The organism is Emticicia sp. CRIBPO (assembly GCF_009905725.1).
Lineage (GTDB): Bacteria > Bacteroidota > Bacteroidia > Cytophagales > Spirosomataceae > Leadbetterella.
In genome coordinates this window covers 57,672-115,342 of sequence record NZ_JAAAKV010000003.1, presented here as the reverse complement: position 1 = coordinate 115,342, position 57,671 = coordinate 57,672, and the positions used below count along the sequence as shown (strand labels likewise).

Below are 57,671 nucleotides of genomic sequence, written 5' to 3'. Positions count from 1 at the left end.
ACAGACCAGATGGTATTGCTGTTCAATCCGTCTTTCATCGTAAAATTGATAAATGAGGTACCGTCGTACCGATAGACACCTTCTCCGGTAGTTCCAAACCAGAGGTTGCCCGTTTTGTCCTGCAGTCCGCAATGCACGTTCTGATGTTTGTCAGTACCCAGACTTCTGATCAGTTTGGGCCGGGCCTTTTTTGGCTCGTCACTATTCATATTGGTTTTGACCTGCCCGTTGCAGGACACAAAGAACATCCCCAATAACAGGAGGGTATTAACAGGGTTACAGCACTTGATCATAGGTTGCTTTTTAGATGATCTTCCGTACTCGCAGACATTTGCGGTCAGAAGTTCAGCGAAATAAAGGGAAAATAATGCAGAAGAAGTAAATTGTATGTAAAGAAGTGTAAATTCTAAGTCAATTGGTTGAAATTTATATTCCGGCTATTTTCAGCCGGAATATATCCTGCAGATATTCAATCCTAAAGTAAGGATGTTTATGTTACTCAGCCAGTGATATTTCCACTGCTCCGTTTTTTCCGTTTTCACCGTACTTATCCATCGCTTTGCGGGGTGATAGCTTTTTCAGTGCATATTTTTTTTCCGTCAGTTTCAGGGTAGAATTTGTTTTTACCGGGGCGTTTTCAAAAACCAAGTAGTATACCTTACCCAGGAAAGTAAAAGTGCCGTTTCCAACAAACTTGTTGTCTTCCACATCAATCACCACTTTGCCCTTAAAGTAAAGTTCGTTATCTGAAGAAGACCAGGACAACCTTTCGGCATAAAACGTTCCGGAAGCATTATCACTCACGGGCTTCTTTTTCTCAGGCTGATTGAACGATATAACATTCCCGGTCTCCTGATTTTCAACCACCAGTGATGGTGCAGCATTTTGTTTGACCTGGCCTGCCGAGTCAAATGCCAGGGCGGACCCGGCCACGAGCATCGCTCCTAAGGTTTTAAATCTTTTCATGTTTTCAATTTTATTAATGTTTTCACTTAATATGATGCCCTTTTCTGAAATGGTGGCATCTGTTGAATCAGAAAATGTTGATTTAATCTTTTCAGGGAGAAAGTTCTTATTGCTTACATCCTTTGCCGGCGACTCCTTTTGTTCCCCGGAAAATTGAGTTGCAGGATTACTCACAGTATTTATTACAGGGATAAGCCCGGAGCCTGCCATATCTGTTTCCTTTGAAAAGTTATATACCAGGAAGAGTACCGCAGCTACGGTGCCGGATAAAACGCTGATCATGAAATAGTTCATGCTATAAATGGCAGAAGATATCACTGCAGGCCTTGAAAACTTACTGAAGTCAACAGAATCCGTTTTCCATACTTTCCTGGGTTTCATCCTGAAATTCCTGAATTTCTTCCGGTAAAGCCCGTCAATATTCCAGAATTTATAAGGAAGCACAAGCAGAAAGAAGGCGTATTTCCTTTTCTTCCGGTCTTCTTTTATCTGATCATTGAGTATTTCCCTGATCTTCTTCCTGGCCCTGGCCAGGTGTGACTTGGAGGTGCCTTCACTGATGCCCAGTTCCTGAGCGATCTGAGCATGGGTAAAGTTGTCTATCACATAAAGATTGAAGACCAGTTTATGATGCTCAGGCAATCCGTCGATCGCCTTTAAAAGTTCTTCTTCCGAGAAACCGCCATCTTCATGAGCAAGATTGTCTTCCTGAGTTTCCATAACATTGGTAGTGTAAGTCATCCAGTCGTCGAGGTACTTCCTTTTCTTTTGCTCACGCAGGTACTGCAAGGCCACATTCACCGTGATACGCCACAGCCATGCTTCAAAAGGCCCTTTTCCCTCAAAACCTGATGATTTACCGATAGCCGTCAGAAATGCATCATGGGCCAGGTCACCGGCCACTTCCCTGTCGCCGGTATACCTGTAACAAATCCCGGTCATTTTGCCGATATTTTGTTTGTATGTCGTTTCCCAGAATGTCTCTGTCAAATCTGTCACATCCGAATGGTTTTATGTAATGATGCACCCGGGCCCAATGGTGGCAGTATCTGCCCACTTTTTTAGGAGAAAAAGCAGTCGTCCGCTTTACTTCGTCAATTGCTGAAGGGACCTCTTTCCGCCCTGGTTATCAGGATTCAGGGCTACAGATTTCGTGTACATTTTAATAGCTTCTTCTTTTTGCCCGACTTTCCAGAGCACTTCGCCATAACTGTCATACACATTCCAGCTGTCGGGAAACAATGAAACATTCAGCTTGAAGATCTCAAGAGCCTCTTTATCCTGGCCCTTGCTCATCATACGGTAGGCCCAATCGTTCAGTTCATGCTCAACAGGCTGAAATGCCGGGTCTTTTTTCTTTTGTTCATTCACCACCTCCATCGCTTTTGCATAACCACGCTTGTTCAGCTCTACCCTCAGTAATGTCACAGGATCTGAAGCCGGGATGTCCGGATTGTATAGGCCGGCCAGCTCTTCAATAAAGTTTTCAGGTGATGAACCTCCCAGGTTGGTCAGCACAATCACCGCCAGGTCATCATCAGGATATATCAGGAAAGCAGAACGTCCACCACCCGACATTCCGAAGGCCCGGTGTTTTGCCCTGATTTTGGCTATTCCCCAGCCGGGCGTCCATGAAGTAGGTGATCCGTTATTAAACTTAGCGGGCGTCCACATGGTTTGCAGTGCCTCTTTTGTCTTTAAAAACTTGCCTTGCTGCAGGGCAATCACCCATTTGGCCATTTCTTCTGCAGTGCTGTTCAGCCCTGAACCTGCCCAGCTGGTCGGGGCAAATTCATTGTAATTATTAACCAGAACGGGCTCTTTTAACTTCTTCCCGTCCATTTCTTTCGTGTAGCGGTAGGTGGGAGCAAAATGAGGAATGACATTGCGTGAGTCTCCGAACATCGTCCTGGGCATGCCTGCCACATCAAACTGTCTCTCTTTAAAAACCTGCGGGAAAGGCTTTCCACTTAGTTTTTCTATGATCATGCCCAATAAAGCACCGTTGGTCTGATTGTAACTGAATTGTTCTCCGGTCGGAAAATCCATGGGCAATTTCTGTACTTTATCCCAGGCTGAGCCTTCCTTTCCTGTTGCAGTCATGGTGTTTCCCACCATATTGGCCGCCCGGTTGATATCCGGCAAACCTGATATATGGGTCATCAGCTGGATAATGGTCACAGGCTGCCAGCTGGCCGGAAGGCCGTCAAGGTACCTGGAAACCGGGGCCGAAAGCTCCACTTTGCCCTCCTCTACCAACTGCATCATGGCTACCCCGGTGACTACTTTGGTGCAGGAGTTGATGGCAAAGAGGCTTTTACTGCTTACGGCCACAGAGTCCTGGAGATTGGCATATCCGTAAGATTTATTCAGTGCGATTTTACCGCCTTTTACGACAGCAACCTGCAAACCGGGTATACCCAGTTCTTTCATTTGCCGCCAGACAAATTTATCTACTTCTTTTTCGGGAGACTGGGCAAAAACCGGCTTGAGGGCTAAAATAAAAAGACATAAAAGGACAATCGTTTTTTTCTTTTTCATAATTGGAGATGATCTTTGATAATATAAGAACTTCAAGTCTCCGAAAAGGTTACAAACTGACTGTGATTATATTTTTTTTGCTTGGCACGACTCTGTATTAAGTTAACTAACTTACTTTTTCTTTCCACCGGACGCTATCCCCAAAGCAATGCCTGTAAAAGCCAGGGCATCAAAGGCAGAGGCGAATTCATTGCCCCGGTTGCCGGAAGGATCGTCGGCGGCTCTAGGGATATGGAGAACAAGAAACCAGATAAATATCATAAGGGCCAGTAAAGCGGCCACTTCCCTTGTCCTGATTTTCAGCATAATCGCCAGGCCTGAACCCACCAGGGCCACACCCGACAAGTAACTCCAGAAGATCGGCTTCGGAAAATAAGCCGGCACCAGGGCCGCTACCCCGTCAACGTAAAGGAAGTGAATGATGCCGAAAGTGATCATCGTGATACAAAAGAAAATATGACCAAAAGGGATCAGTTTTTCCAGCGACCTGACAAGCACCGGCTGGTCATTTTTACCAGGGAAAGTCCCGGCCACAACAAAGGCCCCGCCTGATAAGGCGAGCTCTTTCAGGGCGTTGGTCCACATCACCAGGTGTTTGTTGTACGGATCGGCAATGATCTCAAAAGGTAGCTGTACAAAAACAACCAGGGCCAGCAGGATTCCCCCGGTGAGAAGCAACACCTCCCTGGTCCGCTTCTCCAGAATGATGGCTGCTGCGGCAAGGATCAGCCAGATTCCGAATAAATAAGCCCAGACGGGTAGGAAAGGAAGATAGGATTGCCAGGCAGGAACAAATACCGGCCGGAAATCGGCAAAAATGAACTGCTGAACACCATAAACAACCAGGGCAATCGCATAAAACCAGCGACCGGCATTAGAAATGTTTTTCATTAAAATGGGTATTAAGGTTGATAATTTTCAAATCTGAACCAGGTGCGGAGCTTAAAAGGAAAGTGAAGTTTGCTTCAACGAGAAAGCATTAATACGCTCACAATCAACTATTAACAAAATTATAAATATTCCTGAGAAAAACAAATGCTCCTTACCTGAGACAAGCCGGAATTATCTGGAACATACCCGGATAAACGCCGGACAAGCGGATTTGTATTTTTCGTATTTTAGTACTGATAAGGCCATTTAAATCAGTACGGAAAAACAATCTGAAAATACAGCACGCCAGAGTATGTACTGCCTGAAAATGGCCGGAATCATTTGCCAATACAACTTAATCGTCAATATTATTCAACCTCATCTAAAAAAAGCAAATTAGTCATTCTTACTGCTCTCTTTTGTGGTTTTCAAACTGGCCGGTCCGGGCAGTGGATCCCGTCAAAAAAGAAACCTACATACCGGCAAAAGCATGGAACCAAAAAACGTCGACCTTATGCTAAACAAACTTCTCCGGAATACTCAATTGTAACTTCTGACAACAGGAAACGCTGAAAAAATAAAATCATTTGCATATTGTTGTCATATATATTATATTTGTAACTACAATCAAATATCATTAAAAATGAGACAATTAACATTTGCTTCACTACAAGTAAACAACCTGGAAGCCTCGAAAGACTTCTACGAAAAAAAACTGGGATTTGAAATTGCCGACACAATGCCACAAGCCTGTGTTTTCAAGTATAATCAGGGACAAGCAAGCTTTGCCATCCGTACACCCCTTGAACCCATTGAAGGAAAAGAACTGGGCATCGGTGTCGCTATCTGGTTTGCCGTGGACGAAAATGTGGACGAACTGAAAGAGAAATTCGTCGCGAATGGAATAACCACCGCCGGACCAATTATCGAAACCCCTTTTGGCAGGGCATTTCACGTCAAAGACATTGATGGCTATAAACTCACTTTTTTGGAGACCAAATAAAAAAATATACTACAATACACCGGCAACTGAAATAAAATAAAACCCTTGCGGAAATAGTCATCGGCAAGGGTTTTTGTATAAGCTGAGAATAACAGATTTTATAATTTCGCTATCTCCACAATATCCTTCACGTCAATGATCTGCTTTGAGTAACCTTTCACCGTGACATTGATCATGGCCTTGCCGACCTCCTCCAGGGTACAGAAACCCGAAGGAAATAGCAGGCGTCCGACCGGATACAGCCACGCAAGGTAGGTGTAATAACTCTTCACGTTTTTCTGACCTGCTGTAGCTTTCATAAAACCGGGCCTGAACATGTACGCGTTTTTAAACAAGCGGATCAGGACGTTCTCTGTGGCTCCTTTTACCCTGGCCCAGGCAATGCTGCCCTGCTCACTGCTGTCAGTACCGCTGCCGGTGACATAACAGAAAGTCATCTCAGGATTCAGTTTGGCCATCAGCTGCCCGAAATTTACGGTGAGGTCAAAGGTAAAATGTTTGTAATCTTCCTTGCTCATCCCGACAGACGAGACTCCAAGGCAGAAATAGCAGGCATTGTACCCGCTAAGTTCTTTTTCTATGGGAGCCAGGTTGAAAAAATCACCATGAATAATTTCCTTCAACTTGGGATGGGAAATGCCACCCGGCCGTCTGTTGATTACCAATACCTGCTCTACTTCAGGATTTTTCAGACATTCCAGCAGTACGCCCTCCCCGACCATGCCGGTAGCCCCGGTCACTATAGCTTTGATTTTCATATGGTTAACTTATTGAATATATATCAGCTTCTATACAACTCTGATCAGACCGCATAGATTCCCGGAAGGGCTTTTTTGAGACAGGATTTCAGTATTTCCAGCATTTTTATACTAAAGAACAGTTACATTGCCCCAACGTAGAATTACGTCGCTCCAACGTAAAACTACAATGCTCCAACGTAAAATTACATTGCCCCAACTTAGAATTACATCGCTCCAACGTAAACTTACATCGCTCCAACGTAAACTTACATCACTCCAACGTAAACTTACATCGCTCCAACGTAACTTTACGCCGCTCCAACGTAAACTTACATCGCTCCAACGTAACTTTACGCCGCTCCAACGTAAAAATTCTCCCTGACCGGACAACATGACCCAAACCAACCGGTCAACTGACTTTTCACTACAACACTGCGACTTTTGGCTACATCCGTCTCCCGGCAACTCACGAACTTTGTGGTATCAAAAAAATGAAAAAATGAAACTACAAAACAACACCATTCTGATTACAGGCGGCACCGGGGGCTTTGGCTTCGAATTTACGTCGCGACTGCTGGCCCTTAACAACACCGTCATCGTCACCGGAAGGGACGTCCGGAAACTGCAGGAAATCAAACTGAAACTACCCGGCGTACACGTCATTCAAAGTGATGTCAGCAAAACCAGTGACATCGAAGCTCTCTTTGAAAAAGTCACCAGGGATTTTCCGGAGCTCAACATCGTGATCAACAACGCCGGGGAAATGCGGAAGATCAGCCTGCACCATGACCACGACCTGCACGACATCACCCGTGAAATCGACATCAACCTGATGGGGCCTGTCCGCATGATACAGCAATTTTTGCCCCATCTGAAAACAAAAACCAACGCCGCTATCCTGAACGTAACCTCAGGCATCGCCCTGCTTCCTTTTGCCATATCCCCTGTTTACAGTGCCAGCAAGGCCGGTCTTCGCTCTTATACCCAGGCCCTCCGTGTCCAGCTGAAAAACACCGGAATAAAAGTCATTGAACTGATAGCTCCGGGCTCTTCTACCCCGCTGAATGATAAATTTAAAGGAGAAGACGGCTTCAGCACCAGCCTGCTTATGGCTCCGGAAAAGATCGTTGAGGCTGCCATCAGGGGTATGCAGCAGGATAAAACCGAAATATACCCGGGCATCGCTAAGCTGATGCGGGTCATGAGCCGGATTGCCCCAAAATTCCTGATTTCCCAATCCGGTAAAATGGGAGCTTCTTTTATGTATGGAAAATAATTTTTTTGTAACTTTCAATAAAAACAATCATGAAGATCCTTAGTATCCTTCTCCTGGCTGTCTCCGCTTTTCTCAGCCTCAAACACGGCTGGGATGCCTTTCAGCCTGCCAATGCCGAACAAACCAAAATGATGGCAGACCTGGGCATAGGGAAAAGTGCCATGCCTTATGTGGGAGCCATTTCTATCCTGACGGGGCTGCTGCTGCTGTTTCCCCAGACCTTTTTCCTGGGCAACCTTCTCAATGCCCTCACGATCGTGCTGATTATGGCCTTGTCGCTGCACAGCGGCAATGTAAAAATGGCCCTGATGGAAATTCCTTTCCTGGCTATGCCACTGCTGCTGATCTGGTTAAAGTATCCGTTTAAATTCTGAATAAAGTAAATGGCGACCGCAAAACCTTACCGTTTAAAATCCATCAGTGAAATACACCGGCTGATGGGCATGCCTAAACCCAACCATCCGCTGATCACCCTTATTGATGTCAGCGGTCTCCGAAATGACACAGAAATTCAGGCCGTCCTGCTCGATTTCTATGTGATCTCGCTCAAGAGGGGTTGTGATAAGCTGTTTTACGGACAGCAGAAATACGATTTTGACGAGGGGCTGATGGCCTTTATGGCTCCGGGACAGGTTTTACGCGGGGAAGAAGGCGGCGTTCCTGCCAGACTGGAAGGTTGGATGCTGTTCATTCACCCGGACTTTCTATGGAACACCCAGCTTGCCAGAAAGATCAGGACCTACAATTTTTTCAGCTATGCTGCCAACGAGGCTCTGTTTCTTTCTGATAAGGAAGAAGGCTTAGTTAACGGCATCAAAGACAATATCCTGAACGAATACAGCGGCAATATGGACAAATTCAGCCAGGAGGTCATTATCGCCCAGCTCGAGCTGTTGCTTACCTATGCCACGAGGTTTTACGAACGCCAGTTCATCACCCGGAAGATCAGCAGCAGCAGGTTACTGGAACGGCTGGAAGAAGTGCTCGACGACTATTTCAGCAATGAGGACCTGCTATCGGAAGGCCTGCCGACCGTTCATTATGCGGCAGATCAGCTCAATGTTTCGGTCAAATACCTGAGCAGCCTGCTGAAACAACTTACCGGCCAAACCACCCAGCAGGTCATTCATGAAAAACTGATCAGCAAAGCCAAAGAAAAACTGTCGACCACCGAACTCACAGTGAGCGAAATTGCCTACACCCTGGGTTTCGAACATTCACAGTCTTTCAGCAAACTGTTCAAAGCCAAGACCCGCCAAAGTCCGCTCGAGTTCAGGCAGGCGTTTGGTTGAGTACGGAACTGACCATTCTCAACCAAACCTGCAGACCACAATGCCGTACATTCAGACTTCACAGAAATCTGCTGTCCTGAAATAACTACGTCATAAATTAAAAAGTGTTCACTTCGCTCCGGTAGAATCGGGGCAAAGCAAACACTTAAACTGAGTTTGCTAACCATATCATAAGCACTCTCTGTTCAATTAGAACATCATCTGATTTTTACTACTACTTTTCCTCTTACCCGGCCACTGTTAACATAAGACATGGCCTCGTTAACCTGGCTGAAAGGAAAAACTTTGTCAACTACCGGCTGAATAACTCCGGCTTGGATCAGTTTACCGATTTCGGCCAGCTGCCTGCCGCTGGCCTTCATAAAGAGAAAAGAATAGTCAACTTCCAGCTTTGTTGCTTGTTTTAATACTTTCCTTCCCAGCAACGAGATAACGGTCTGCATCAACCAGTTTAACCCGGCGTCCTTTGCAAACGCCAAATCAGGCGGGCCGGAAATGGAAACAACTTTTCCACCTTTTTTTAAAGTCCTTAAAGACTTCAGAAGGGTTGGCGTATCCTGACTGTTTAACACCAAATCATAATCGCTCAAAGTGTCCTCAAAATCTGAAGTTTTATAATCAATCAGGATATCGGCACCAAGTTTTTTCACCAGGTCAAAATTCGCCGCACTTGTGGTGGTAGCCACTGTTGCTCCGAGATGTTTCGCCAGTTGGATGGCCAATGTGCCGACACCACCGGAACCGGCCTGGATAAATACCTTTTGCCCTTTTTGAAGTTTTGCTTTTTCAAATGCCTGCCATGCCGTTAAGGCAACCAAGGGAACAGACGCAGCCTCCTCAAATGAGATATTTCCGGGTTTCAATGCCAGATCATGCTCATTCACGGCAATATACTCTGCAAATGTTCCGATCTTAAAATCTGCTACACGTCCGAAAACTTCATCACCCACCTTAAAAAGCGTGGACCCTGCGGCCGTTTTTGTTACAACTCCGGCCACATCATGTCCCAGAATCAACGGCAATCTGTAGGGCATGATCATTTTAAAGGCACCGTTTTTTAACTTCAGATCCAGCTGATTGACGCCAGCTGCATGAATCCGGACCAGAACCTCATTTTCTTTCAGGGCAGGTTCCGGCATTTCAAGTTGCTGCAACTCTTCTTTTTCACCGTACTTTTTCAATACATAAGCTTTCATAGTATCACTTCAGATTCGTTTGCCAAGATTAAGTTCCAGATCTCCACGTTGTTGCAGACCGCTCTGAAAGAGTTTTCTGATGCGGCCGGCTGCCTCAGGTGATTGCAGGGAAGCAAAAAACTTCACTTGTGTATCCAGTATCTGTTCATTTGTCGGGTTCACGGCCCGCTCGTTCATTATTTCTTTGATCGCAGCAATGGCTTTTTTATCAAATCCGTCAATACGCCGTGCCAAATTGTCAACGAAGGCATCGAGTTCCTGGTCAGGGATAGCCCGGTTCACCCAGCCGTAAAATGCGGCGGTCTCAGCATCATAATCGTCGCCACTCAGAATGATTTCAAGTGCCCTGGCCTTCCCGGTCAGTAAATGCAAACGTTCCAGTCCGCCGCCACCCGGAAAAGAGCCGATGCCGATCTCTACCTGTGCAAAAACAGCCTTTTCCTTGCTGGCAAAACGAATGTCAAAGGCCTGTGCAAATTCACTTCCCAGGCCTCTGGCCCTGCCTCTGATGGAAGCAATACTGACAAACGGGGCCTGTTCCAGACGCTTCGCAATGTCAGGCCATGCTGCCGGAAGCCCGGTTTTGCCTGTTCCTTTCGGAAAGTCGTTTACATTCAGTAATTCAACATGAGCAACAAAAAAGTCGGGGTCGGCACTTTCAAATACTACCACTTTCAGGTCTTCACTGGCCTCCATCTCATCCATCAGCACCATCAGCTCTTTTGAAAACCCGGTGTCAAACATGTTAATGGGGGGATTATTGAAACTTACTTTCCAGTACCCTGAGCTAATTTTTTCTGTAGTAAAAATCATAACTTAATTATTTAATGTATATTTGCACTTGCATTTTGCAAGCACAAATGTAAAACTATTCACTTTTAAAATGCAAGTGAATTTGTAATTTTTTTATGGGATCAATCAAAAAAAGGTCAGGATGCCCCGTCAGCAGTTCGCTTGACATTTGGGGAGACAAATGGTCCTTACTGATCATCAGGGACCTGATGTACGCCAAACAGTGTACTTATGGCGATTTTTTAAAATCAGAGGAAAAAATAGCCACGAATATTCTGGCTTCAAGACTGGAAACACTTGAGCAAACAGGTGTCATCAGTAAAATCGTGCACCCGGAAAGTAAAGCAAAAGTTCTTTACAAACTCACAGCGAAAGGAATAGATCTCTTGCCTGTACTTATAGAAATATATCTGTGGGGGGAGAAGAATTTCGCTATATCAGATCAGCATAAAAAATTTTTAAAAGAAGTAAAAAAAGACAAAGAAAGTTTTATCAAGAATATTTCAGCGTCGTTGAAAAAACACATTTAAGTCGTTCTGCGGAAGATCCGGCAGCCACAGATACATAAACCGGGCTGCGGTTTTAATAGCCCGTTGCTTTTTGTCAGACGGCAGGTCTTTTCATTTTTTGTCTGGTAAAGGAGGCCTGCCGTGATGACGGAAGGTGTGACGAAACGCCATCTTTCGTTTTTCGAAAAATTGATGAGACCAGCCAGCCGTAATCCACTCTCCTACCCGGGTATCACGGCCTCTTTACTGAGGTGGATTATAAGAAATAGTAGTGTTCCAAGTCCTGAATTACTGAAAACAGGCGACAGCCCGGCATCGAAGTACTGAATAATCGTATTCTTGAAAAAAAGCCAGGTGATAAGTTTACTTTTGAAATTAAACAAAGCGAGCAAAGCAGGCAGGTGGTGATAACGACGGGCAGTATCCGTGAAAAGACATTCAGCATCTCGAAAAGCAAGACCAGCGGTAAAAAACAAAAGCAAATTTACAATTCCTGGCAAAAAAGCACGGTCAGATAAAAAAAGGCTTACATCAACGATTTATGATGTAAGCCTTTTCTGTTTTTTTTCACTCATAAAGAATTACTCTTTGTAAAGGAAGAACTTCCCGCCGTTGGTAGTGTTCGTACCAGACCCCCAGGTACCTTCCATAAAGGTAAGACCGGATGTTACCACTGCTGAAGTTGAGTTTGTTCCTGTGCCCGGACTGATGTACTTGTAGTTCGTGGTAATGGTACTCCCCAGGATGGCATAGGTTCCTTCGGCTTTAAAGGTTCCGGCTTTGGTGGTATCAATACTTGTAAATACCCGCACGGTGCCGTCACCGCGGAATAAGAATGCATACTCACTGTTAGGATAAGAAGACGCACTACCATACTTTCCTTTCCAGAAGCCTGTCAGCGAAGGTTTCGGATCGTCTTTGTCTGAACAGGAGAACCCGATAGAACCCGCCAGAAGCAGGCCAAGAATGAATTTCATTTGTTTCATGGCTATATAGTTGTTTATTTATTATCCGAAAAATAAGAATATTTTTTATCATAACCGTACAAAAAGGCACCTATTTACGTTAAAACCCTTAACTAAACCCGTAGAAACCCCTGCTGAAACACAACCTTCCAACTCAATACGAAAATACCTGATAACAAAAAAAAGAGAGGCCATCTTTGCAGACAGCCTCTCCGTTTGATATGATTCAGGATCCCGGATCATCGCTCCCTATGCAACTTGTCGGTCACACCGGGAGCTTTTTCCGTTCTCCTTATTTCCTTTTTTCTTACTTCGCCCTAGGCAGCTTCTCATCACGCATAGCCGCGTTATAAACAAATGAAGCCACAATGGTAGCTGCTTGTTTCAGGTCTTCCGGCTGCAGGTGATCATAAGTATCCATATTGGTATGGTGCGTACGGGTGCTGTACTCGATCGGATCCTGGATAAACTGGAAGCCCGGAATACCAACCCTCGTAAACGACTGGTGATCAGTACCTCCTGTATTTCTGATGGTAACGCTTTTTGCTCCCAGGTCTTCAAACGGCTCCAGCCATTTGCTGAAGATCGGGCGGCATTCTTCATTACCTTGCAGATAAATACCCCTGATTTTACCGGTTCCGTTATCTACGTTGAAATAGGCCGATACTTTTTCTCCTTCAGCATTGCTTTTCTGGGTAGCAGCATCCGTCAGGTGATTTTTCACATAGTTTCTTGATCCGTGCAGACCTTGTTCTTCAGCACTCCAGAGGGCAATACGGATGGTTCTTCTCGGTTTGATGTTCAAAGCTTTCAGAATTCTTACCGCTTCCATCATCACCGCCGAACCGGCCGCGTTATCGGTCGCCCCTGTACCGGTGTGCCATGAGTCCAGGTGGGCACCCAGCATCACCACTTCTTCTTTAAGTTTAGGATCCGTCCCTTCGATTTCTCCCAATACATTATATCCTTTCAGGTCATCTGAGTAAAACTTAGTCTTCACATCCAGTTCCAGTTTAACCGGGATACCCGCTTTAGCCAGACGGCAAAGGCTCAGGTAGTCTTCAGCTGCCAGGGTCAGGTCCAGCATATTTTCAGGATCGCCCGCTTTGTAAGAGCCTCCGCCGGTTACAAACAGTGTACCGTCTTTACCGATCGGGTTCATGCTCAGAAAGGCTACAGCCCCATCTTTTCTGGCCATTTCCTTGGTTTTGTTTGACAGGTAAGTGGTTCTTCTCATCTGGGCAATCATCGTTCTGAACGAAGTATCTGTCGGGGCATTGGCCGGAGCAGCCGTGGCAGCCACCATTTTCTCCAGTTCTTCGTCAGTATAACGGGTCGCATCCGGTTTAAAAGAAGGCTGTATCTTATCGTTTCTGTACAACAGAATGACTTTGCCTTTCATTTTACCTTTGTATTGTTCAAGGGCTGTGGTATCTGTTTCGTCAACCAGCAAAATGTCAGCCTTTGTCAGTCCACCCGGGATCCCGGCTGTCCATACTTTAGGCAGAGCAATCAGTGGTCTGTAGTAAGGTGCAGTCATGGCCACATAGCTTTTTTCAAGCTCCCAGCCTTTACCAAAGTCACCCCATGACTCCAGCCTGGCACTTTTCAGCCCCCACTCGTTCAGTTTGTTTTTGGAATAATTGGCCGCTTTCATAAATCCCGGCGAGCCCTGCAGACGGGGTCCGTTGGCGTCAGTCAGGTTAAAAGCAATGTCCATTACCTTTGAATTTTGAAGTCCTTCCTGGCGGATTTTTTTGACTATTTCCAGGTCAACTTTTTCAGTCTGTGCCATGGCCCCATGGGCGGCGACCGTTAAAAGAAATACAGATACAAATTTTCTCATTTGTTGATATACGTTTAGATTATCCTGCCCAATGTAAAGCATATTGATTTCAAAACCATGAATATAACGATTAACACTCGAAAAGTGCAGATATAGCCGTATTTTCCGGAGATTATGCCTTATCATTCAGAAATTTATCCGACCCTTTGGGTAAGAAACAAACGGAATCCGTTCTGAATGGTCCCGTCTTTTCGCCCCTGTATTGCTTCAACATCGGCAAGGGATGAGTAAAACCCTTCAAGAGGAATCTATGCCAGAACAGACCATTTTGATTCCACTCCCGGATTTACGTTGAATAAAAAATCACTTGTTGGTTTCCAGCACCCTCTTCGCCCCTTCATTTCCAGGATTCAGCTCCAGTGATTTCCGGTAGGCTTTCAGTCCTTCTTCTTTCCGGCCAAGTTTCATCAGGCATTCGCCATAGCTGTCAAAAGTATTGTAAGCTTCCGGATAAAGCTCCGTATTCAACTTCAGTATTTTCAAGGCTTCCTCCTCTTTTTTGGCAGCTATCAGGGCGTAACCAAAGCTATTGATCCCGCTTTCACTCACATCATATTCCGATTGCTTTCCTTTCGGGAATTCAGTTTTGATCAGGGCAATGATTTCGTCTGCCGAATTGGTTTTGGTGTACTTATCCCAGAGCCTGACGAGGTTCATCGTTCTGACTCTTTCCCTTTGCTCAGCCAATGTGCCGGTGCGGTAATACTTCCGTTCTTCGTCGGTTATCCGGGTAGAATCCATTTTATACAACTCCCATTTGGCGTCCTGCCTCGTTTTTATGAATTGCGTACCGTAAATCTGGGGCAGGTCCCTCCTCATCAGATCCCGGTCAATGGCCGCTGCAAGCAGCCACCTATTCACCGTCGGATCAAGTTCAATGGCTTTTTTCATTTGTTTTACGGCCATTCCTGACGCCAGCGTATCATTGCCATGCTGAAAAATCATAGCCGAGTTATAGTAATCCTTCCCTGTCACAATCTTACCATCTCTGATCATTTCAAGCACCCTGGCCTGCCTGATGCTATCTTGTTTTATCAGGACAGACCAGTTGATATCGGGTACCTTCCTGGCCCCCTGGTCTTCGTCATACATTTTCTGCAATTCAGCATTGTCTTTGTTTTGGGCCCAGACTGCTGAAGAGAACAGCAGCAGGTAAAAGAGATAATAGCAAGTTGTTTTTTTCATTTTTATTCCGGATAAGTTCTGTTTTTTTATTATTCGTTCCGTTCAGGTATCAGGCAGTCACCGCAATCCTGAATCCGATGCACTCATCTTTAGCATCCGGAACAATCTCGTATCTTTTATCAACGGTGCAATGAACCGCCCAATTGTGATGGCAGCCTCCGCGAAGTACCCGGCTTTCGCTTTCCAACAGGCAGGGCGTACCGTCCCGCGGTATTTTACTGAGATCAGCCTGGTAATAATCTTCGCACCATTCCCATACATTCCCGCACATGTCATGGATACCCAGTTGATTCGCTTTTTTCTCTCCCACCGGGCAGGTTTCCGTTCCTTTTCGCCTGTCATCCTGCCAGGCCACTTCCGACACTTCGTTGCTTCCGCTGAACATGAAATTATCTTTCCAGTAGATCCCGCCCCTGGCTGCATATTCCCATTCGGTTTCTGAGGGCAGACGGAATCTATGCCGGACAGGAAATTGAGCTTGCAGGTCCTCATGAGCGTTCAAAGCCTCCAGGAAATCAAGGGCATCAAAATAAGTGACATGTTCCAGCGGCTTGTTTTCTCCTTTGAAAAAAGCAGGATTTTCGACCATGATATATGCCCAAAAGACCTGGGTCACCGGGTATCTGGAAATAAAGAAATCATTCGTTCTGACCTCCAGCTTATGCCCTTCAGTGCCAAACAGGTAAGATGCTCCCTCCACATAGATCATCGGGAAGGCAGTGCCTGAAAAAGGAATATCAAAGTTTTTCATAAGTCAGGTTATTATCAGATAAACCCGGTCACAATTAACCATTTATATAAAAACTATCCAAAAATAATTTCACTAAATCTCCCGGACATTTGCCGGTTCCGAAAATACTCTCTAATTTTGTACTGATCAATACAAAATTAAAATGAGAGGCAGACCAAGTACCTATGACAACCAGGCAGTATTAGAAAAAGCCCAGCAGGTCTTCTGGACCAAGGGCTATACCGCCACTTCACTGGAAGACATCCTGCAGGCCATGGGCATGGGCAGCGGCAGTTTTTACAATGCTTTCAAAGGTGGCAAAAAGGAATTGTTCAGAAAAGCCCTTCAGCAACGCCGGGAGGCCTTGAAGCAATTTGAAAGGGAAGCAGAGCAAAGCGATTCTCCCATAGCACTCATCAAAGATTTCTTCAGGAGTATAGCCGCGGCCGACGATGCCACCCACTTGCGGGGTTGCATCATTGCCAATACCGTCACGGAAATGACCGGCATCGACCCGGAACTGGAAAGCGAGGCCGTCGCTATTTTAAAGGAAGTGGAGCAGTTTTATACCAGGACCATCGAAAAGGCACAGAAAAACGGTACACTGAAAAATCAGACCGATCCGGTTATCCTCGGTCGTTACCTGATCACCCTCTGGAATGGCCTGAACGTGACCCGACGCATGTATCCTGACCACGAACAGCTCGCCCGTCAGATTGAAATGCAGCTGGAAATCATCAGCTGATTTTTTTTGATCATTTTTGTATTGATCAACACAAAAATAAAAAACAAGCATCAATGGACTTACAATTGAAATCTAAAACCGCTTTTATCAGCGGCTCTACCCAGGGCATCGGCTTTGCCATTGCCAGGCAATTGCTCCTTGAAGGAGCCAGAGTGATCATCAACGGCAGAACGCAGGAAAAGATAGATGCTGCCATCACAAAACTAAAACAGGAGATTCCGGATGCGGAAGTGTCAGGCATAGCAGCTGATTTTGCCAAAACAGAGGAAGTGGACCGTTTATTGGCTGGACTTCCTGAAACCGATATCCTGATTAACAACGTGGGCATCTTTGAACTCAAAGCATTCTCCGACATTCAGGACGAAGACTGGACGCGGTTCTTTGAAGTGAATGTCATGAGCGGCGTCCGCCTGTCCAGGGCATTACTGCCCGGGATGCTCGCCAGGAATTGGGGCAGAATCGTTTTTATCAGCAGCGAATCAGCCGTCAACATCCCCGCCAACATGATCCACTACGGCATGACCAAAACCGCCATGCTGGCCGTAAGCCGGGGACTGGCCGTACTCACCAAAGACACCGCAGTAACCGTAAATACCATCCTGGGTGGCCCGACCTATTCCGAAGGAGTAGCCGGGGCCGTCGAATACCTGGCCGGCACACAAAACAGGCGTACTGAAGAAGTAAAAAGCGACCTGGTGAAAGCCATGAACCCCACTTCGCTGATACAAAGGTTCATTGAGCCTTCTGAAATTGCCAGTCTGGCCGTATATCTTTCAAGTCCGCTGTCGGTTGCCACCAACGGCTCAGCCCTGCGGGCAGATGGCGGCGTGCTGAACACCATATTTTAAACCATCACCCCCTGATAAACCCGAGGTCTTGTCAGGGGGCGATGATCTTATTTGTAGATATTCTACTTCCAGGGTCCTTTTTTGGTCACATTGACAGCAACCTTGCCATTAAAACGGTACAAGCCCGCCCCCGTCCCGAACCACATCCGGCCTTCCCGGTCTTCAAAAATGCTCTGCACGGCTGTGTTTATCAGGCCGTCTTTTTTATTGATATGGGTAAACTTCTTTCCGTCAAAACGGTCTATCCCGTCCGTAGATAACCAAAGGATCCCGCCCTTGTCTTCGAAAATCGACCAGACGGCGTTGCTGCTCATCCCGTCTTTTGTGCTGAAGTTCGTGAACTTCTTTCCGTCAAAACGGCTCAATCCGCCTTTCTGGCGGCCCCCAAACCAAACGTTCCCGTTTCGGTCCTCCAGGATATGGGTGACGTTGTTGCAGCCCAGTCCATCTTTCTCAGAAAAGTGCCTAAAGCCATTTTTCTCATTGAATCTGTACACCCCGGCCCCGTCTGTACCCAACCAGACATTCCCCTTTTTATCGGCCGTCATGTGCCAGACCAATGCAGGTGTAAACCTGTAGGACGGTTTTTCAATACCTGACTCCGGAAGAGCGAATGCGATAAATTTTTTCCCGTTGTAGCGGCAAACACCGTTCAGTGTACCCGCCCAGATGTTTCCGGAATTATCCTGAATGAGACTCCAGACCTCGTTATGAGGCAATCCGTCTTTGGTCGTAAAATTGGTAAATATTTTACCGTCATACCTCGTGACACCCCCATTGGTCCCAAACCACAGGTTTCCTTTTCTGTCTTCTATGATACTTCGCACCACCTCTCCGCCCATGCCTTCTTTGGGTGTAAAATAAGCCAGGGATTTACCATCATACCGGCACGCACCCTGATCGTTCGTTCCAAACCAGAGGTTTCCTTTCTTATCCTGCAGAATCCGGCGGATATACTCACTCACCTGCAGTGAAAGGTCCGGTTCAATGCCATAACTTCCGGGAGTTACCACAGGAAACCTGCCGGCTTTTTCTTTGGATGCATCGCTTTTCTGAGCTGATTTAAGCTGCCCTTCACCGGAGCTGATGCACAACAGCACAGGCAGCACCAGGTGATACCACCTTTGCTTGTCTTTATGAAAACAATTCATGAAAAATCCTTATTATCTGGCCGTTTCTCCCGTAAAATCAGTAAATGATTTGCCGTCGTAACGGTACAAACCCACATTCCTGGCACCCAACCACACATACCCTTTTTTATCTTCCAGCATAGTCCAGACAGAGGTATTACCCAGCCCTTCCAGTGAAACCTGCTTAAAAGTCTTCCCATCAAAGCGGGTCACACAGCCTTTTGTCCGGCCTTCGTTTTCCAGGAGACTGCTACTGAACCATAAATTCCCGCTTTTGTCTTCCAACATATCTGTCGTAAAATTACTGCAAAGACCATTTTTACTCGTGAAATACGTAAACGTCTTGCCGTCATAGCGGCAAACACCCTCATCCCTTGAGCCGAAACACATGTTCCCGGCTTTGTCTTCTTTGATCCAGCTTACGAGGCTTTTGATAGGCTTATCAAAAGAGAAACGGGCAATGGCCTTTCCGTCATAACGGTATACCCCGCTCTGATCACCAAGGGCACTGAACCACACATTTCCTTTCCGGTCTGCCGCAACACTCTGGATCAGGATATGATAAAAACAATGGCCCCTGTTGACACTGTCCTTGTTAGCGACCTCCCAGGTGCCGTTGTAATTTTTATAATTGATAAAATTCACCCCGTCGAAACGGAACAAACCCGCGTTACCGGTGCCCATCCAGATGTTCCCGGCTTTATCCTCGGCCATACTGAAAACCGATTTCCGGTCAAAGGCATAACGAACCGGGGCATCATTTTTAAGCGACACAAAATAATTATGATCGTCATCGATTTCAGGCAAAGGCAAACGGATGAACCCGGCTTTCCCCGAAGGTCGTTTTTTCTCGTCAAAGCGGCAGACACCATCCTTCGTCCCAAACCAGATATTCCCGGCCTTGTCTTCCAGGATACAATACACCACATCATGACTGAGGCCGTCTTTTTGGGTAAAATTGGTAAAAATCTTGCCGTCATACCGGTACACCCCGGCACCGGTCGTACCAAACCACAGGTTTCCTTTTCTGTCCTGTATGCTGCACCGGATGTTGGTGTACGGATGGGTACCAAAAGGTTTCACCACTTTAGGATGCCCCAGTAGTTCATTAGATCCGGTCTCCTTTTGCCCGTGGCAGGCGGTAAAACACAAACACATCAAAATAAAAATCATCATCCGGCCCATCTCATTCATCTGTTTAAATGTTATTCAAAGATGCCCAAATGTAGATTCCCGGATCCGGTGTTTTGTAAAATCAGTGTAAATTGAATGTAAATCGGTGTAAATACAATTCTCAAGGGACAACATTTTTATCGCCGTGAATATGTCATCCCCGTCCGCCCTGGTGGTCACGCCGGGCGGGCCTACGGGATTTTATTCTTATGATACATTTCTTTTCTACCGATGTAACGTCCCTACTGGACTACCCATCTTCACATAGGCTGCGGGCCTCAAAGCCGTTATTTTTCAGATGGAAGAAACATTCCCTTATCTTTTAAAAACATCCCTGTCCAAAGCAGTATCAGAAAGACAACAGAAACGACGGGCTGTTTCCCGGCGATTTCGAGGGATAAAGCTCCGCTGAAATAACAGATGGCAGATAAAAATCCGATCCTGGTGGTTTTGGGATATAACAGGAGGCCTGCGATGACTAAACTTATGATACCTATGGGGATGAAATACTCCCTGAAGCCCAGCCTGGTCAGGAATTCCACGACGGGTTCCGGTTCTGTGCCGATGATTTTTGAAACTCCTCCTATGATCAGCACCAGTGCCGGAATACCTGTCAGGATGATGGGAATAATGCGTTTTGCTTTCATTGTTTTGTTATTTTTTTGAATGATGACACAAAACTATCTATCTTTACTATCCATGATATAGTACTATCTCTTTGGATAGCACTATCCGGAAAGATAGTAACGCAGTTAAATTAAAAGAAACCATGTTGGCAGGAGAAGGATGTCCGTTCAATATATTAGCCATGAAAGATGCCCTGGAAGCCCTGGAGGGCCGCTGGAAACTCCTGATCATGCTCAGTCTGTCTATGGGCAACAAACGTTTCAAACAGATATCAAAGGAAGTTTACGGCATTACAGACAAGATGCTTTCGAAAGAACTAAAAGCCCTGGAAATGAACAAGCTGATCAAAAGGGAAGTCTTCGACACTTTCCCCCCTACGGTCGAATACTCCATCACCCCGCATGGGAAATCCCTTGACAAACTCCTCCACGAACTCTACAACTGGGGCCAGGAACACCGAAATATCATCATGGAAAAAGACAAAATCGCATCCTAAGCCGATCCACCACTAAGAGACTACTATTTAATATTATCACACTGATAATCAACAGGTAACATACTAAAAACAGCTAAAAGCCAATGGTTAACAGCTAACAGCTCTCCAGCTTATTTTGCAACACCTCCAGCTCATGCTTCCTGTTTTTATAAATATTATGCTCCCAGCCGCCTGCGTAATAACTTATTACAAAAAATACCAGTACGCCAACCGCCACCCAGACCGATTTTCCATTGTCGAGAACACTCAGTACCGTCAGTAAACCCATTGGCAGGATATTCCAACGCATCAGGAACGAAAGCCGCACCTGGTAAGCCGCCACCGAAATGGCATGGGCCAGGTCACCGTTCATCGTGCGGTCAAACTGCCGCTCCCCCCTGATCCTGCGGATACGGCTCACAAGGGTATACAAAGCACTGCCCAGCATCCATGCGGCCAGCACATACATCCAGACATTCCCGCTTTGTTTGTAGAAATTCACCCCAAAGATAAAACAGGCTGTGCCTCCATAAACCAGCACCGACAGCCATTCGCTGATATTCGTGATATGAAAACCCTTCCTCTTTTTGGAAAGGATGCGGTGGTGCAATGCCGTTTCATTGACCGCGTAAAGCGGCTCGTTGTTTTGGGTGTCCCAGATTTTTTTCATGTCGTCAAATTCCATTTTTAACTGTACTTTTTTGATTTTGAAATAAGATGTTTTTTGATGCGGTTGATCTTCACCCCCACGTTTGACTCGGTAATGCCCAGGATATCCGCCATTTCCTTGTAGCTGAAGTTGTCCAGCATCAGCAAGGTCACAGAGCGGTCGATTTCATCCAGCCTGGAAATCTCCTCGTAAAGCCACACCAGGCGTTCGTCAACAGGCATTTTGTTTTCCTGTAACACATGCTCTACCTCCTCCAGGTTGCCATCCTGCTGGTGTTTCCGTTCTTTCCTGACCCATTTTATGGCCGTATTGAGGGCAATCCTGTACAGCCAGGTCGTGACAGACGACTCCTGCCGGAAAGCAGTAACGGAACGCCATACCTGTATGCTGATTTCCTGGAAGAGGTCATCCTGGTCCATCGCCGTAAAAGCATATGCCCTCACGACCTTAAAGACCAGTGCTTTATGCTGACTCAGCCATTGCTCGAAAATATGTTGCTGTCCTTTTTCCGTCAATTTGAACTTGTTTATTTCATTAGTACCCGGACGGGCGTAGAAACTTACAAGATTAGGGAAATTTGTTGGGGCTTTGCAGAATTATAGACAGGATTAACAGGATTTAATTCTCACATTAAATGCTGCTCAATAATAGATCATGATAAGAAGAGTATTAATTTTTATTACTACATCGAATACCTACGAAAAAGATGCTGGTATTTATTTGATTTTCTGATCTCTTGAAAAGAATTATTCTGGCCTATAAATCACCAACTCTTCTTTCGTTGTTTGTGTCAAATACTTTTCAGAGTGTAAGTCCAGTTTTCCTTCTATTCTTTTGAATGTCAAATTGTTAAAATTTCTATCCCACGAAAGAACAAACTTGCCATAATCAATTTCCGTCACAAAAGTATCTCCGTTTTCAAAGAAGAAAACCTTCGAAATATTATTCCCTCTGTTTTTAAAAAAAGTTTGATTCCCTAAATTAACCAACTCAGCTTTTGTGACAATCTCGTTCTTTCCTTCTTCAAAAAAAATAGTTGAAACATGTGGCTCAAGCAAGTCTATCATCTCAGGCTTCGGAATAAGCTCAACCCTTTCCAGTTTCGGCAACAACCAGGCAACATACTTTCCATGATACGCACCTCCTACTATATATTTATTATCCGGGGAAAACTTCGCTATTCCCATTCCAAAATTGTTTTCAATGTCGTTGTACATTTTCCCAATATAGTCCTTAAAAAAGGTTGGATGTGCCCATAAAGTCTCTTTCTTATCACTAATCAAATTATAAAACTGAGATTTAGTAGAGTAACAAAAGCATATCAGATACTCATAGTTCGAAGAGAAATCGAAATACCTATTCCCGGTAGCAAATTCATAAGTCGCAACAATTTTTCCATCAAAATTCAAAATGACATTGGCAGCACCTTTCTTTTGTGTAAGAATCCATTCTTTCTCAATTATGATGCGGCTACCATATTTTTCACCGACGTTAATGCTTTTTTCCAATTGCCCATCTGTATTATACAACAAAAAATTATCTTCATAAACAATCAGATATTTATTCTCCTTTGGCCAATACTTCAAGTCATTAATATGTGGATTTTGTAACTTCCCTTTCTTGAGCTTTTGGCTTGGTAAACTCAGCTCCAATATTTTGTTATCACTTGTGATTATAAAATTATTCACATAAAATGCAGATATTTCATTTATAACCCCTGACGGAACTTCCCAAAAAATCTTGTCAAACCCTTTTCTGAGTTCAATTTCCGTTTCTAACAATATCTCAGCTTTTGAATTCAGCTTGATTATTTTTTGATCCCTGGTGTAGACTAAAACATCACCTAAAGAATTGATGTTAATGGATTTAATATCAAATTGCGAAATATCAAGTCGAAGTACCTCTATAAAATGCGTTTTTTGAGAAAAGTCAAACGTATCATTTTTTGAAACCAAGAGCTTTATGGAACGGTTAAAAGGGTTTGTTAATGACAAGTTTGACGTCTTTTGAATCTTTTTAATCAGCTCATTCAATTCTTGAATAAGTTCAATTGTTTCAGTTTCTGATTCTTTTAATTGACTTTCAATTCTATTTAATAAATAATGGTAGTACTTTCCAAATTCTTCTTCTGCTTTAGCTAAATACCCACCATAAACCAACAAAAAAGTGTATTCAAAAGGAAATTTGCTCTTATTATATATTTTTAAAATATCCGAATTCTCTGACAGGTTTAAACTCAGGTCAGGAATACGATTTTTTAAAAAATCGTTGAAGTTGGTTAAAACTTCGTCCTGATCACCACCTCTCGCAATCCACCTGCTGACATTGTTTTTAAATTGTTGCGAAGCAGTAGGCTCGTAAAAGCTCTCTGCGTCAAAATCATTTATTGAAAGTTCTATTTGAGAAGTCACGTTTTCCATTAAAAATGAAAGGCGAATCTTTTCTCCGAATTCTTCTAAATACCAGTTTTCATATTCAGGCATTTCTAATCGGAAGAACACTTTAAAGGTTAAATATAGCTTTTCTGATTTTTCATCATAAATAAAGGGCGAAGAAGGTACATAAACACTGATGATTTGATCAAACCCATTCTCTTTTCGCACAAAGTGATCCTTTGACTTTTGATACTTAAATTCGAATATACTCAACTCCTGATCAAGTAATGTAATGATTTTTTCATCCTTCAGTTTTTTGATTTTACTTTCTTTTATCATTTTTGCTTATGCGTTGATTCTTGTCTGTATTAAAATTCCTGCAAAACCAATCCAGCCCACCAATATATAAACGAATCCCAAACAATTAAACAAATCCCCCCTAAAAATCTCCCCGCCCCCAAACCTTTTCCCTTCAAATTACATTCTTACCTTGTAACCCGATTTATTTAATAGCAGATACCCCTTGAAAACCAGAGAATACATCGCCTTCACCGCCTCTGCCATGCTCATGACGGCGGTGGGTATTGACATCATGCTGCCTGCTTTGGGCGACATCCGCAATCATTTCCACCTCGGCAGCGATTCTACAGAAGCGGCACAGATCATCAGCTTTTTCTTTATGGGACAGATTGGGCAGTTGCTTTTCGGGCCTTTGTCGGACCGCTACGGAAGACTACCAATTATGCGATTGGGCTTCTTTATTTACATCTTCGCGGGTGCAGCGGCGGCTTTTTCGGAGAGTATGACAGTGATCTTTATATTGCGGTTCTTTTCGGGCATGGGGGCCTCGGCCATTTTCACCACTTCTATTGCGGGTGTGCGTGACCGTTACGCGGGCGACCAGATGGCGAGCATTATGTCACTGGTCTTTACGCTCTTCTTGTTCACGCCTATCCTGGCCCCTTTTCTTGGTGCTTTTATTTTACATTTGTCCGACTGGCGGATGGTGTTTTTCACGCCTTCCCTGCTGGCGGTATTTATTTTGCTGTGGTCGTTTAGGCTGAAAGAATCACTGAAAAAGAAGGAAACAGACGTCGCTGCTTATAACCTCCTCACTTCTGCCCGGCAGATACTTCAGAATACGACATTTATCCGGTATACCCTGCTTACCACCATTTTATTCACCGTTTTCAGTGCTTACATTGCCAGTTCGGAGTTTATCATCGGGGTTATTTACCAGCAACCTGCCCTCTTTACCTGGATATTCGCGGGTACGGGGGTGATCATGGCGATCTTTACCTTCATGAATTCAAAACTGTCGGTACGGTTCGGGGCATTCAAAACCCTGAAAGGACTGGTCATCAGTTATTTTCTGATCAGCATGGTGTTCCTGGCCGTTACGCTGGTTTCGGGCGGTGTGCCGGGTTTACCCGTTTTCCTGGGTTTTGCGGTTTTATTAACGGCCATCAACGTCACCATTGAACCCAACAGCAGTGCCCTGGCCCTCGAGCAACTGGGCGACAACGCCGGGATGGCCTCCGCCATTTACGGCACCTCCTTTTTCTTTATCGGCTCCGGCGTCGGCACCCTGATCAGCAACCAGCTGAAAACCGGGGTACAGAATATGGTGATTTGTTATGCCATAATAGGGATTATAGCTCTTCTGATCGTACTCGCTAAAAAATAAAACTGTGCCTTTGTGACGTTGTGGCTGTCTTCTACGAATAAGAGGCCACAAAGACACGAAGTCACGGTTCGTTTGCTTCGACTTTCACTAGTCAATTTTAAGTCATTCAAAAATAAACCGTGTCTTTGTGCCCTCGTGGCTATCTTCGACGAATAAGAGGACACCAAGACGCGAAGGCACGATTCGTTTGCGTCGACTTCTACAAAAACTTTTTCCCACCCTGTAAAATCTCCTTTGCTTCTCTGATGATCTCCGCGGGATAGTTGGAGAGTTCGAGGAGGCGGATAGCGTTGCGGGTTTTGAGCGGGCCGGGTTTGATTTTGTGGTCGAAGATCAGTTCTTCTTCTTCGATCATTTCTGTAAAATGATAGAGTTCATACTCGTCTTTGAGCATATCAGACAGCTCGATATCATGCGTAGCCACAATGGCGATGTTGTTTTTTCGGTTCAGATAAGAAAGGATGGCTTTGGCAGAGGCGATCCTCTCCACCGTATTCGTGCCCTTAAAAACCTCATCTAACACAAACAGGTTCTGAAAAGGCGTCTCCACTTCTGCAATCAGCGTACCCATGATCCTCACTTCTTCAAAATAATAACTCTTTCCTTCAAACAGATCATCATCTATCCTGATCGAAGAATATTGCTTCAGCACAGGCGATACAAACAGCTCACCGAAGCAGGTGTAAATGGTCTGTGCCAAAACGGAGTTAATACACAAAGTCCTCAGGAAAGTCGATTTACCGGACATGTTCGAGCCTGTGATCAGTATACTTTTCTCCGTGATATTAAGATCATTCGTCACACAGTCTTCAATGAGCGGGTGATAAATGTTCTTCAAAATCATTCCCTCTCCCCCATCTGTCAGCTCAGGCAAACAGGTCTTCAGTTCACCTGCCCGCAGCGAGGCTACGGAAATGCAGGCATCAATATGCCCGACATAATTGAACAGCATTATGATCGACGCCTGCCTGGATTCCAGTTCTTTCGTCAGCCTGAAAAGCGTAAACACTTCGATCAGCAAAAAGCCCTTCAGCATTTCCACCAGGTACATCATCACCTGTTCTATTTCTCCTTTGATGCCGCCTTTGTTGTCAAAATTCAGCAGGTTCAGCTTCCTCTGGAAGGGTCTCAGTTCATCAATACCCCACTCCACAGCCTTATCAGCCGGAAGTTTCTCCATTTTCGACAGTACACGGGCCACATTCACCAGCGTGTTCAACTGAGGAAACGAGCGGAGAAACGGATACGAGTTCGTTTTGTTCCAGTAATGCAGCAACAGGTTAAACGCAAAGATCAGGAGAAGGGCAATGCTGAAAACCGGGAACTTAAAAGAAACAGGAAGCAATAAAACCACCACGAGAATATCGAACTTCAGGAATTTAAGCCACGACGGGCTCTCCAGGAGTTTGTCCTGCAGCAAGGCCGGGATATGATAAGCATCGGGATGGTTCAATTGAATAAGTTGCATTTGAACGGCCTCTCTCAGTTCACGATCCTCTGTCAGTAAAGTGATCAAAGGCTGTGAAGGGTCCGAAGTCCGGTCCGAGGGCTCCATCAGTTTTTTATACAGAAACTGCTGTCCCACCTTCCCTATCGTCCGGTCCAGGAACCTGAACAGGTTCTGAAAATCAAGGTCATTCAAAGTCTGCTCCGAGAGCCGGTGAAAGGGCTGATCATGCACCACTCCGGCATAAGTGCCGATCCCTTCAAAATGAAAAGGCTCATTTTTTGGTTTGCCCCAGCCTGAACGGATCTGTTCAAGGTTCTTCCGGGCCCTCCTGGTGCCGTCGGAAGAAAGAAGAAAAAACGCCAGTAACAAAACAAAACCTACGATAAATATCAACGTCATCTCAATGTTTTTAACGGAGAACTCATGCCCGCTCCTGAATATCCAAATATAGTAAAATCCGGATACAATTGCCTGGTTTGTGTACAGAAGGCCGTTACAGCTTCCCGGCGGCGGGTTTCGGAGGTCCTTACCGCTTCTTTTTCTGGTCGAACCGTGCCGTCGTGGCTATTTTCGATGTGTGAAAGACACGAGGGCACGATCCCCTGCTGATCATCAATAAACTGCGAATCTTCTGCCGGCACAGTCCAGGATAACGACCCTGTCTTTAAAAAGCTGATTTCCGGTCATGCCCTCCATTCCCGAAAAACGCATCAGCATCTGTTGAAGAAATGAAGTCCCTTCTATATAAGTAACATTCCTGAGAGGAACCCTGGTCCGTCCGAAAGTTATTTCTTTGTTACTCTCTGCAGTAAATGTTTGCAAGCTATTTCCCCACGAATTAGCCTCCTCAACCTGTGATTTGGCATTCTCTTTTTTGTACCTCTGCCAGTTTGATTTACTCGTAACCAGTTCAAAAGCACTCGTGCCTGAATCGTAAAGCAAAGTAACCTCCTCTTCACCTATCTTCGCCGGCAACAGTATCCTTCTTTTGTTAAATTCAAATGTTTCAAACGGGCGTCCGGATTCCCGGGAGGGAATGTCTTCGAAGAATGAGCAGGTATTATTCCTGAAGTCCATGATGGTCACCCGCTTCTCCAGCAGATCAGTCCCGATGGTACCAATAATGTATCTTCTTCCGGTTGTACGCCAGTCGATGTCCTCACCATAGTTAAGTATCTTAAAATCCCCGGAAGTCACATGCATGTTTCCAAGGTGAAAATCTGACTTCAAAACCGGTGATCCGGGCGATAGCTCTGCTTTACCGGGGTATTTCTGTTGAATAGCTGTCAGTGGTGTACGATAGAACAGGGTTAACGGTGAACCGAAATCCAGTTGCATGTAAAATGTATCAGGAATGCCGGCGAGCCTGACGGGTAAAAGTAAAGCTGCCATTGGACTGACCTCATTACTTTCCCACGCAATGGGCAGGTGTTCAACTTCCCCTTTTACCAGCAGGCTATTGGGCAGAGGTGTAAACTTCCTGTCAAAATAAAAATATCCGGCGACGGAGCCAACCAGTAAAAACACGCTTAAAATAAGACAGATCTTTTTAATAACTTTCATTTGCTTTTTTTCACAAAACTCATGAAAACGCATAAAAATCATCATAAAATATAGCCGCCAATTTTACGACATTTTTACGACAACTCTCACAAAAGGCTGTTTTTCAAACGAATAGCCAAATACCCTTTTTCCGCTAGTGATCTGGCATTACGTAGAATGATGAACAAATTAAGAAGGGAGCTCAAAAACAGAAATATAAGAATCAGGGGGATTTTAAGCTGTAAGGCCCATTGAAGCAGCGGGCTGACCGCCAGGAAAAAAGAGGTGATGACTGTCCATAAAATCTGAATTTCAAGAATCTCCGATCCGGTTTTTCTCACGGCGTCCAGCTTGTTTCTCCTGAGGATAATCCAGGGAATAACGATGTTCCCGAAAGGAATGATCATGAAGAAAAGAGCAGAGGTGTTGATGAGTTTTATCTTTTTCAGATCCGCCACCGCTTCACCTGATTCAGGTTCTTCAATCAATTCCCCGGTGCCGGTTTCCAGGGCTTTGGCCAGTACTTTGAGGGTATATCCTTTAGGAATCTGGCCGGACTCCAGCCGCTGAATGGTTCGCAGCGACAATCCCGACCGCTCTGCCAGTTCAGACTGGGTGAGTTGCAGTTTGTTCCGGTAAAACAGAATTTTATTAGCCATCGGTATTTTTCTGACAAAGTTTCTGAGATAAAGGTAACAAAGGGATCTGAGTTCTAAAAAAAAGCTCATAAAATAGGACTGAATACCTTAACCCGGCAGATCAACGACGTTAAAATCAGGGCAGTAAACCTAAATTTTTGATTTCAGCCTGCTCAGGGTTTCCTGTGAGATGTTGAGGTAGGTAGCGACGATTTTATTGGGTAATCGCCTGACTATTTCCGGGTTGACCTCCAGCACCTGCCGGTATCTCTCTTTGGCACTGAGGGTCAGGAATGACATCAATCTGTTGGTATTGTTCACATAAGCCTTCTCCAGATAGTGCCTGTGGAATTTCTCCCAGGCAGGAATCACCTCCAGCAGATGGTAAAAGTCTTCATGAGAAATACAGAGTAATTCCGAAGGCTCCAGGGCCTGGATAAATTCCAGCGAGGGCTCATTGGAGATAAAACTGCACAGGGCCGTGGCCATGTTGTTCTCAAAAGCGATGTACCTCGTCGCTTCCTGGCCCTCTTCGGTGATAAAAAATATGCGTATGCAGCCCTTCCCCACAAAAAAAGTACGTTGGCTGGTCTGCCCGGCCACCACCAGGAGTTCATTTTTCTCCGCTTCCAGGGGTCTGAAGCACGAAACTATTTTGTTAAGCTCCTCGTCTGTGACGGTAATAAATCTCCTGATGTAATGAATAAGTTGTTCCTGCATAGTCATTTAGTGATAAGCCACAAATCTACGGCCTTATGACCTGGAAGCAGTTTTTTCGGCTAGTTTTCTGGCGTTGGGAATAATCACGAAAGCAGCGGCATAAGCCACTGGCAACATGACGCTCCACGCTTTCAGAAACTTCCATACCCAATCTTCCCCGAATCCATAATTGCGGACGATGCCCACAAACGCCATGATGAGGGTCATCGGAAACACGACAAATAAAGTGTTGATGTACTTAAAATACTTTTTGTTCATTCTGTTGTTTTAATGGTTTGACGATGCAAAAATGGTCAAACGAGACATCATAAACATTGATCTAGGTCAAAAAAGGTTGGGTGAGGATAAGAATAATATAAATGAGAATTTTAAAAGTAATTTGGAACAACATTTATTAGAAAATTCATAAGTGGATTAGGTGGTATTATTATTTAACCCAGTAAACTCTTAACGCGTAAAATTAAGTGTCTTTTGAAATAAAAGATTTAATTATTTCATCAAAATCCTTCGGTTTAGTAACGACTTTAAACCCTTTTCTCACAATATAATACTTAAAATATTCATCAAATGCTGATAGCTTAGTTTCAGGACTTCCCTGAGAAACAAATCCAAGATAACTTTTAACGCATTCCCCAAAATCAATTAAGCTCTCTTTAAACAAATCTTGATACAAAATTAAAGTATCAAGGTTAATTAAAACCATGTCTCTAATTCTATTCTTCGGAAGGTTTTCATTTTCAATTAAAGCATTTAATCTTTCTTTTAAAAAATAGTTTACACCGCTTGCTTCCATAACAACATCCGTAAATACAAAAATAGGATAAATAATCACATTATTGGGTTCAAAATTATCTATCTCTTTTTGTTGAAACTTTGAATTTAGAATATCAACAATACTATTTTTAAGCTGATTTACAGCTTTATTCTTAGGTTTATCTACGTTCTTTTTAGTGGACTCAAATTTTTCAAGTAATTCATCTTTAATAATTGAAGCGTCTTCTGAATACTTTATATTAGAATTTATAGTAGAATCTTTAAATTCAAATAAAAAGATTTCATTTTCATTCCTAAGAATATAATCCGGCTCTCTTTCATCTAATTTTTTCTTCAGATCAGTTCCTGAGTTTCTAAAATTGCCAAAGGATGTAAAGCATTTTTCCATTATCATGTAAAAAAGATGGGTTTCTGAAAATCTGTTCCCCATATCCCTCTTTAACTGTCCGTAGTCAAATGTTTCTAAACCACTTTTTTTTAATACATCTACAAAATCAAAAAGAAATCCATGATATAGTTTATCTATGAAGAAATTAATATTCAAAAATATATAAGTATTTGTTGCACGATAGAGAATCGGAAACTGGCGTAGTAACAAATAATCTTCGTCAAGAGTGACCTTTTTATCGTTAATTAAGAAATGTTTAAAAAAGTTGATTGTACTTATGTCTTTCTGATCGATATGAATTTTGCAGGTAATTTCATCATTCGTCATCATTAATAGAAACGGATGCAAAATATTCCATATGTACTCTTCGTAAGATTTAAAAGAATAAAAGCTCAAAAAGCTTTCTAGATAGGATTTATATTCGTTATCTAATTTACAAAATTCAAAAAAATAAGAGGCCTTCAACAATTGCACTTTATAATCTTTCCTACGTTCTATTTCCAAATTTCGCATTCTAATGGGCAAAATCTTACTCATAAAGTTCTCAGTGCCTTCGTTATTATTCCAGTTAAATACTTCTTCCTGTTTTTTTATTTCTATTGTATTACATATTAGCAACGATTTAAAAAGCATTCCCCAATCATTCTTTGATAGTTCTCGCTCTATTGGACAGCCAACCTCTAAGATTATTTGTATTAGTCTTAGGCAAGATTTCTGACTAGTTATTAAAAAATCTACGAGGTTAAATATTGGATTTGTTTGAACAAATTGAAGTACTTTCCTCTGATCAATACCGGTCATTCTCATCATCCAACCTAATAGGTAAGATGAATGAAATCTTCTTTCTTCTTTTTGTATGTTAGTAATTCGCACCAATAAGTAAGCAACTTCTTCAAGTGCTGCCAGAGGAATGTCCTTTAATAAAATTAGGGGATCAATGAAGTCACTTTGACTGTATACTGCTTCAAAAGAAACCATATACTGTTTCTTCAAAAGAACTTGTTCAATAACTACTTCATTATTCTTCATACTGAATACAGTAAAATATATCTTTCAATTGAGTTTAAAATATTAAATTGTTTATTTTAACAAACTGAGCATTTGGCAATTTGACACTTCTAATCTCTCAAAACTTTCTTTCATCTACTAAAATAATTCCGTCTAAACCTAAACTCACGTGTTCTGAATCTTCACTATAATTTTGCAAATATGTATCTGTGTTATAATATAGTCCCTTTTCGCTTAACAAATCCGCTACATTCATATCAAGGAGCCTTTTATCGAATCCAAAATAAATACTCGGCATTCCTACGGGTGTTATTAAAAACTCAAGATTTTTATACCTAAAACTGTTACTAAAATACTGTCTATTTTCGAGAAAGAAAGAATAATACCTCTTAATCAAAAGTTCTTCATCTAGCTGTATATCAATTCCATCATCTCCATTTTCAGGATCAATTATAATCCCTTTTATCGGTTTCTTTGAAAGATCAAAATAACAAGCAGTTTTCGTCTCAGGTGACACACCATTATAGGTTTTTATTTGAGAAACTTGATTAATAGCATGTTGCATAACACTGGTGTCATACTTAATGGAACTGCCTTTTGCTTCAAAAATATGCGAAATATTTTTTCTCTCTAAACCTATAAGATCTGGTCTATTTGCTATCTTTTTTGTTTTCCCAACAGTAATTTTGGAAGTGGATAATCCCTTATTAGTAAATTGGATAAGATCAATATAATCATCAACATGGAACAGCCATTTAATTTTGAGAAATTTTTCAGAATACAATTTTGTTAAACCTTGTCCAAAGTAGTAGGAAATAGTTGTCTTCTCACTTTGATTAAGTTTATTAAATCTATTCTGAAGTATCAGATTGCCTCTCTCGAGATTCGAAAATGCAAACGCTTTGCAAACTAACTCTCCAATTCTGAATTTGCTCAAATTAAAAACATCTTTCCAACTACCTTGGCCTACTTGAACCATAGCCCTAGCTAGATCTATCGGCCTAACGTTTTGACTCCGCTCAGTATTCAAATGAGTGTATTTCCCATTGTAGTTTGAAATTTCTAAATCTATCATACTTTTTATCCTTATAACCTAATGATTCCAACTCCTTCAATTAACGACAAGTCAAAACTGTAAAGTCAGTATTTGTATTACACCCTAAATATACGAAAGTATATTTCATATTCAAATACCCCCTTTGCCCATCCCAAAAAAATCCCCTACCTTTGTACCCATCATCAAAAAACACCGCTATGTGATCATTTCTTTCTGTATCGTAAGACAATAAACAGGGCCGCTGGTCTTGTCATTATTCACTCTTAAAGAAAGAAATGATGTTAATTCTCCAAGGTGTTACTTATACACACCCCAATCGTGATATATTGTTTTCTGACCTCCATCTTGTTGTCAACAAGCATGATAAGATCGCGTTGATCGGTCATAATGGTGCCGGAAAATCTATTTTATTGAAAATTTTAGCCGGGAATTTACTTCCCACGCACGGAACCGTCAAAGCGGATCCCAGGCCTTATTATGTCCCCCAGATTTTCGGGCAGTTCAATGGGTATACCATCGCTCAGGCCCTCGGCATTGAAGAAAAACTGCTTGCCCTGAAAGAAATCCTGGACGGGAAAGTAACCGAAGCCAACCTGGGTGTTCTCGACGACGACTGGGGCATTGAGGAACGGTGCAACGAGGCCCTGGCCCACTGGAAACTGGATATACCGGACCTTTCCCTGCCGATGAGCTCGCTCAGCGGCGGACAAAAAACGAAGGTTTTCCTGGCGGGTATCCTCATTCACCAGCCGGAGGTGGTGCTGCTGGATGAACCGAGCAACCACCTGGATACCCTCAGCCGGGACATCCTGTACGATTACATCCGCTCGGCCGGACAGACCCTCGTGGTGGTGAGTCACGACCGGACCCTGCTCAATCTCCTGCCTACTGTTTATGAACTGGGGCCCAAAGGCATCACGGTGTATGGGGGTAATTATGATTTTTATGCCGAACAGAAACGCATAGAAAACGAGGCCCTGAACCATGAGGTAAAAAGCAAGGAAAAGGCCCTCCGCAAAGCCCGCGAGACAGAACGAGAGGCGATGGAGCGGCAACAGAAGCTGGACGCCAGGGGTAAAAAGAAACAGGAAAAGGCCGGAATGCCGACGATCGTGATGAACACCCTCCGCAACAGTGCCGAGAGAAGTACCTCCCGCATGAAAGAGGTGCACGCAGAAAAAACCGGGAACATCGCCCGCGACCTGGGCCGCCTGCGGAAAGACCTGCCGGATACGGATAAAATGAAGGTGAACCTGGACAGCTCCGGCCTCCACAAAGGCAAGATCCTGGTCACGGCAGAGCAGGTGAATTTCAGGTATGGCGACCAGTGGCTGTGGAAAGAGCCGCTGAGTTTACAGGTCTGCAGCGGCGAGCGTCTGGTGATCAGGGGAGCGAACGGATCGGGAAAAACGACACTCATTAAAATGATGCTGGGGGAACTGGAGCCTCAGACCGGAAGCATCGAACGGGCCGCCATCAGGTCCATTTACATCGACCAGGATTATTCATTGATTGATAATGATCTCAGTGTTTATGAACAGGCCCGGAGTTTCAACACCGGGACCCTGCAGGAGCACGACATCAAGATACGGCTGAACCGCTTCCTGTTTACGAAGGAGTATTGGGACAAACCCTGCCGTACCCTGAGTGGTGGCGAGAAAATGCGGCTGATGCTTTGCTCCCTTACGATCGGCAACCAGGCCCCGGACGTGATCATCCTGGATGAACCGACCAATAACCTGGACATTCAGAACATCGAGATACTGACCGCGGCCATCAATGAGTACCAGGGCACCCTCCTGGTGGTGTCGCACGACCAGTATTTCCTGGATGAGATCAAAGTGGAGGAGTCTATCGTGCTTCAATAGCAGTGCTGAGGTTTCACCATTAAGGAATTGAGAGCATTAAGGGTTCATGAAGTTGTCAGCGTACTCCTTCATGCCTTCTTCATGGCCTTCACTCCTTAATGGTAAATCTTCGTACTACTCCATCGAGGCTTTTACGGCCATGATAAACACTTTCTTTCACCATTAAGGCATTGAGAATATCAAGACAGATGGTCAACAGCCCCCTTAATGCCCTTCACTCCTTAATGGTTTAGCTCCGAGAAGATACTTCCGGGCCAAAAGCTCCGACGTTGGACCTTCGACATCATATCCCCGAGCTAAAAGCTCCGATTTATACTCTTTGACATCATATCCCCGAGCTAAAAGCTCCGACTTATACTCTTTGACACCATATCCCCGAGCTAAAAGCTCCGATTTATACTCTTCGACAGCATATCCCCGAGCTAAAAGCTCCGATGTTTGACCTTTGACATCATATCGCCGAGCTAAAAGCTCCAATGTTTGCCCTTCGATATCATATTTCCGAGCTATTAGCTCCAATACCCGAGCTAAAAGCTCCGATTTATACTCTTTAACACCATATCCCCGAGCTAAAAGCTCCGACATCCGAGCTTTTAGCTCCGATGGACGGGCTTTCAGTGGGTTTATTTAGGTTTTATCTTGCTTCATAGCAGCTTTGACAGGAGTCATAGCCACTTTTATTGGCATTAAAGGGACTGAAAGAGTCTTTAACGGCAGTCTGAGCTGTTGTTTTTGAGCCCGGCGGGGATATTGAGGCACTTTTAGGGGGTTTGACGAGGCTGAATCGGGCGATGTAAGGGTTTTTCAGCTGATTGTTGGGGCTTATGGGGTATTTGAAGCCGGTTTCATTCAAAACAAAGCCCCCCGGAGAGGTTCCGGAGGGCTTGTCTGATTAGCCGTATACTATTTTTTCCATTATTTTTCCTGAGTTCTAAGGTCGGTGGGGCGAAAAAGTCTATTTACAGGGCTTATGATAGTAAGCATACTCGGCGTAAAAGAATTCGCCGAGGTATAGTTTCGCATAATTATAATGCCCTACCACTTCGTCGATCAGCTTGCAGTCTTCCGGGTTTCCGGCCAGGGCCAGGATGGAGGCCGCAGCCAGCGGGGTGGTCATAAAATTCCTTTCATAGTTTTTCCTCGGCCCTGCTTTGGCATCATTTCTCAGTGTCGACACCGCAATGGCGTCGGCAATGGTGAACTGCGGGAACCATTCGGTGTAACAGGCCCGCCAGTCGGTGTTGCCGAATACTTTCTCGTCCTTGTTGTCAAACTGGGTGTAGCCTTTGGCGAAATCGATGACAAAATCCCTGCTTTTTTTGATGCCTTCGAGGTAACTGGCTTTGATGACCGGGTCTTTCTCGAGCCTCGCCAGCTCTACCATGGCGGCCGTTTTCATGACGTAGATCCAGAGATAAGACTTATTTTTCCTGTCTTTCCAGAAGTCCTGGTCGTAAGCGATGCCCTCCGCACTGATCTGTGCACGGCCTTTTGTGCCGCCTTTCGGCACCTCCACGGCTGCTCTTTTGTAACGCTCCAGCCAGTCAGCATTACCCGTCACTTCATGCATGGCCCTCAGCAAATAGAGGTAACAGGGGATTTCCAGGAAGCGGTTGTCCCGCAGATCGTCGCGGCTCAGGCCGGTATACATGCCGTCGGAGGGAAATTCCCAGTCGTTTAACCGCAGGGCCTCGATCACCTCGGTCATTTTCGCTTTGATGATTTCCTTTTCCTTTACAGAGGGAATGTCGGTCTTCAGGTATTGGTACAGCCCGTAAAACCACGGAACGGTCTGGTCGTTGGACCCGTTGGGATAATGTGTGATGCCGTCGGTGCTGACTCCCCTGGCAATAAAACCGGGTACATCCGACACCATAGAGAGTTTAAGGAGGCCCTGGGCGAGTATCCTGGCCTTGTCCTTGTCTTCCTGCAGACCCGTTTGTGCGGCTCTTTCACACATGGCCCCGAGGTAAAGGCCGGTAAAGAAGGCCCCGTCTTCAATGGGTGTCCACCATCCAAAGGCATTAGGTCTCGACAGCCGGGCGTCCATCGCGGTGGGCCGCTCGCCCACAAAGTCGTTGATGATGCCGTATTTGTCAATGAACTTGGTCCACAATTCATGGCCGGCCTGGTCTGCGGCGGTTTTCGGATTGACCTGGGCCCTGACGGAAGTGACGGCAACGAGGCTGCATAAGAAGATGAGCAAGGTCTGCCCTCCCGTAGTTTTGATACGATTCTTTGTCATAATATTTTTAAGGTTGAATGAGGAGCAGCCCGGAAGGCTGCTCCGGATAAACCAGGCTTTAATTCCCCCAGCCCGGGCTTTGTGACAGGTTTTTATTGATGACCAGCTCCTCGATCGGGATCGGAAAATAGTATTGCTTCGGTTCCTGGAAAGTCCGGCCGTTCGGCAACGAGACTTTATAAGGAGCGAGGTAACCTTCACTGTCCAGGAAGATGTCGCGGTTGATCACCACACCCGGATACTGGTATTGTTTGAATTTAATCCCTCTTGTGGCCTGCGGGGTGGTCAGCAGTTTTCCGGCTCTCCAACGTACCAGGTCATCCCAGCGGAAGTTTTCCATCACCAGTTCCACCCTTCTTTCCCTCCTGATCTCACGGATGAGTGCCGAAGGGGTATACCCGCAGAACTTAGCGTATTTATCGTCCAGGGCAGGGTCTGCAGGCAGGTTATTCATAACCAGGTCAGGCATGCCCGCTCTTTTTCTTAACTTATTGACGGTCGCATCCAACACAGCCTGGGTAGCGGTGCCCAGCTCGGCATTGGCTTCGGCATTGATCAGCAGGGCCTCGGCAAACCTAAAGACCGGACAAGGCATGATGCCGTTCTGGAAGGCGTTGATTTCTGTCTGGTCGTTTTTCCAGTATTTCACAGGCCAGTATCCGGTGGGTGAAGGGTACTCTTCGCCCGTTCCCCTTATAGCGGGCATCAGACCGTTGTAACCTTTGCCTCTGGCAACAAAAGATCCGGTGATGGTTTTATCGAGGGCATACCTGCCTGGAGGGCTGACCGTCTGAGACAGCCGCGGATCTCTGTTTTTAAACTCGCTCTGGAGGCTGTCGTCGCCCATATAAAGCTTACTGGTACTGATCGGGAGCCCGTCTGAACACAGATACTCTTCAACAAATGACTTGGAGAACCCGACGACATTCTCGCCCTGGCTCCAGAGGAAATACCTCAGGAACGCATGGCCCAGCACACCGCTGCTGTATTCTTTCCAGAGCATCACTTCGGAGTTAGTCCTGTAATTGTTCTGAATAAAGAGGTTATGGTAATCGTTCTGGGTGTCGCCGGTGGTCCAGACGGCGTAAGAGCCCGACTTGATCAGTTTGTCTGAAGCGTCGGCGGCTTCCTGCAGAAACTTCTGGCCTGAAAGGTTCAGGTCTTTGTGGTATTTACGGAACGTTCCCTCATACAAACAGACGCGGGCTTTGAGCAAGAGAGCCAGGTCTTTGTTCAGACGTCCGGAGGCCTCCTTGCCTTTTTGCGGCAACAGGTCCACGGCCTTGTTGATGGTGCTGAGCAGGGAGTCCATCAGGGCCGCTCTCGGGGTCCTTGGGTCATAAAGTTCCTTAGAGTTGGTTTCCAGGGGTTTGCTGTACCATGGCACTTCACCGAAGAGCCTCACTTTATTAAAATACTCCATGGTTTTGAAGAAATAGACCTCGCCAGCATAGATGTTCTTGATGTCCTGGGCCACATTGCCTCTCTGGTAGTTCACCAGGAAATAGTTAAGGGCCCTGACATTGCCCCAGTTCCACCCGCCACTGCCGGCAGCCGAGGGCTGGACGTACAGGCCGTTGACCATCCTGACAGTGGACACGTCCTGCGGAAGGGCATTGTCTGAGTGCAGGTCACCGTAAGGAATGGCGGAACCTTTGAAACCGAAGGGGTCCCTCACACCCAGGGCATTGTCGAAACCTTCGATGTAAATACCATAGAAGGAATTGGCATACAGTTTAAGGTCAGACTCGGTCTGCCAGAAATTCTGATCAGCGATACTGTCAAGCGGGTACCGCTCCATGAAATCATCGTCGCAACTGAATATGAGCAAAACAGTCAGGAGAAGGATTGATATATTTGTAGCTTTCATTGAAGTCTTATTAAAGGTTTACTGTTAAAAATTCACCTGTGCACCCACCGTCAGTGAACGGATCAGCGGATAAGCGTCATTCATGTTCTCAGGGTCCATGAACTTCGGCACTTTCGAGAAAGTCAGGAGGTTAAAGCCTGAAGTGAACACTCGGAGTCTTTCTATTTTGATCTTCCTGCTCAGGCTTTCCGGAACGGTGTAGCCCAAAGTGACGTTCTTCAGCCTCATAAAAGCGGCATTCAGCAGGTATCTCGACTGCACCTGCATGTTTTTGAGGGCAGGTTTGAAGGCCGGGTAGAAAGCGTCGGTGCGTTCGGGTGTCCATGAGTTATAGTACACCTCAGGAGTGCCGATGCCGCCGTTGATGTTGGTGCCGTTGATCAGCCCCCAGTACAGGTAACTCCCTGACCAGTAATCTCTTTTACCCGTGCCCTGCCAGAACATGTTGAAGTCGAAGTTTTTCCAGCCCAGGTTGGCATTGATACCGAACTGGTATCTCGGGGTCGAATTTCCGATGATCTTACGGTCTCCGGGGTTGGTGACGGTAGAGTTGCCGAGGGTAATTTTTCCATCGCCGTCAAGATCCGAATAGCGTACGTCGCCCGGTCTCCATACTGCACCCGATATCTGGGTTTGTACGGGAGCTGCTTTGATCTCGTCGGCCGTCTGGAAAATCCCTACGGTCTCATAGCCCCAGATTTCGCCCATTTGTTTGCCCTCATAAAGGGAGGCGATCAGCTGCTGCGGGTTACCGGAGAACTTCACGACTTTGGAACGGGTGTCGGCCAGCACCAGGGACACGTCATATTTCAGACCGTTGGCAAATCCGTCGGTATATTTGGTCGATAACTCCCATCCGTTGGTCTCCAGGCTGCCCGTGTTCCTGTTCGGTACGCTCGTTCCCAGCACAGACGGCAACTGCTCGGCAGAAGTCAGGATATTGCGGGTGGTTCTTCTGTACCAGTCGAAAGTGGCACTCAGTTTATGTTTGAAAGAAACGTCCAGACCGAAGTCGATGGTCGTCGCGGTTTCCCAGGTCAGGTCTGAACTTACCAGGCCGGGAGGGTTGATGCCGATCGGTCTTACGCCATTCATCAGGTAAGCCACCTGGGGTGTCAGTCCGTAAGAAGAAATGTAGGCATAGTTGGCTACGTCCTGATTACCCAGACTACCGTAAGAGGCCCGGAGTTTCAGGTCAGGTAAAACAGACCTCAGTCCGCTCATGAAACTTTCTTCGGAGATTCTCCAACCGGCAGAAACCGACGGGAAAAGTTTAAACCTGCTCCCCTGCGGAAATTTAGAGGTACCGTCATACCTGGAGTTGACCTCGAGCAGGTATTTGTTGTCAAAAATATAGTTCAACCTCGCAAAAGCCCCGCGGATAGACCAGTGTGACTCGTTATCCCCGAAAGTTTTGGCACCGTTGGCGAGCTTTAACACGGGAATAGCGTCGGTGATCAGGTCATTGCCCTGGGCGGTGAGGTCGCGGTAAAGCGACAATTCCTGGTTGTAACCCGCTACTGCTGAGATGTCATGTTTGCGGCCGATGGTCTTGAAGAAATCAAAGTAAGCATTATAAACGGTATAGTCGCTTTTGGAGAAAGTCTTGCTGACGGTACTGAATCCTTCCACAAAAGGAACCCAGGTTTTCTCCACACGGTACACCAGCGGCAGATGCATCTTCTGGTTTTCGCTGATGGTCTTGTAGGCAAAGTTCGTTTTGAAACTCAGGCCTTCCAGCAGCTTCACGGTTCCCTCAATTTTCATCAGGAGGTTGGAATTCTGCAGGGAAATGTTCCCGTCATTGTGAAAAGCGTTGAGCTGGGTGTGGGTGGGCATCACCCCTACCGGCGAATCGGCCGGTGTAAACCTCGGGGTCATCAGACTCCTCCACCCGATGCGGGAAAGGAACTCAAAATAGTTGTCGGAATAGGCCGAATACCCGCCCTGTCCATGCGGACGTTTGGAGTTGGAGCCAGTATACATCACTTTGGTGTCGATATTGAGCCATTTGTTGATGTCAGAGGTAAAACCCAGCATGGCATTGTAGGTTTTTCTCCAGTCGTCGCCCAGGGCAATCATCCCCTCCTGGTCCCTGATGCCCAGTGAGGCGTAATAGGTACTTTTGGCTGCTCCGCCGGAAACCGAAAGGTTATGCGTTTTCAGCGGGGCCGATGATTTGAGGAATTCTCCCCAGGGATCGATGTTCGCCACCCAGATGTTGGTGCCCCCGGCGATATAATAGCTCGGTGCTGTGGTTGGGTTGGCGTAATAGTTTTTTACCTGCTGCAGTTTGAAGAGGTCATCAGCCGAAGCAGAGGCTCCTTCAAGCACCTGGGCGTTGATGACAGCCTCCTGGTACTCCACAGAGTTCAGTTGTTTCGGTCTGTTGATCGGGCTTTGCTCCTGGTGGCTGTAAGAATAGGAAACCCTGGGAGCTTTGTCCTTGCTTCCTTTCTTTGTTGTTATCAGGATGACCCCGTAGGCGGCCCTGGCACCATAAATAGCAGAAGACGCCGCATCTTTCAATACAGAAAGGCTCTCGATATCAGTCGGATTGAGGTTATTGATCTCCATCGGGATGCCGTCGACGAGGATCAGCGGGCTGCCGCTCCTGAAACTCCCGCCGGAAAACGAAGTACCACCCCTGACGTTAAAAGACGGGTCTTTCACGGGGTTACCATCCGCAAATGTAATGTTCAGGTTAGGCACCACACCCTGTAATGCCTGTCCGATGCTGGCCACCGACTTGGTTTCCAGCTGTTTGGCTGTCACCTGGTCGACCGCCCCGGTCAGGTTGACCTTCTTCTGGGTACCATAACCCACCACCACCACTTCTTCAAGCAGTTTGGATTCGGCCTTCAGGGCTACTTCGAGCACGAGGGTGTTGCCCACCGTGATTTCGAGGTTCTGATAACCTACAAAACTGAAAACCAGCACCGACCTGGAGTCCGGCACATCAATGCTGAACTTACCGTTACCGTCGGTGGTGATGCCCCGTGTCGTACCTTTGAGCACCACACTGACACCCGGAAGCACCTCATTGTTCTGGTCCTTCACGACCCCGGTAATAGTCAGGTCAACATTGCCCGGAATCTCCGAGCGGGCTTTGTTGAGGGTCTTTTCAGCTTCGGCTGCGGCCTTTTTCTGCAGCACCACATGGTTACCTGAAATGGTATAATTGATCTTCAGGGGAGCAAAAACCCTGTTAAGCACCTCGGCAAACGAGGCATTTTTGATATCGATGCTCACCTTGTTGTCGGTACCTATCACGGTGTTGCTGTAAATGAATCTCGCATTGGAGACCTGTTCCAGTTCCCGGATGGCATTCTTCAGGGTCTGCTCTGAAATCCTGATGCTTATGCGTTTGTCTCCGAGCTCCTGGGAATAGGCATCATTGGCGATGCTGATGCTCAGAAACGACACGGATAATACGATCTGAATGAGTGTTATTCTCATAAATTGTAGAATAAGCCTACGCGATTGTAGATTTATTTTCATAGTTTTACATTGTTTTATTGATAAATGAAACACGAAAGCCCGAACATAGAAACGCCAATTTCAACGGGCTTTATAAGGTCTATTCTGTTCCTCAGATAGACCTTATTTTATGGTGGGGGGAAAGGTTTTTTCTTCATCTTTTTGGTCAGGTAATTGATTTATTGTACTTCTATCCTCTGTTTTTCAACAGCCTTTCGAATGGACGCGGACTTTACCCTCTTCCATTTCAAAGTCAGCATTCAGGGCAAAACAGATGAGCCTGATTTTCTCATAAAGCGGCTCATCGGCCAGCAGAGCGGTGATCTTACAGTGTGCCACAGTCTCCCGGTTATATTCAATCTTGACATGATAGGTCTCAGAAAGCAGATCGAAGACCTCTATGACCGGGGTATCATTAAATTCAAATGTCATTTTCTGTACCTTTTCAACCAGGTCCTGCTTTGAGGTAGTGGCGGGCTGAAGCGGTTCGGCCGACTTGCCGTCAAACTTGATCATCTGGTTGGCCGACAACAGGATGGTAGGACTGAGTCCTTCTATGCTGCCGGTGTCTTCCTTTTCTCTTTTGTAGACCGCCACTTTTCCTGTTTTGACAATCACTTCATTTTCACTCTTTCCACGGGAGGTTTTCAAGGTAAAGCTGGTGCCCAGTACTTTGGTCGTGTAGTCATCGGTGTAGACAATGAAAGGAGAGTTTACGTCTTTAAGGATTTCAAAAAAACCCTCCCCTTCAAAAAACACTTCCCTTTTATGGTTGCTGAAGCTTTTGGTAGAGTAAGTGATTTTGCCGCCGGGTTGTAAAATCACCGAGCTTTTGTCCGGTAAAATGATGGTCAAAAGGTTACTTCCCCCGTTGATCTTTTCTATGATGTCAGCTTCTTTTGTAGATGCCGTCAATTGCTGAAAAGCCGTCTGATCTTTCTTGAAATAAGTGTAAACAGACAAGCTTAATATCAGCAGGGCCGCCGCTGCACCAGCCAGGTACCACTTTTTCCGGCCTGTTGTTTCCTCTGAAAGCTCCTGCCGGGGAGATTCTTTGAACTGCCCCAGCCCCGACCTGACGATGGACAGGCTTTTCTCCACATCTACCGGGTATTGCGGATGTTTTCTTTCAAATTCATCGAGGTATTGGTAAAAAAGCTCCTCGTTTGAACGGTCTTCGAGCCATTGTTCAATACTTTTCCGTTGTATGCTCGTGTAATTTCCGCTTAAGAAATTAAAAATGACGTCTTTAGTTATGTTGTTTTTCATGATTTTAGTTCAGACAACTGGCTTAACTTAAAAATAAAATGATGGCTATAAAGAATTCAGACTTCAGTTCGTTCCTGATTTTCTGGAGTGCCCTGCTGATCAGCCGCTCGACGGCACTGACTGTGATGCTAAGGTCGCTGGCAATCTCCGCGTATTTTTTTCCTTCGAGCCGGGAGAGCTGGAAGGCCCTCCTCGACTGACCCGGTAAACTTTTGATAACCCCGTCGAGTTTCAGATTAAGTTCGTGATAAAACAATATCTCATCCGGTTTGTCTACCTGGTCGGTGGTGGTGTAATCTGATTCTTCCAGGTTTACTTCCGGTTCTTTCAGGAATTCAGATTTAAGGTAATTGATGGACCTGTTCCTTACACTTTTATAGAGATAGGCCCGGTAAGACACCTCGATTTTCATGTACAGCTGTTTCTGCCACAGATTGATGAATATCTCGGAAACAATGTCTTCAGCCGTCTCTTTTGAATGCACAAACCGGATGCAACTGCTGCACAGGTTGGCATAATACTTCCGGAAAAGCAGCTCAAAGCCCTTCTCAGGAGATATTTCAAAGAGTTTCCTCAGGTATTTTTCTTCGTCCAGGATCAGGGAAGGTTCGGAAGTTTCCTCCCGGCCCGGGCCGGCCTCCCCTTCCGGGATCTCATTTTTAAGGTTGTTATTTTTTGTCATACTTACACTCGTCAGTCATACTGTACAATTCAGGGACAGAATATAATTATTTCACCCCACATTATTGTTGAAAATCTTTTTTTATTGGGGAACGGAAAGAAGGAGAATGGAAAAAGAAGCATTTGCTGTTTTCTTAAATTCACAGCCATACATAATCTCTGTTGTCAGCGTCCAAACGTAGTTGTCAGACCAGACACGCTTTCTTCCTCTTCTTCCTCCACTTTCCTTTTTCCATTTTCCTTTCTGCATTTTCCATAACTTGCAAAATCATTCACGATGTAACCCATGTCCGATAAGATACCTCCTTTTTTCTCCGCCGGTAATTTTCAGAAGCTCTGTGATGAACTGGCCTTCAGTGATGCAGACCTCGGTTTTGTCATCAATACCTACGGCTACCCGCCCATGTGGAGCAGGCCGAACACGTTTGAGTCGCTGGTGCACATCATCCTGGAGCAGCAGGTGTCGCTGGCTTCTGCCCTGGCTACGCTGAATAAACTGAAGGAAAAGATCGGGGAAATTACGCCGGAAGGTGTATTGGCCCTGAATGATGAAGAATTAAGGGCCTGTTACTTCAGCAGACAGAAAACAGTCTATGTCAGGCACCTGGCAGAGGCTTTGCTGAACGGGGTGATTGATCTGGACAACCTGGCAACGCTGTCGAATGACGAAATAAGACTGGTCCTGAACCGCCTCAAAGGCATCGGCGACTGGACGGTGGATATTTACCTGATCTTTGTTTTACAGCGATCCGACATCTTTCCTGTGGGTGACCTGGCAGCAGTCAATGCCCTGAAACAACTCAAAAAACTACCGAAAGAAACCTCAAAAGAAGACGTTCTGGCCACCGCCCTCCTTTGGCAGCCGAGCCGCACGATAGCGACGATGGTTTTATGGCATTATTATTTATCGGTGAGAAGGAAGGGGTGATTTCTTCGAAGGGTTTTGCTACAAAAGCACGAAGATGTTGCCGAGGTAAAAGAAACTGTGTCCTCGTGGCTATTTTTCGAAAGACTTTGTCAAAAAAAACGGCCTTCCTGATTGCAGAAAGACCGTTGGAAAAGACTCAGCCAGGTTCTCAGAATCTGGCGGCGAAGGTTTGTGCAAACTGTTCCAATTTCGTTGCTCCGTTTACCGGGGCACCTTGCTGTAAGAAGTCTGCAGGGATGGAGCCATTACGGAATCCGGAGCCCATTTCTACGTAAAGTCCGGCGATTTCTTCAGGTAAACCGGCCTGTAACATGCCGCCAAGGGCTTGCTCGTCTGTAAATTCTACCCACGGCAACTCAGGTTTGCCAATGGCCGCACCGAAAGCTTTTGCCACTTCTTCTCCTGTTTTGACATCACTCACAATGTACTGCACGTTTTTACCCTCCGGTAATTTGACCAGTTCCTCGGCTACCGCAGTGGCAATATCTGAAGGGTACACCAACGGAATCTGAATACCACCCGGGAAATTGCTGCCCGTAATGCCCGCACCTTTGATAAGAGGAATATCGTTAAAGAAATTGTTGTAAAAGTATCCTGCACGAAGATAGGTAACCGACACATTTTCCAATTCATTGAACAGTTGCTCAATGTGATATAAACCTGCAATCGGCCCGGTACCTGATGGCTGATCCGCCCCGATACTGCTCAGCATCACCACACGGCCAACGCCTGATTTGGTAATGGCTTCAGCCAGGGCTTTTCCTGCTGCCACGGTATTGGCAATCACATTTTGTCCACCCAGGTTTGGAGGGGTCATGGTAAAAACAGCCTCTGCTCCTGTAAATGCACTTTCAAGAAAAGCCGCATCGCTTACCGAGCCAATGGCAGCCTTTGCCCCCAATGCTTCTATCTCAGCGTGTCTGTCTGCATTGCTGCTGATGACGGTTACCTGGTGTCCTGCTTCTGTTAGTTTTTGTGTCAATGGTTTCCCGATGTTACCGAGAGAACCTGCAATGGTAATTTTCATGTTTGTATTATTTTCTTTTGTTTTTTTGATGGGACAAAGGTATATTTGTACTTACTTTTATACAAGTACTTACCTTAAAGTATGTATCATGACAGCCATCAAAGAAAGCTCGACCATCCAGGAAAATAAACGGTATGCCCTGGAACAATGCCCTGTCACCTATGTAATGGAGAAAATAGGCGGATATTGGAAACCCATTATCCTGTATCAGCTGACTTCGGGCAGCAAGCGGTACAGTGAGTTGAAACGGGCCATCCCGGCCATCACTGAAAAAGTGCTGATACAGCACCTGAAACAACTGGAGGCCGACAAACTGATCATCAGGGAAGCCAAACCGGTGGTGCCGCCCTATGTGACCTACAGCATGACCAAAGCAGGGTTCGGCTTACAGCCCATCATTGCGTCGATGGCCGACTGGGCTTTTGCGGATATGAAAGGGTCTTTCGAGGAAGTGGTGGAGGCTTAATATTAAAATCTATCCAATACAGAGAAACACACCTCTGTTTTATAGAAACCTGGCTGGCAATTCTCAATGTCAGCTAAAGAATTGTTTTTTCAATGAGCTGTCCAACGTCTTATGACGTGCCGGACGGCGACACCCGGTCTCTGACCGGAGGTGAGGTAAACGGATTAATTTATAAAAATCGGTGTCCTTTTTAAAACCTGACTCAATGTTTATGTGATCACTTAATATCCTGGCAGGATTGGCAGCATATAGTTTCATCCGTAAGAAACCATCCATCAAATATCGAACTGTGAGAACCAATCAACCGTACATTTTTTAATTACCACACTCAGTTTATAAAAATCTGAGTTTATTTTATCACTATGCCTGTTTATTCAACATCTATACGGCAATTATATTATATTTGTCAACCTGTAATCAATCCCAGATAATCTAAACTGCCCGTTGCATGAAAACGAATGAAGATTTAAAAAGCATGTCTGTTCAAGAGCTGACAGAGAAAAAAACAAAGCTCAAAAAGACGATCCTGATCATCGGCTCCCTCATGGGTATAGCCATCCTCTTCCTGATTTATACGGTCATAGAAACTAAAAACTATGTCTTTCTGGCTATAGGCATAGGAGCTTCTTTTAGCTTATTGCCCGGCTTTATCCAGTTGAAAAACATTGATAACGAAATCAAGGGAAGAAATTAAAGCCAGTCAGTAAAATAAGATGGAAGCCAATTGCCTGAATTGCGGGAACGAGGTATCACAAAAGTACTGCGGCCATTGTGGCCAAACCTCCAGCACGCACCGCTACTCTTTAAAACATTTCATTACGCACGACTTCATTCATGGCGTGTGGCATGTGGACAAAGGTATTTTGTATACCCTCAAAGAACTGTTTGTTAATCCCGGCAACAGCGTTCGCGGCTATGTGCTGGGCAAACGGGTGGGATATTTTAACTTTATCACGCTGATCCTGCTCGTTTTAGGTATATCCGGACTGCTCGGCCCATATACTCATATTAAACTGGCTGATTTAATGTCGGAATCCAGTAAAAAAACCGTTAGTGAACTCGAGGCATTTGCAAGTCACTATCCAAAGCTGGTTTTGCTCATTACCATACCTATCACGTCGCTTTTCAGCCTGTTCTGGTTCAGGAAAGCAAAGTTTAATTATGCAGAGCACCTGGTACTTAATTCTTACAAGGCTGCGGTCGAGATGATTGTCTCGCTGGTTTTTACCGTGATCACTATATTTTATACCAACCTGAAAGGCCTGCTGTTGATTTACTACCTGGGCATTGAAGTTTTTGTGTTCGTCTACACCATCTGGTTTTATTACCAGTTCTTCTCCAAGTCGGGTTATTCAAAAAAGGCTCTGCTGATCAGAAGTTTTATGGTGCCTGCATCCATTATGTTCCTTTCCGTTGTAGTCGGTATCATCATGGGAGTACTCAACCATCTTCCGCATTGATCAGAAGCAAGTCGGACGGGGAGACGGTTCGATAAAAGAGATTGGCATAATAGTAAAAGCCCCGGAAATTTTCATTTCCGGGGCTTTTGTTTACCTAATATATCTTATAATCCTACTTTTACTAATTTGGCATTGCCCGCTTTATTGTTTTCCAGGACAAAATAGAGTTTCTTGTCTTTAGTATCTACAACATAGTTTTTCAAAAGATAGGCCGACAAAGGCTGAAAACTTGTAGGATATTTAATTTCCAGAGGTTTGGCCTTTTCAATCAGATTTAAAACCTGGTTTCCTTCGGAGTGACATACTACACTATATATCCCGTTGTCAGTTTTGACCAATGTACTCGAAATAGGATCTTTTTGTGGCCCATTGTTAAAAACCAACATCATTTCCGGATTTGTAAGATCGGCATTTATCTTACAAACAATGGAGTTTGTGTAAGTACTTACACCTTGAGAAACAGTGGATTGAGTACTTGCAGCATAAAACGCTCCATTAAAGAAAACGGGGGTTGCAATTGCAAAGCCAGAATGATGAAGACCAACACCTATTTTCATTTGAGCTCCCAGGTTTTCAGAACTGACTTTACCTGATTTATCAACGATAAGCCTTTCAAGGTATTCTGTGTTCTTTTTTATTGAATATTCGGCATACTTATTTAAAATATGAAATTGCCCATTTTTTAACACCGCAAAAGAGGGATAATAATAGTCATCTTTCTCAGGGTTTTCACCGTGAATCAAATCAATTTTCATCTCTAATTCTCCAGCGTTATTGATATAAAACAAATTAAACTTATTGCGGATCGGATCCTTTCTTTTATTCTGCCCCATCATTTCTGAATCATTTTCAAAAGCAACCAGAATACCCTTCTGATTTCCGGCTTCATCATATACTGTAATGGCAGAGTTTAATGCACGCAGATACTCGAAATCCAACTGGTGTATTTTAACAACTTTCCCGTCTCTATCGAAAACAATAAGAGCAAAGTTCTTCGTAAGCCAGTAATTGTCGTCTGGATTTACTCTGTTCACTAAAGTAATATAGTTTCTGTCCCCTAATTTTGCCTTTAGTTTTAAATTATTATTCAAATATAAATTCTTGGTAGCACTTCTCCATTCATCTACATTAATGGGTTCCTTCGTCTCTCCCCTCTCAAACTTTCCAAAACCTGTAGCTCTGAGATTGTGTGTCATCTTATTTATGGTTAAGTTAGAGTTTTTCACTCTCCCCTCTTGCAGCATCTCAAAAGAAATTCCGTCCTGATCTCCTAAAATGGTTTTGTTTTGCTTGTAGAATTGACTCACCGTATTTATGGTGTACTTATTGATCACCTTGCCAGAAGCCGGCTCCTGAAATTCATATTTCTTAGAGGCGTTTTCGGCAATACTCACAATCACATTTTCATCTTGCTTCAACGTATTTAAGTTAACATCAAAATAATTAGATGTAACAAGATTAAACCCTCCGGAGAAATCATACAACCTTTTGCCATTTTCAAACAAATCACCGTTGGCAGGAATAAATGAATTTACCTTAACGCTATCATTTGCCACTACCATATTTAATAAGAAAGGTCTCTGGTCTGGCTTACGATCACTATTTCTTTTGCTTACATATTGAAAATCAATTGTTTTCTCAATTACCTGGGCATTAGCGTTGTTATAAAAAAGGATTAAACTAAAAAGAAAAGATAATTTTACTTTCATGGGATAAGATTTAATTAATTTGATTGGCAGGCAAGATAATATACGAAACCAAGCTAAAAAAGAACATCCATCATTATTAACAAAATATTTACGTGTAATGGTAGGCTGACAGGATTACAATTTTCGGGAAGATATTTTTGAAAGGGTATAAAACAAAAAAACCTGCCGTTAAGCAGGTTTTTTAAAATTTTGTGATCCCGATAGGATTCGAACCTATGACCCACAGATTAGAAATCTGTTGCTCTATCCAACTGAGCTACGGAACCGTTTGAAAAAAAAATGTATCAATTTTGGTATTTGAAAATTTGAAAATTACAATCTTCAAATTGACAGATCTTCAAATTGACACATTTTATGTTTCCAGTCGGGGTGGCAAGATTCGAACTTGCGACCTTCTGCTCCCAAAGCAGACGCGATGACCGGGCTACGCTACACCCCGAGAACTTCTTCAGATTAAGATGCGGAGAGAGCGGGATTCGAACCCGCGGTACCGTTTCCAGTACGACAGTTTAGCAAACTGTTGGTTTCAGCCACTCACCCATCTCTCCGTTTTTCCGAAAAGGTTTGCAAATATAGAAGTTTCTTTCTTACCCACCAAACCCAAATTGAAAAAAAATTATAGCCCCACCCTTCAAAAAACACATTCCGGCCTTTAAAATATTGATTTGCAAGCCGTTGTTTGCCAAAAAAAATTTTGTGTTTTTGCAATATTTTTTTTGTCCTGTTCCCAAACATCCCGCTCCCGCTGCCTCAGACCACATTTTAGCCTTCTCTCTCCGGATAATTTATTTGCCGTTGCCCCGGATATTTTTTCTGCAGTCTATATAAGCCCCCCTTTCTGCCTTCAAAATATGATATGCATCATGATCAGTCAACTTCGAAAAGTATAATTTTTATTTTCCTAAAAAAGAGGTAAATTTGCGGAATTTTAAAAATCAAAACTGATTCAAAACTAGTTTTAACATTACACGGAATGGTACAAGATATTTTCGAAAAAGTTGTCAATAATTTAGGGCCGATTGGTTCTCATGCTTATTACTCTCATCATTATTACTCTTTCCCGAAACTTACAGGCGATCTGGGCCCCTATATGGAATTTAACGGACAGAGAATGCTTAACTGGTCTCTTAATAACTACCTGGGTATTGCCACGCACCCTGAAGTAAGAGAAACGGACGCAGCCGCGGCCGCAGAGTTCGGGCTGGCCTATCCTATGGGTGCCAGGATGATGACCGGGAATACGGACCTTCATGAGGAATTTGAAAGACAACTGGCCGAATTTGTCGGGCAGGAAGATGCCTTCCTTCTAAACTACGGATACCAGGGCGTGATGTCAGCCATCGAAGCCATGGTAGACGCTAAGGATGTCATAGTTTATGACGCCGAGAGCCATGCCTGTCTGATCGACGGTGTGAGGCTTCACAGGGCCAAAGGAGGTAAAACTTATACCTTCAAACATAACGACATGGACAGCCTTGAAAAAAACCTGATCCGTGCCACCAAACTGGCTGAAGAACAAAACGGGGGTATCATGGTCATTACTGAAGGGGTCTTCGGAATGTCGGGTGCTGTCGGAAGCCTGGATAAGATTGCAGAACTCAAGAAAAAATACAATTTCAGATTACTGGTGGATGACGCCCATGGTTTCGGTACGATGGGAGAAACAGGTTCGGGTGTTCCGGAATACTTCGGTGTTCAGGATGCCGTTGACCTTCACTTCTCGACTTTCGCCAAATCAATGGCAATGATCGGAGCCTTTATCGCAGCTAAGAAAGACATCATCATGTATCTTAAATACAACATGAGATCTCAGACCTACGCCAAAGCTTTGCCTATGCCGTTTGTAATAGGCGGGATGAAGCGTCTGGAAATCATCAAAAGACAGCCGGAACTGAAAGAAAACCTTTGGAAGATCGTTCATGCCCTACAGTCGGGTTTCCGGGCAAGAGGTTTTGATATCGGAAATACAGAGTCGCCGGTCACGCCGGTATTCCTTCAGGGAGACTATGATTTACCGACGGTCACCAACCTCATCAGGGACATGCGTGAGAACATGGGTGTTTTCTGTTCTATCATTGTGTATCCGGTGGTTCCGAAAGGTGTTATTCTCCTGAGAATTATCCCTACAGCCGCCCATACGCTTGAAGATGTGGAATATACCATGAATTGCTTCGAAAAAGTAAACGAAAAATTAAAGAGCGGAGCTTACAAACCTCAGGCATAAAAAATACCTCTTAAAAGAGCTCAAAAGCCGCAGGAACATGTGTTCTGCGGCTTTTTTGGCATAAATGCAGTCAAAAAGGTGCCGGTTAATCAATAATCTTATTATTTTTAAAGATTATTTAAAAATAATTCAATTATTTATTTAAATTGCATTCAGTAAATCTAATTTTAAACTTAAAAACCCTTATAATTCCATGGATAAGTACTCAGAACTTCATGCCCTTGTTGCGTCTTTGAAAGATGATTTTGAAAAATTTTATGACAAAAAGAACAAAGCGGCTGGTACTCGCGTAAGAAAAGGCTTACAAGATGTTGCTGCCTGGGCTAAAACTGTTAGAACTGAAGTTCAGCAATTAAAAAACGAAGGTCTTTAATAATCGCTCCTCTCATCTAAAGAAACCAAAAAGAAAAATGCCCCCGGAATCCGGGGGCATTTTAGTTGGTACTGATCAGTAGTTCTGGTCGTTCCAAAGGGTTCCTATGCCCCTTATGGTCACTTTCCCCGTTTCTTTGTTGTAGATTTCGGTAGCAATCTCCGCGATGTGCTTGGCTTCATTCACTGAAACCACTTTGAAGTAAACTTCGTATTCAGTATTCACAAACATAGGTCGCAGGTATTCAGTCACCTGCTTCATATACACAGAACCGGGTCCACCGGGCTTGTCCATCCCCAAAAACTTGGTGAAGACACTGCTGCTCAGGTGTCCGTGAATGATAGGCTTAAGAAACTTGGTCTGTGCGGCATATTCCGCGTCAAGGTGAATAGGGTTGTGATCACCGGTCAGATTCGCAAAACCAATAACGTCCTCTTGTGTAAAACTAAATGTTCGGCGATATTCTGTGCCAACAGGAATCTTCTCAGTCATAGTAAAACTCATTTATTATTTTAGGTTGGTTAAATACATTTGTTATGTCATCCGGAAGTATGATCGCTGACAATCAGCCACTTTCCGTTTATTTTCTTAAATATTAAGGTAAAATAGCCCTGCAAATCTCCCAGATCAGGCCTGGTCAGGTGAAATTTACCCAATACCCATGCCGATTCTTTTGAAAGCAGGTCGATTTCCTGGATATCAAACTTAAGCGTACCCATGGCCGCTTTGTCAGGATAAGACTTCAGGTATCTTTGCTTGGTGGCCTCCCACCCTTTTACAACTCCGTTTTTACCAATAAATTTCAGATCGTCCGATTTATAATAATCTTCCATGAAAGCCGGGATGTCGGCCTTGTTCCAGTTACTTACCTGCCGGTTCAGCACCGCCTCAATTTCCTTCTTTTTTTCGGTATTTTGTGAAAAACTTAAAAAACCTGAGCCAATTAAGTAAATTAATAAAATAAGTTTCTTCATTTTTACAAAAATATTTTTTTAGTAAAGTTATTTAAAGAAAGTGAGTAAGCAAAAGATTTTATTTATCATTAATCCTAATTCCGGAGGAAAGTCAAAAAATAAAAATATTGAAGAAAAAATAAAGAAAATCATCCCGAAAAATGCCTCTGAGCTGATTTTTGAATATACCGCCAGAGCAGGGCATGCTGCTGAAATTGTTTCTGAATACCTGCAAAAAGGGCTTGATCATTTTGTGGCCGTAGGTGGCGACGGTACCGTCAATGAAATTGCCGCCCGGCTGCGTAATACCGGGGCTTTGCTATCCATTATTCCGCTGGGATCGGGCAACGGACTGGCCAGGCACCTGAACATCTCTTTCAAGCTGGAAAAAGCAGTGAAGATCATCCTGGATAAAAACATCAAAACCATTGACTCCGGTGAAATCAACGGCATTCCGTTTTTCTGTACAGCCGGAATCGGTTTCGATGCGTATTGTGCCGATATCTTCAACAACGGCCATCACGGCAGAGGTCTGTCTAACTATGTCAGGATCATTCTCACCAATTTCTTTACCTACAAAGCTAAAAAATGCTCCTTTGAGGGCAATCCCGTGGAATATTTCAGCATGAGTTTCGGCAATGCAGACCAATTCGGCAACAACGCTTACATTACGCCTAAAGCCATCATTGATGATGATTTCCTGGATTGTACGCTGATCAAAAAACACCCGAAGTTTCACGGGCTTGAACTGATGTACAGGCTGATGAATAAGACCATCGATCAGTCAAGGTATACAGAATATTACAGGGCCAAAACCTTTAAGGTAGAGGCCGATGAAAACCTGTTGATCCATTTTGACGGAGAGTCAAAACAACTGGTTACCCATCAGCTGGAGGTGAAAATAATTGAAAAGGCCCTCAGGATAACATCCGGAATTTAATAGTAAATTGCAGCGTCAAAGGCAGTATTTAAAGTAAATAAGGTATGAAGAAGAACCAGGGAGGTATCGTTTACTCCACCAATCCATCGTTTCAGTTTGAATCTCAGAACGAAGAAAACGAAACACCAAGCAATGACAAACAGAGTTTTAAAATATGGCTTGACCGCAAAGGCGGTAATAAGGTAGTGAGCAGGGTTGAAGGCTTTATCGGCAAGGACGATGATCTTCAGAAGCTGAAAAAGCAGTTACAGAACCTTTGCGGAACCGGTGGCAGCACGAAAGACGGGGAAGTGCTGATCCAGGGCGACCACAGGGATAAAATTCTTGGCTTTCTAACCAAAGAAGGTTACAAAGCCAAGAAAGCGGGAGGGTAAATTATTTTACCCCTCCCATCCAGTTTTTTATAGGCTTGTAGAAAACCAGCAGTACTAAACCAAAGCCCACAGCGATCAGAAAGACCTGTTGGAACAAAGCAGGCATCTGGGCTACATTTTCTTTATTAAAATTACCTGCAAACAGACCTGCGATCAGGTTGCCGAGGGATGCTCCCACAAACCAAAGGCCCATTAACTGACTGTAGTATTTTTTAGGGGCCAGTTTGGTATAGGCACTCAGACCCACTGGACTGGCGAAGAGCTCACCTAATGTGTGCAAGAGATAAGTGGCAACCAGCCATCCCATTCCGGCAAGTGTACCATCCAGAACGCGTTTTGCGGCCAGGTACATCACAAAGAAACCTAAGCCCATCTGAATCAGACCCAAACCGAACTTAATGGGTAAAGTAGGATTGAGGTTTTTCTTGTTCAGTACGATCCATAATACCCCGACAGGGGCTGAAAACAACAGGATAAAAAAGGAGTTGGCATTCTGCATCCAGGAAGCGGGCAGCTCCCAGCCGAACAAGTGACGGTCTGTGTGACGGTCAGCAAAAATGGTCAGCGTAGTACTGGCCTGCTCAAATCCGGACCAGAAAACGGAAATACCGACAAAAAGAATAAACAAAACCCCTACCCGTTTTCTTTCAACGACGGTTAGCGACTTATCCAAAAAGCCGATATAAATAAAATAAGCCAGGGTTATCGCTGAAATGATGTATTTCATGATATTGGCAAGGCCGATACTATCCACCACACCACTGATGACCAGCAAGGCGGTAGCCACCAGAAGGCCGATGACCACGTACACATAAGTAAGAGGCGACTTATTTTCAGGCGGGTTGCCTACTTCGGCAATGTAACGGTTGTTAACTTTAAAGTTGATCACGCCAAATAACATGGCAAAGGCTGCTGCACCGAAACCATAATGCCAGCCTACTTTTTCTCCCAGGTAACCTACGACAAACATCCCCAGGAAAGCTCCCAGGTTGATTCCAAGGTAGAATATTGAAAAGGCGGCATCACGTCGTGCCCCGCCTTCAGGGTACAATTCACCAACGATAGAACTGATGTTGGCTTTCAGTAATCCTGTACCGATGGCTACCAGGCACAAGCCTGCAAAGAAAACTTCTTTTGAGCCGGGAATAGCCAGTACAAGGTGACCCAACATGATGGTAATGGCTCCGTACCAGATTGATTTTTTTTGTCCGAGTATATTATCAGCGATCCATCCGCCAGGTAACGTCAGTAAATACACCGAGGCCATATAAAGGCCCATAATGGCACCACCCTGGTCTTCAGGCAAACCCAAGGCACCTTCGCTCGCCCCTTTTGTAAGGTATAGAAACAAAATGGCTCTCATGCCATAATAGCTGAAACGCTCCCACATTTCAGTAAAAAATAACACAAAGAGTCCTCGGGGATGTCCTAGAAATGTTTTTTCGCTCATTAGATTATCAGGGTATTTGTTTGTTTTGAAATTAATTGCAGGGCAAATTAATCAGCTTTCTGCCAAATTAACAAATTATTGCTGGTTTGGAAGGCTTTTTCCAAAAAAAATCCCTCGTGCCTCCAGGCACGAGGGTACATCATGCTTTGAGGCACGAGGGTACGAAGGCCGGGGCCTTCATTGTTTATTTTGATTCGATCCAGGTTCTGGCATTGACAAATGCCTCGAGCCATGGCGATACTTCATCTTTTCTGCCTTTCGGGTAATTGGCCCACTGCCATTGCAAGGCCGAACGCTCAATGTGCGGCATCGTCACCAGGTGTCTTCCTGTCACATCACACATAATACCGGTATTATAATCAGAGCCGTTAGGATTGGCCGGGTAGCTTTCGTAACCGTATTTCGCAACGATCTGGTACTGGTCCTCAGACTTCGGCAACATAAACTTGCCTTCACCATGCGATACCCATACTCCCAGTGTAGCACCCTCCAGTGTAGAAAGCATGACCGAATTGTTCGCCTGCACCGTCAGTGAAGTAAAGATACTTTCATGTTTACGGCTTTCGTTGTGCAGCATTTTCGGCTGCACATCATGCTCAGGGTAGATAAGCCCCAATTCTACAAATAACTGGCATCCGTTACAGATCCCAACAGACAGGGTATCTTCTCTTTTGAAGAAGTTTTCGATAGCTACCCTGGCTTTTTCATTGTACTTGAAAGCCCCTGCCCATCCTTTGGCTGAACCGAGAACATCAGAGTTAGAGAATCCACCGACAGCTCCTAAGAACTGGATATCTTCCAGGTTTTCCCTTCCTGAAACCAGGTCTGTCATGTGAATGTCTTTCACGTCAAATCCGGCCATGAACAGGGCGTTAGCCAGTTCTCTTTCCGAATTACTTCCTTTTTCACGGATAATGGCAGCTTTAGGCCTGGTTTTTAAACCTTCCAGGTCAGGTTTCTTTCCTGTAAAATGAACAGGGAAAGTATATGCCAAAGGCTGATTTTTATAGTTTGCGTAACGCTCAGCGGCTTTTTCTCCCGCACTTTGCTTTTTGTCAAGCAGATAAGAAGTCTTGAACCATACATCACGCAGGTGGTCCACATCAAAAGATAAGGCATCAGCCTCACCGTTTTTG

General features: G+C 44.7%; 54 protein-coding genes and 3 tRNA genes (2 of these 57 cut by a window edge). 18 read left to right on the top strand and 39 right to left on the bottom strand.

Annotated features, from left to right (window positions below):
• From GVN16_RS07350 to GVN16_RS07335, 4 genes are all read right to left on the bottom strand, one after another.
• Positions 1-293, bottom strand: partial view of a two-component regulator propeller domain-containing protein gene (locus tag GVN16_RS07350; RefSeq protein WP_166563221.1) — the 5' portion only. 856 nt of this gene lie to the left of the window's left edge; only the first 293 of its 1,149 coding nucleotides appear in the window; its start codon is at positions 291-293; its stop codon lies beyond the left edge, outside the window.
• 202 nt (positions 294-495) lie between these two features.
• On the bottom strand, positions 496-1,965 hold the full coding sequence (locus tag GVN16_RS07345; RefSeq protein ID WP_166563220.1) for an RNA polymerase sigma factor: 1,470 nt from the start codon (positions 1,963-1,965) through the stop codon (positions 496-498).
• Between the two features lie 87 nt (positions 1,966-2,052).
• Entirely contained in the window at positions 2,053-3,507 is a 1,455-nt protein-coding gene (locus GVN16_RS07340) for a serine hydrolase domain-containing protein (RefSeq protein WP_166563219.1), read from the bottom strand.
• A 111-nt stretch (positions 3,508-3,618) separates the two neighbouring features.
• Positions 3,619-4,398, bottom strand: coding sequence for a hypothetical protein (locus tag GVN16_RS07335; RefSeq protein ID WP_166563218.1), 780 nt, complete (start codon positions 4,396-4,398; stop codon positions 3,619-3,621).
• Between the two features lie 622 nt (positions 4,399-5,020).
• Between GVN16_RS07335 and GVN16_RS07330 the strand changes: the two genes are divergently transcribed.
• Positions 5,021-5,380, top strand: a complete 360-nt coding sequence (locus GVN16_RS07330; RefSeq protein ID WP_166563217.1) for a VOC family protein — start codon at positions 5,021-5,023, stop codon at positions 5,378-5,380.
• Between the two features lie 98 nt (positions 5,381-5,478).
• Here the strand turns inward: GVN16_RS07330 and GVN16_RS07325 are convergent, their stop codons facing one another.
• Positions 5,479-6,138: an NAD-dependent epimerase/dehydratase family protein gene (locus GVN16_RS07325; RefSeq protein ID WP_166563216.1), complete on the bottom strand. Its 660-nt coding sequence runs from the start codon at positions 6,136-6,138 to the stop codon at positions 5,479-5,481.
• A gap of 481 nt (positions 6,139-6,619) precedes the next feature.
• On the opposite strand from GVN16_RS07325, the gene GVN16_RS07320 reads away from it, so the two are divergent.
• The 3 genes from GVN16_RS07320 to GVN16_RS07310 are packed head-to-tail and all read left to right on the top strand — an operon-like array spanning position 6,620 to position 8,688.
• Positions 6,620-7,396 (top strand): SDR family oxidoreductase, encoded by a 777-nt coding sequence (locus tag GVN16_RS07320; RefSeq protein ID WP_166563215.1) that lies wholly within the window; start codon positions 6,620-6,622, stop codon positions 7,394-7,396.
• Between the two features lie 29 nt (positions 7,397-7,425).
• Complete coding sequence (locus GVN16_RS07315) at positions 7,426-7,770, top strand: hypothetical protein (protein ID WP_166563214.1); 345 nt, start codon at positions 7,426-7,428, stop codon at positions 7,768-7,770.
• A gap of 9 nt (positions 7,771-7,779) precedes the next feature.
• Positions 7,780-8,688 carry an AraC family transcriptional regulator gene (locus GVN16_RS07310; RefSeq protein ID WP_166563213.1) on the top strand — a complete coding sequence of 303 codons (909 nt, stop codon included), beginning with the start codon at positions 7,780-7,782 and terminating at the stop codon, positions 8,686-8,688.
• Positions 8,689-8,885: 197 nt separating this feature from the next.
• Here the strand turns inward: GVN16_RS07310 and GVN16_RS07305 are convergent, their stop codons facing one another.
• Both GVN16_RS07305 and GVN16_RS07300 read right to left on the bottom strand, forming a co-directional pair.
• Positions 8,886-9,884 carry an NADP-dependent oxidoreductase gene (locus GVN16_RS07305; RefSeq protein WP_166563212.1) on the bottom strand — a complete coding sequence of 333 codons (999 nt, stop codon included), beginning with the start codon at positions 9,882-9,884 and terminating at the stop codon, positions 8,886-8,888.
• 9 nt (positions 9,885-9,893) lie between these two features.
• Positions 9,894-10,697 (bottom strand): enoyl-CoA hydratase/isomerase family protein, encoded by an 804-nt coding sequence (locus GVN16_RS07300; protein WP_166563211.1) that lies wholly within the window; start codon positions 10,695-10,697, stop codon positions 9,894-9,896.
• Between the two features lie 95 nt (positions 10,698-10,792).
• On the opposite strand from GVN16_RS07300, the gene GVN16_RS07295 reads away from it, so the two are divergent.
• Complete coding sequence (locus GVN16_RS07295; RefSeq protein ID WP_166563210.1) at positions 10,793-11,206, top strand: helix-turn-helix domain-containing protein; 414 nt, start codon at positions 10,793-10,795, stop codon at positions 11,204-11,206.
• A gap of 560 nt (positions 11,207-11,766) precedes the next feature.
• On the opposite strand, the gene GVN16_RS07290 is transcribed toward GVN16_RS07295, so the two are convergent.
• From GVN16_RS07290 to GVN16_RS07275, 4 genes are all read right to left on the bottom strand, one after another.
• A complete protein-coding gene (locus tag GVN16_RS07290) occupies positions 11,767-12,171 on the bottom strand; it encodes a hypothetical protein (protein ID WP_166563209.1) in 405 nt (134 codons plus the stop codon).
• Between the two features lie 286 nt (positions 12,172-12,457).
• Positions 12,458-13,996, bottom strand: a complete 1,539-nt coding sequence (locus GVN16_RS07285; protein WP_166563208.1) for a M20/M25/M40 family metallo-hydrolase — start codon at positions 13,994-13,996, stop codon at positions 12,458-12,460.
• Between the two features lie 303 nt (positions 13,997-14,299).
• Positions 14,300-15,181 (bottom strand): M48 family metallopeptidase, encoded by an 882-nt coding sequence (locus GVN16_RS07280; protein ID WP_166563207.1) that lies wholly within the window; start codon positions 15,179-15,181, stop codon positions 14,300-14,302.
• Between the two features lie 49 nt (positions 15,182-15,230).
• Entirely contained in the window at positions 15,231-15,932 is a 702-nt protein-coding gene (locus tag GVN16_RS07275) for a formylglycine-generating enzyme family protein (protein WP_166563206.1), read from the bottom strand.
• A 142-nt stretch (positions 15,933-16,074) separates the two neighbouring features.
• On the opposite strand from GVN16_RS07275, the gene GVN16_RS07270 reads away from it, so the two are divergent.
• Together GVN16_RS07270 and GVN16_RS07265 are read left to right on the top strand one after the other, a co-directional pair.
• Entirely contained in the window at positions 16,075-16,656 is a 582-nt protein-coding gene (locus tag GVN16_RS07270; RefSeq protein ID WP_166563205.1) for a TetR/AcrR family transcriptional regulator, read from the top strand.
• A gap of 53 nt (positions 16,657-16,709) precedes the next feature.
• On the top strand, positions 16,710-17,504 hold the full coding sequence (locus GVN16_RS07265; protein WP_166563204.1) for an SDR family NAD(P)-dependent oxidoreductase: 795 nt from the start codon (positions 16,710-16,712) through the stop codon (positions 17,502-17,504).
• A 62-nt stretch (positions 17,505-17,566) separates the two neighbouring features.
• Here the strand turns inward: GVN16_RS07265 and GVN16_RS07260 are convergent, their stop codons facing one another.
• The 3 genes from GVN16_RS07260 to GVN16_RS07250 all read right to left on the bottom strand — a co-directional run bounded on the left by GVN16_RS07260 (position 17,567) and on the right by GVN16_RS07250 (position 20,454).
• A complete protein-coding gene (locus GVN16_RS07260) occupies positions 17,567-18,655 on the bottom strand; it encodes a two-component regulator propeller domain-containing protein (RefSeq protein ID WP_166563203.1) in 1,089 nt (362 codons plus the stop codon).
• Between the two features lie 12 nt (positions 18,656-18,667).
• Entirely contained in the window at positions 18,668-19,828 is a 1,161-nt protein-coding gene (locus tag GVN16_RS07255; protein ID WP_166563202.1) for a two-component regulator propeller domain-containing protein, read from the bottom strand.
• A 266-nt stretch (positions 19,829-20,094) separates the two neighbouring features.
• Entirely contained in the window at positions 20,095-20,454 is a 360-nt protein-coding gene (locus GVN16_RS07250; RefSeq protein WP_166563201.1) for a DoxX family protein, read from the bottom strand.
• Positions 20,455-20,576: 122 nt separating this feature from the next.
• On the opposite strand from GVN16_RS07250, the gene GVN16_RS07245 reads away from it, so the two are divergent.
• Positions 20,577-20,930 carry a helix-turn-helix domain-containing protein gene (locus tag GVN16_RS07245; RefSeq protein ID WP_166563200.1) on the top strand — a complete coding sequence of 118 codons (354 nt, stop codon included), beginning with the start codon at positions 20,577-20,579 and terminating at the stop codon, positions 20,928-20,930.
• A 94-nt stretch (positions 20,931-21,024) separates the two neighbouring features.
• Here the strand turns inward: GVN16_RS07245 and GVN16_RS07240 are convergent, their stop codons facing one another.
• From GVN16_RS07240 to GVN16_RS07230, 3 genes are all read right to left on the bottom strand, one after another.
• Positions 21,025-21,579 (bottom strand): hypothetical protein, encoded by a 555-nt coding sequence (locus GVN16_RS07240; protein ID WP_166563199.1) that lies wholly within the window; start codon positions 21,577-21,579, stop codon positions 21,025-21,027.
• 17 nt (positions 21,580-21,596) lie between these two features.
• Complete coding sequence (locus GVN16_RS07235) at positions 21,597-22,094, bottom strand: RNA polymerase sigma factor (protein WP_166563198.1); 498 nt, start codon at positions 22,092-22,094, stop codon at positions 21,597-21,599.
• 231 nt (positions 22,095-22,325) lie between these two features.
• Complete coding sequence (locus GVN16_RS07230) at positions 22,326-24,293, bottom strand: hypothetical protein (RefSeq protein ID WP_166563197.1); 1,968 nt, start codon at positions 24,291-24,293, stop codon at positions 22,326-22,328.
• Positions 24,294-24,477: 184 nt separating this feature from the next.
• Between GVN16_RS07230 and GVN16_RS07225 the strand changes: the two genes are divergently transcribed.
• On the top strand, positions 24,478-25,641 hold the full coding sequence (locus GVN16_RS07225; RefSeq protein WP_229244092.1) for an MFS transporter: 1,164 nt from the start codon (positions 24,478-24,480) through the stop codon (positions 25,639-25,641).
• A gap of 199 nt (positions 25,642-25,840) precedes the next feature.
• Here GVN16_RS07225 and GVN16_RS07220 read toward each other — a convergent pair whose 3' ends face one another.
• From GVN16_RS07220 to GVN16_RS07190, 7 genes are all read right to left on the bottom strand, one after another.
• Entirely contained in the window at positions 25,841-27,490 is a 1,650-nt protein-coding gene (locus tag GVN16_RS07220) for a MutS-related protein (RefSeq protein ID WP_166563196.1), read from the bottom strand.
• Positions 27,491-27,703: 213 nt separating this feature from the next.
• Positions 27,704-28,654 (bottom strand): hypothetical protein, encoded by a 951-nt coding sequence (locus GVN16_RS07215; RefSeq protein ID WP_166563195.1) that lies wholly within the window; start codon positions 28,652-28,654, stop codon positions 27,704-27,706.
• 86 nt (positions 28,655-28,740) lie between these two features.
• The gene (locus GVN16_RS07210; RefSeq protein ID WP_166563194.1) at positions 28,741-29,292 is read right to left on the bottom strand and encodes a helix-turn-helix domain-containing protein; all 552 of its coding nucleotides are present in this window, start codon (positions 29,290-29,292) and stop codon (positions 28,741-28,743) included.
• A 129-nt stretch (positions 29,293-29,421) separates the two neighbouring features.
• Positions 29,422-29,991 (bottom strand): Crp/Fnr family transcriptional regulator, encoded by a 570-nt coding sequence (locus GVN16_RS07205; protein WP_166563193.1) that lies wholly within the window; start codon positions 29,989-29,991, stop codon positions 29,422-29,424.
• A 33-nt stretch (positions 29,992-30,024) separates the two neighbouring features.
• The gene (locus GVN16_RS07200; protein ID WP_166563192.1) at positions 30,025-30,249 is read right to left on the bottom strand and encodes a DUF2798 domain-containing protein; all 225 of its coding nucleotides are present in this window, start codon (positions 30,247-30,249) and stop codon (positions 30,025-30,027) included.
• A 202-nt stretch (positions 30,250-30,451) separates the two neighbouring features.
• On the bottom strand, positions 30,452-32,182 hold the full coding sequence (locus GVN16_RS07195; RefSeq protein ID WP_166563191.1) for a hypothetical protein: 1,731 nt from the start codon (positions 32,180-32,182) through the stop codon (positions 30,452-30,454).
• Positions 32,183-32,279: 97 nt separating this feature from the next.
• On the bottom strand, positions 32,280-33,236 hold the full coding sequence (locus GVN16_RS07190; protein ID WP_166563190.1) for a hypothetical protein: 957 nt from the start codon (positions 33,234-33,236) through the stop codon (positions 32,280-32,282).
• A gap of 257 nt (positions 33,237-33,493) precedes the next feature.
• Between GVN16_RS07190 and abc-f the strand changes: the two genes are divergently transcribed.
• On the top strand, positions 33,494-35,086 hold the full coding sequence (gene abc-f / locus GVN16_RS07185; RefSeq protein ID WP_310587417.1) for a ribosomal protection-like ABC-F family protein: 1,593 nt from the start codon (positions 33,494-33,496) through the stop codon (positions 35,084-35,086).
• A gap of 204 nt (positions 35,087-35,290) precedes the next feature.
• Here abc-f and GVN16_RS07180 read toward each other — a convergent pair whose 3' ends face one another.
• The 6 genes from GVN16_RS07180 to GVN16_RS07155 form a co-directional block, all read right to left on the bottom strand.
• Complete coding sequence (locus GVN16_RS07180; RefSeq protein WP_166563189.1) at positions 35,291-35,671, bottom strand: hypothetical protein; 381 nt, start codon at positions 35,669-35,671, stop codon at positions 35,291-35,293.
• A gap of 370 nt (positions 35,672-36,041) precedes the next feature.
• Positions 36,042-37,331: a hypothetical protein gene (locus GVN16_RS07175; protein ID WP_166563188.1), complete on the bottom strand. Its 1,290-nt coding sequence runs from the start codon at positions 37,329-37,331 to the stop codon at positions 36,042-36,044.
• Positions 37,332-37,389: 58 nt separating this feature from the next.
• Complete coding sequence (locus tag GVN16_RS07170; RefSeq protein WP_166563187.1) at positions 37,390-39,201, bottom strand: RagB/SusD family nutrient uptake outer membrane protein; 1,812 nt, start codon at positions 39,199-39,201, stop codon at positions 37,390-37,392.
• 24 nt (positions 39,202-39,225) lie between these two features.
• On the bottom strand, positions 39,226-42,660 hold the full coding sequence (locus GVN16_RS07165) for a TonB-dependent receptor (RefSeq protein WP_166563186.1): 3,435 nt from the start codon (positions 42,658-42,660) through the stop codon (positions 39,226-39,228).
• A gap of 225 nt (positions 42,661-42,885) precedes the next feature.
• A complete protein-coding gene (locus tag GVN16_RS07160; RefSeq protein ID WP_166563185.1) occupies positions 42,886-43,950 on the bottom strand; it encodes a FecR family protein in 1,065 nt (354 codons plus the stop codon).
• Between the two features lie 22 nt (positions 43,951-43,972).
• A complete protein-coding gene (locus GVN16_RS07155) occupies positions 43,973-44,632 on the bottom strand; it encodes an RNA polymerase sigma-70 factor (RefSeq protein WP_166563184.1) in 660 nt (219 codons plus the stop codon).
• A gap of 285 nt (positions 44,633-44,917) precedes the next feature.
• Between GVN16_RS07155 and GVN16_RS07150 the strand changes: the two genes are divergently transcribed.
• Positions 44,918-45,559, top strand: a complete 642-nt coding sequence (locus GVN16_RS07150; protein WP_166563183.1) for a DNA-3-methyladenine glycosylase — start codon at positions 44,918-44,920, stop codon at positions 45,557-45,559.
• A gap of 148 nt (positions 45,560-45,707) precedes the next feature.
• Here the strand turns inward: GVN16_RS07150 and GVN16_RS07145 are convergent, their stop codons facing one another.
• Entirely contained in the window at positions 45,708-46,586 is an 879-nt protein-coding gene (locus GVN16_RS07145) for an NmrA family NAD(P)-binding protein (protein ID WP_166563182.1), read from the bottom strand.
• 88 nt (positions 46,587-46,674) lie between these two features.
• Between GVN16_RS07145 and GVN16_RS07140 the strand changes: the two genes are divergently transcribed.
• From GVN16_RS07140 to GVN16_RS07130, 3 genes are all read left to right on the top strand, one after another.
• On the top strand, positions 46,675-47,052 hold the full coding sequence (locus tag GVN16_RS07140; protein ID WP_166563181.1) for a helix-turn-helix domain-containing protein: 378 nt from the start codon (positions 46,675-46,677) through the stop codon (positions 47,050-47,052).
• A gap of 448 nt (positions 47,053-47,500) precedes the next feature.
• On the top strand, positions 47,501-47,746 hold the full coding sequence (locus GVN16_RS07135; RefSeq protein ID WP_166563180.1) for a hypothetical protein: 246 nt from the start codon (positions 47,501-47,503) through the stop codon (positions 47,744-47,746).
• Positions 47,747-47,765: 19 nt separating this feature from the next.
• Complete coding sequence (locus tag GVN16_RS07130) at positions 47,766-48,512, top strand: DUF3667 domain-containing protein (protein ID WP_166563179.1); 747 nt, start codon at positions 47,766-47,768, stop codon at positions 48,510-48,512.
• 104 nt (positions 48,513-48,616) lie between these two features.
• Here the strand turns inward: GVN16_RS07130 and GVN16_RS07125 are convergent, their stop codons facing one another.
• The 4 genes from GVN16_RS07125 to GVN16_RS07110 all read right to left on the bottom strand — a co-directional run bounded on the left by GVN16_RS07125 (position 48,617) and on the right by GVN16_RS07110 (position 50,769).
• Positions 48,617-50,221, bottom strand: coding sequence for a hypothetical protein (locus GVN16_RS07125; RefSeq protein ID WP_166563178.1), 1,605 nt, complete (start codon positions 50,219-50,221; stop codon positions 48,617-48,619).
• A gap of 192 nt (positions 50,222-50,413) precedes the next feature.
• Positions 50,414-50,487 (bottom strand) — tRNA-Arg (locus GVN16_RS07120).
• 98 nt (positions 50,488-50,585) lie between these two features.
• A tRNA-Pro gene (locus GVN16_RS07115) sits at positions 50,586-50,660 on the bottom strand.
• Between the two features lie 22 nt (positions 50,661-50,682).
• Positions 50,683-50,769, bottom strand: a tRNA-Ser gene (locus tag GVN16_RS07110).
• 425 nt (positions 50,770-51,194) lie between these two features.
• Between GVN16_RS07110 and GVN16_RS07105 the strand changes: the two genes are divergently transcribed.
• Both GVN16_RS07105 and GVN16_RS07100 read left to right on the top strand, forming a co-directional pair.
• Positions 51,195-52,445 carry a pyridoxal phosphate-dependent aminotransferase family protein gene (locus GVN16_RS07105; protein ID WP_166563177.1) on the top strand — a complete coding sequence of 417 codons (1,251 nt, stop codon included), beginning with the start codon at positions 51,195-51,197 and terminating at the stop codon, positions 52,443-52,445.
• Between the two features lie 193 nt (positions 52,446-52,638).
• Positions 52,639-52,818 carry a histone H1 gene (locus GVN16_RS07100; protein ID WP_166563176.1) on the top strand — a complete coding sequence of 60 codons (180 nt, stop codon included), beginning with the start codon at positions 52,639-52,641 and terminating at the stop codon, positions 52,816-52,818.
• A 75-nt stretch (positions 52,819-52,893) separates the two neighbouring features.
• Here GVN16_RS07100 and GVN16_RS07095 read toward each other — a convergent pair whose 3' ends face one another.
• The gene (locus GVN16_RS07095) at positions 52,894-53,310 is read right to left on the bottom strand and encodes a MaoC family dehydratase (protein ID WP_166563175.1); all 417 of its coding nucleotides are present in this window, start codon (positions 53,308-53,310) and stop codon (positions 52,894-52,896) included.
• Positions 53,311-53,357: 47 nt separating this feature from the next.
• A complete protein-coding gene (locus tag GVN16_RS07090) occupies positions 53,358-53,792 on the bottom strand; it encodes a DUF4440 domain-containing protein (RefSeq protein ID WP_166563174.1) in 435 nt (144 codons plus the stop codon).
• A gap of 40 nt (positions 53,793-53,832) precedes the next feature.
• Here GVN16_RS07090 and GVN16_RS26290 point away from each other — a divergent pair, with 40 nt between their 5' ends.
• Positions 53,833-54,711, top strand: a complete 879-nt coding sequence (locus tag GVN16_RS26290; protein ID WP_166563173.1) for a diacylglycerol kinase family protein — start codon at positions 53,833-53,835, stop codon at positions 54,709-54,711.
• A gap of 44 nt (positions 54,712-54,755) precedes the next feature.
• Positions 54,756-55,085: a translation initiation factor gene (locus GVN16_RS07080; protein ID WP_166563172.1), complete on the top strand. Its 330-nt coding sequence runs from the start codon at positions 54,756-54,758 to the stop codon at positions 55,083-55,085.
• 1 nt (position 55,086) lies between these two features.
• Here the strand turns inward: GVN16_RS07080 and GVN16_RS07075 are convergent, their stop codons facing one another.
• Together GVN16_RS07075 and purL are read right to left on the bottom strand one after the other, a co-directional pair.
• On the bottom strand, positions 55,087-56,535 hold the full coding sequence (locus tag GVN16_RS07075; protein ID WP_166563171.1) for a peptide MFS transporter: 1,449 nt from the start codon (positions 56,533-56,535) through the stop codon (positions 55,087-55,089).
• Positions 56,536-56,719: 184 nt separating this feature from the next.
• Positions 56,720-57,671 carry the final stretch of a phosphoribosylformylglycinamidine synthase gene (gene purL / locus GVN16_RS07070; protein ID WP_166563170.1) on the bottom strand. The gene runs 2,705 nt beyond the window's last position, so 952 of the gene's 3,657 nt are visible here — the last part of the coding sequence; its start codon lies beyond the right edge, outside the window; the stop codon is at positions 56,720-56,722.

What these genes read in the sequence shown, in the direction of transcription:
- GVN16_RS07285 (WP_166563208.1), bottom strand. Translation starts at nt 13,996, where the DNA reads ATGAGAAAATTTGTATCTGTATTTCTTTTAACGGTCGCCGCCCATGGG.
- GVN16_RS07075 (WP_166563171.1), bottom strand. Translation starts at nt 56,535, where the DNA reads ATGAGCGAAAAAACATTTCTAGGACATCCCCGAGGACTCTTTGTGTTA.
- GVN16_RS07325 (WP_166563216.1), bottom strand. Translation starts at nt 6,138, where the DNA reads ATGAAAATCAAAGCTATAGTGACCGGGGCTACCGGCATGGTCGGGGAG.
- GVN16_RS07135 (WP_166563180.1), top strand. Translation starts at nt 47,501, where the DNA reads ATGAAAACGAATGAAGATTTAAAAAGCATGTCTGTTCAAGAGCTGACA.
- GVN16_RS07170 (WP_166563187.1), bottom strand. Translation starts at nt 39,201, where the DNA reads ATGAAAGCTACAAATATATCAATCCTTCTCCTGACTGTTTTGCTCATA.
- GVN16_RS07160 (WP_166563185.1), bottom strand. Translation starts at nt 43,950, where the DNA reads ATGAAAAACAACATAACTAAAGACGTCATTTTTAATTTCTTAAGCGGA.
- GVN16_RS07310 (WP_166563213.1), top strand. Translation starts at nt 7,780, where the DNA reads ATGGCGACCGCAAAACCTTACCGTTTAAAATCCATCAGTGAAATACAC.
- GVN16_RS07270 (WP_166563205.1), top strand. Translation starts at nt 16,075, where the DNA reads ATGAGAGGCAGACCAAGTACCTATGACAACCAGGCAGTATTAGAAAAA.
- GVN16_RS07080 (WP_166563172.1), top strand. Translation starts at nt 54,756, where the DNA reads ATGAAGAAGAACCAGGGAGGTATCGTTTACTCCACCAATCCATCGTTT.
- GVN16_RS07305 (WP_166563212.1), bottom strand. Translation starts at nt 9,884, where the DNA reads ATGAAAGCTTATGTATTGAAAAAGTACGGTGAAAAAGAAGAGTTGCAG.
- GVN16_RS07265 (WP_166563204.1), top strand. Translation starts at nt 16,710, where the DNA reads ATGGACTTACAATTGAAATCTAAAACCGCTTTTATCAGCGGCTCTACC.
- GVN16_RS07250 (WP_166563201.1), bottom strand. Translation starts at nt 20,454, where the DNA reads ATGAAAGCAAAACGCATTATTCCCATCATCCTGACAGGTATTCCGGCA.
- GVN16_RS07210 (WP_166563194.1), bottom strand. Translation starts at nt 29,292, where the DNA reads ATGGCTAATAAAATTCTGTTTTACCGGAACAAACTGCAACTCACCCAG.
- GVN16_RS07315 (WP_166563214.1), top strand. Translation starts at nt 7,426, where the DNA reads ATGAAGATCCTTAGTATCCTTCTCCTGGCTGTCTCCGCTTTTCTCAGC.
- GVN16_RS07290 (WP_166563209.1), bottom strand. Translation starts at nt 12,171, where the DNA reads ATGAAACAAATGAAATTCATTCTTGGCCTGCTTCTGGCGGGTTCTATC.
- GVN16_RS07155 (WP_166563184.1), bottom strand. Translation starts at nt 44,632, where the DNA reads ATGACAAAAAATAACAACCTTAAAAATGAGATCCCGGAAGGGGAGGCC.
- GVN16_RS07200 (WP_166563192.1), bottom strand. Translation starts at nt 30,249, where the DNA reads ATGAACAAAAAGTATTTTAAGTACATCAACACTTTATTTGTCGTGTTT.
- GVN16_RS07330 (WP_166563217.1), top strand. Translation starts at nt 5,021, where the DNA reads ATGAGACAATTAACATTTGCTTCACTACAAGTAAACAACCTGGAAGCC.
- GVN16_RS07100 (WP_166563176.1), top strand. Translation starts at nt 52,639, where the DNA reads ATGGATAAGTACTCAGAACTTCATGCCCTTGTTGCGTCTTTGAAAGAT.
- GVN16_RS07205 (WP_166563193.1), bottom strand. Translation starts at nt 29,991, where the DNA reads ATGCAGGAACAACTTATTCATTACATCAGGAGATTTATTACCGTCACA.
- GVN16_RS07230 (WP_166563197.1), bottom strand. Translation starts at nt 24,293, where the DNA reads ATGATAAAAGAAAGTAAAATCAAAAAACTGAAGGATGAAAAAATCATT.
- GVN16_RS07255 (WP_166563202.1), bottom strand. Translation starts at nt 19,828, where the DNA reads ATGAATGAGATGGGCCGGATGATGATTTTTATTTTGATGTGTTTGTGT.
- GVN16_RS07215 (WP_166563195.1), bottom strand. Translation starts at nt 28,654, where the DNA reads ATGAAAGTTATTAAAAAGATCTGTCTTATTTTAAGCGTGTTTTTACTG.
- GVN16_RS07335 (WP_166563218.1), bottom strand. Translation starts at nt 4,398, where the DNA reads ATGAAAAACATTTCTAATGCCGGTCGCTGGTTTTATGCGATTGCCCTG.
- GVN16_RS07105 (WP_166563177.1), top strand. Translation starts at nt 51,195, where the DNA reads ATGGTACAAGATATTTTCGAAAAAGTTGTCAATAATTTAGGGCCGATT.
- GVN16_RS07340 (WP_166563219.1), bottom strand. Translation starts at nt 3,507, where the DNA reads ATGAAAAAGAAAAAAACGATTGTCCTTTTATGTCTTTTTATTTTAGCC.
- GVN16_RS07175 (WP_166563188.1), bottom strand. Translation starts at nt 37,331, where the DNA reads ATGACAAAGAATCGTATCAAAACTACGGGAGGGCAGACCTTGCTCATC.
- GVN16_RS07245 (WP_166563200.1), top strand. Translation starts at nt 20,577, where the DNA reads ATGTTGGCAGGAGAAGGATGTCCGTTCAATATATTAGCCATGAAAGAT.
- GVN16_RS07165 (WP_166563186.1), bottom strand. Translation starts at nt 42,660, where the DNA reads ATGAGAATAACACTCATTCAGATCGTATTATCCGTGTCGTTTCTGAGC.
- GVN16_RS07195 (WP_166563191.1), bottom strand. Translation starts at nt 32,182, where the DNA reads ATGAAGAATAATGAAGTAGTTATTGAACAAGTTCTTTTGAAGAAACAG.
- GVN16_RS07275 (WP_166563206.1), bottom strand. Translation starts at nt 15,932, where the DNA reads ATGAAAAACTTTGATATTCCTTTTTCAGGCACTGCCTTCCCGATGATC.
- GVN16_RS07300 (WP_166563211.1), bottom strand. Translation starts at nt 10,697, where the DNA reads ATGATTTTTACTACAGAAAAAATTAGCTCAGGGTACTGGAAAGTAAGT.
- GVN16_RS07145 (WP_166563182.1), bottom strand. Translation starts at nt 46,586, where the DNA reads ATGAAAATTACCATTGCAGGTTCTCTCGGTAACATCGGGAAACCATTG.
- GVN16_RS07130 (WP_166563179.1), top strand. Translation starts at nt 47,766, where the DNA reads ATGGAAGCCAATTGCCTGAATTGCGGGAACGAGGTATCACAAAAGTAC.
- GVN16_RS07090 (WP_166563174.1), bottom strand. Translation starts at nt 53,792, where the DNA reads ATGAAGAAACTTATTTTATTAATTTACTTAATTGGCTCAGGTTTTTTA.
- GVN16_RS07240 (WP_166563199.1), bottom strand. Translation starts at nt 21,579, where the DNA reads ATGAAAAAAATCTGGGACACCCAAAACAACGAGCCGCTTTACGCGGTC.
- GVN16_RS07280 (WP_166563207.1), bottom strand. Translation starts at nt 15,181, where the DNA reads ATGAAAAAAACAACTTGCTATTATCTCTTTTACCTGCTGCTGTTCTCT.
- GVN16_RS07190 (WP_166563190.1), bottom strand. Translation starts at nt 33,236, where the DNA reads ATGATAGATTTAGAAATTTCAAACTACAATGGGAAATACACTCATTTG.
- GVN16_RS07150 (WP_166563183.1), top strand. Translation starts at nt 44,918, where the DNA reads ATGTCCGATAAGATACCTCCTTTTTTCTCCGCCGGTAATTTTCAGAAG.
- GVN16_RS07260 (WP_166563203.1), bottom strand. Translation starts at nt 18,655, where the DNA reads ATGAATTGTTTTCATAAAGACAAGCAAAGGTGGTATCACCTGGTGCTG.
- GVN16_RS07125 (WP_166563178.1), bottom strand. Translation starts at nt 50,221, where the DNA reads ATGAAAGTAAAATTATCTTTTCTTTTTAGTTTAATCCTTTTTTATAAC.
- GVN16_RS07295 (WP_166563210.1), top strand. Translation starts at nt 10,793, where the DNA reads ATGGGATCAATCAAAAAAAGGTCAGGATGCCCCGTCAGCAGTTCGCTT.
- GVN16_RS07140 (WP_166563181.1), top strand. Translation starts at nt 46,675, where the DNA reads ATGACAGCCATCAAAGAAAGCTCGACCATCCAGGAAAATAAACGGTAT.
- GVN16_RS07095 (WP_166563175.1), bottom strand. Translation starts at nt 53,310, where the DNA reads ATGACTGAGAAGATTCCTGTTGGCACAGAATATCGCCGAACATTTAGT.
- abc-f (WP_310587417.1), top strand. Translation starts at nt 33,494, where the DNA reads ATGATGTTAATTCTCCAAGGTGTTACTTATACACACCCCAATCGTGAT.
- GVN16_RS07320 (WP_166563215.1), top strand. Translation starts at nt 6,620, where the DNA reads ATGAAACTACAAAACAACACCATTCTGATTACAGGCGGCACCGGGGGC.
- GVN16_RS07180 (WP_166563189.1), bottom strand. Translation starts at nt 35,671, where the DNA reads ATGTCGGAGCTTTTAGCTCGGGGATATGGTGTTAAAGAGTATAAATCG.
- GVN16_RS07220 (WP_166563196.1), bottom strand. Translation starts at nt 27,490, where the DNA reads ATGACGTTGATATTTATCGTAGGTTTTGTTTTGTTACTGGCGTTTTTT.